Origin of the sequence: Rhodococcus sp. 14-2496-1d (assembly GCF_002259365.1) — a bacterium.
GTDB lineage: Bacteria > Actinomycetota > Actinomycetes > Mycobacteriales > Mycobacteriaceae > Rhodococcoides.
Window position 1 is genome coordinate 1 of the sequence record NZ_NPFV01000031.1, and the last position, 57,671, is coordinate 57,671.

52 protein-coding genes and 2 pseudogenes are annotated in these 57,671 nt (G+C 62.9%); 32 read left to right on the forward strand and 22 right to left on the reverse strand.

Going from position 1 to position 57,671, the window contains the following annotated elements:
• Positions 1 to 737 (reverse strand): MFS transporter (locus tag CH296_RS26140; RefSeq protein WP_143546415.1); only part of this gene is annotated, 737 nt, incomplete at its 3' end.
• A gap of 63 nt (positions 738 to 800) precedes the next feature.
• Positions 801 to 1,385: a TetR/AcrR family transcriptional regulator gene (locus CH296_RS26145; RefSeq protein WP_032407145.1), complete on the reverse strand. Its 585-nt coding sequence runs from the start codon at positions 1,383 to 1,385 to the stop codon at positions 801 to 803.
• Positions 1,386 to 1,469: 84 nt separating this feature from the next.
• On the opposite strand from CH296_RS26145, the gene CH296_RS26150 reads away from it, so the two are divergent.
• Positions 1,470 to 2,864 (forward strand): MFS transporter, encoded by a 1,395-nt coding sequence (locus tag CH296_RS26150; RefSeq protein WP_032407152.1) that lies wholly within the window; start codon positions 1,470 to 1,472, stop codon positions 2,862 to 2,864.
• A 78-nt stretch (positions 2,865 to 2,942) separates the two neighbouring features.
• On the opposite strand, the gene CH296_RS26155 is transcribed toward CH296_RS26150, so the two are convergent.
• Genes CH296_RS26155 through CH296_RS26170 form a run of 4 tightly spaced genes read right to left on the reverse strand, consistent with a single transcriptional unit; the run spans position 2,943 to position 8,765 of the window.
• Positions 2,943 to 3,311 carry a hypothetical protein gene (locus CH296_RS26155; protein ID WP_032407144.1) on the reverse strand — a complete coding sequence of 123 codons (369 nt, stop codon included), beginning with the start codon at positions 3,309 to 3,311 and terminating at the stop codon, positions 2,943 to 2,945.
• The gene (locus tag CH296_RS26160; protein ID WP_032407143.1) at positions 3,308 to 5,443 is read right to left on the reverse strand and encodes a hypothetical protein; all 2,136 of its coding nucleotides are present in this window, start codon (positions 5,441 to 5,443) and stop codon (positions 3,308 to 3,310) included. The genes CH296_RS26155 and CH296_RS26160 overlap by 4 nt, the downstream gene beginning before the upstream one ends.
• On the reverse strand, positions 5,440 to 7,248 hold the full coding sequence (locus tag CH296_RS26165; protein WP_072692251.1) for a hypothetical protein: 1,809 nt from the start codon (positions 7,246 to 7,248) through the stop codon (positions 5,440 to 5,442). Before CH296_RS26165 ends, CH296_RS26160 begins: the two co-directional genes overlap by 4 nt.
• Positions 7,245 to 8,765: a site-specific integrase gene (locus CH296_RS26170; RefSeq protein ID WP_072692250.1), complete on the reverse strand. Its 1,521-nt coding sequence runs from the start codon at positions 8,763 to 8,765 to the stop codon at positions 7,245 to 7,247. The genes CH296_RS26165 and CH296_RS26170 overlap by 4 nt, the downstream gene beginning before the upstream one ends.
• A gap of 123 nt (positions 8,766 to 8,888) precedes the next feature.
• Here CH296_RS26170 and CH296_RS26175 point away from each other — a divergent pair, with 123 nt between their 5' ends.
• The 3 genes from CH296_RS26175 to CH296_RS26190 all read left to right on the forward strand — a co-directional run bounded on the left by CH296_RS26175 (position 8,889) and on the right by CH296_RS26190 (position 11,031).
• Positions 8,889 to 9,644: a hypothetical protein gene (locus CH296_RS26175; RefSeq protein WP_139278554.1), complete on the forward strand. Its 756-nt coding sequence runs from the start codon at positions 8,889 to 8,891 to the stop codon at positions 9,642 to 9,644.
• A gap of 570 nt (positions 9,645 to 10,214) precedes the next feature.
• Positions 10,215 to 10,676, forward strand: a complete 462-nt coding sequence (locus CH296_RS26185; RefSeq protein ID WP_094717151.1) for a hypothetical protein — start codon at positions 10,215 to 10,217, stop codon at positions 10,674 to 10,676.
• Between the two features lie 94 nt (positions 10,677 to 10,770).
• The gene (locus CH296_RS26190) at positions 10,771 to 11,031 is read left to right on the forward strand and encodes a hypothetical protein (RefSeq protein ID WP_032375870.1); all 261 of its coding nucleotides are present in this window, start codon (positions 10,771 to 10,773) and stop codon (positions 11,029 to 11,031) included.
• Positions 11,032 to 11,108: 77 nt separating this feature from the next.
• Here CH296_RS26190 and CH296_RS26195 read toward each other — a convergent pair whose 3' ends face one another.
• Positions 11,109 to 11,948: a hypothetical protein gene (locus CH296_RS26195; protein WP_141215047.1), complete on the reverse strand. Its 840-nt coding sequence runs from the start codon at positions 11,946 to 11,948 to the stop codon at positions 11,109 to 11,111.
• A gap of 549 nt (positions 11,949 to 12,497) precedes the next feature.
• Complete coding sequence (locus CH296_RS26200; protein WP_032407140.1) at positions 12,498 to 13,475, reverse strand: hypothetical protein; 978 nt, start codon at positions 13,473 to 13,475, stop codon at positions 12,498 to 12,500.
• A 389-nt stretch (positions 13,476 to 13,864) separates the two neighbouring features.
• On the opposite strand from CH296_RS26200, the gene CH296_RS26205 reads away from it, so the two are divergent.
• From CH296_RS26205 to CH296_RS26220, 4 genes are all read left to right on the forward strand, one after another.
• A complete protein-coding gene (locus tag CH296_RS26205; protein ID WP_139278552.1) occupies positions 13,865 to 15,043 on the forward strand; it encodes a sensor histidine kinase in 1,179 nt (392 codons plus the stop codon).
• A complete protein-coding gene (locus tag CH296_RS26210; RefSeq protein WP_015586188.1) occupies positions 15,040 to 15,708 on the forward strand; it encodes a response regulator transcription factor in 669 nt (222 codons plus the stop codon). The genes CH296_RS26205 and CH296_RS26210 overlap by 4 nt, the downstream gene beginning before the upstream one ends.
• A gap of 72 nt (positions 15,709 to 15,780) precedes the next feature.
• The gene (locus tag CH296_RS26215; protein WP_015586189.1) at positions 15,781 to 16,983 is read left to right on the forward strand and encodes a glycosyltransferase 87 family protein; all 1,203 of its coding nucleotides are present in this window, start codon (positions 15,781 to 15,783) and stop codon (positions 16,981 to 16,983) included.
• Positions 16,980 to 18,140 carry a glycosyltransferase family 4 protein gene (locus CH296_RS26220; RefSeq protein ID WP_015586190.1) on the forward strand — a complete coding sequence of 387 codons (1,161 nt, stop codon included), beginning with the start codon at positions 16,980 to 16,982 and terminating at the stop codon, positions 18,138 to 18,140. Before CH296_RS26215 ends, CH296_RS26220 begins: the two co-directional genes overlap by 4 nt.
• Before the next feature lie 289 nt (positions 18,141 to 18,429).
• On the opposite strand, the gene CH296_RS26225 is transcribed toward CH296_RS26220, so the two are convergent.
• From CH296_RS26225 to CH296_RS26275, 12 genes and pseudogenes are all read right to left on the reverse strand, one after another.
• Positions 18,430 to 18,807, reverse strand: coding sequence for a hypothetical protein (locus CH296_RS26225; RefSeq protein WP_015586192.1), 378 nt, complete (start codon positions 18,805 to 18,807; stop codon positions 18,430 to 18,432).
• The gene (locus tag CH296_RS26230; protein WP_094730801.1) at positions 18,804 to 20,579 is read right to left on the reverse strand and encodes a hypothetical protein; all 1,776 of its coding nucleotides are present in this window, start codon (positions 20,577 to 20,579) and stop codon (positions 18,804 to 18,806) included. Before CH296_RS26230 ends, CH296_RS26225 begins: the two co-directional genes overlap by 4 nt.
• Positions 20,580 to 20,881: 302 nt before the next feature.
• Positions 20,882 to 22,801: a hypothetical protein gene (locus CH296_RS26235; RefSeq protein WP_015586194.1), complete on the reverse strand. Its 1,920-nt coding sequence runs from the start codon at positions 22,799 to 22,801 to the stop codon at positions 20,882 to 20,884.
• On the reverse strand, positions 22,794 to 23,549 hold the full coding sequence (locus tag CH296_RS29685) for a site-specific integrase (RefSeq protein WP_230598334.1): 756 nt from the start codon (positions 23,547 to 23,549) through the stop codon (positions 22,794 to 22,796). The genes CH296_RS26235 and CH296_RS29685 overlap by 8 nt, the downstream gene beginning before the upstream one ends.
• A 294-nt stretch (positions 23,550 to 23,843) precedes the next feature.
• A pseudogene (locus CH296_RS29930) lies at positions 23,844 to 24,275 on the reverse strand (site-specific integrase); the annotation flags it as partial.
• Between the two features lie 130 nt (positions 24,276 to 24,405).
• Positions 24,406 to 26,310, reverse strand: a complete 1,905-nt coding sequence (locus CH296_RS26245) for a hypothetical protein (protein ID WP_015586196.1) — start codon at positions 26,308 to 26,310, stop codon at positions 24,406 to 24,408.
• 752 nt (positions 26,311 to 27,062) lie between these two features.
• Positions 27,063 to 27,797 (reverse strand): type 1 glutamine amidotransferase domain-containing protein, encoded by a 735-nt coding sequence (locus tag CH296_RS26250; RefSeq protein WP_015586197.1) that lies wholly within the window; start codon positions 27,795 to 27,797, stop codon positions 27,063 to 27,065.
• Positions 27,794 to 28,801, reverse strand: a complete 1,008-nt coding sequence (locus CH296_RS26255; RefSeq protein WP_015586198.1) for a cupin domain-containing protein — start codon at positions 28,799 to 28,801, stop codon at positions 27,794 to 27,796. The genes CH296_RS26250 and CH296_RS26255 overlap by 4 nt, the downstream gene beginning before the upstream one ends.
• Positions 28,798 to 30,276: a pyridoxal-dependent decarboxylase gene (locus tag CH296_RS26260; RefSeq protein WP_015586199.1), complete on the reverse strand. Its 1,479-nt coding sequence runs from the start codon at positions 30,274 to 30,276 to the stop codon at positions 28,798 to 28,800. Before CH296_RS26260 ends, CH296_RS26255 begins: the two co-directional genes overlap by 4 nt.
• Positions 30,273 to 30,584: an antibiotic biosynthesis monooxygenase gene (locus tag CH296_RS26265; protein WP_015586200.1), complete on the reverse strand. Its 312-nt coding sequence runs from the start codon at positions 30,582 to 30,584 to the stop codon at positions 30,273 to 30,275. The genes CH296_RS26260 and CH296_RS26265 overlap by 4 nt, the downstream gene beginning before the upstream one ends.
• Positions 30,585 to 30,606: 22 nt before the next feature.
• Positions 30,607 to 31,443 (reverse strand): hypothetical protein, encoded by an 837-nt coding sequence (locus CH296_RS26270; RefSeq protein WP_015586201.1) that lies wholly within the window; start codon positions 31,441 to 31,443, stop codon positions 30,607 to 30,609.
• On the reverse strand, positions 31,394 to 32,386 hold the full coding sequence (locus CH296_RS26275; RefSeq protein WP_230591638.1) for a DMT family transporter: 993 nt from the start codon (positions 32,384 to 32,386) through the stop codon (positions 31,394 to 31,396). The genes CH296_RS26270 and CH296_RS26275 overlap by 50 nt, the downstream gene beginning before the upstream one ends.
• 92 nt (positions 32,387 to 32,478) lie before the next feature.
• Between CH296_RS26275 and CH296_RS26280 the strand changes: the two genes are divergently transcribed.
• The 4 genes from CH296_RS26280 to CH296_RS26295 all read left to right on the forward strand — a co-directional run bounded on the left by CH296_RS26280 (position 32,479) and on the right by CH296_RS26295 (position 35,644).
• A complete protein-coding gene (locus CH296_RS26280; protein WP_158514280.1) occupies positions 32,479 to 33,336 on the forward strand; it encodes a LysR family transcriptional regulator in 858 nt (285 codons plus the stop codon).
• 374 nt (positions 33,337 to 33,710) lie between these two features.
• Positions 33,711 to 33,908, forward strand: a complete 198-nt coding sequence (locus CH296_RS26285; RefSeq protein WP_032375875.1) for a hypothetical protein — start codon at positions 33,711 to 33,713, stop codon at positions 33,906 to 33,908.
• A gap of 106 nt (positions 33,909 to 34,014) precedes the next feature.
• Complete coding sequence (locus tag CH296_RS26290; protein ID WP_015586205.1) at positions 34,015 to 34,584, forward strand: MerR family transcriptional regulator; 570 nt, start codon at positions 34,015 to 34,017, stop codon at positions 34,582 to 34,584.
• Positions 34,585 to 34,636: 52 nt separating this feature from the next.
• Positions 34,637 to 35,644: a DUF6615 family protein gene (locus CH296_RS26295; protein WP_139278550.1), complete on the forward strand. Its 1,008-nt coding sequence runs from the start codon at positions 34,637 to 34,639 to the stop codon at positions 35,642 to 35,644.
• A gap of 136 nt (positions 35,645 to 35,780) precedes the next feature.
• Here the strand turns inward: CH296_RS26295 and CH296_RS26300 are convergent, their stop codons facing one another.
• On the reverse strand, positions 35,781 to 36,647 hold the full coding sequence (locus tag CH296_RS26300; RefSeq protein ID WP_015586207.1) for a phosphoadenosine phosphosulfate reductase family protein: 867 nt from the start codon (positions 36,645 to 36,647) through the stop codon (positions 35,781 to 35,783).
• A 770-nt stretch (positions 36,648 to 37,417) separates the two neighbouring features.
• Here CH296_RS26300 and CH296_RS29690 point away from each other — a divergent pair.
• The 4 genes from CH296_RS29690 to CH296_RS26325 all read left to right on the forward strand — a co-directional run bounded on the left by CH296_RS29690 (position 37,418) and on the right by CH296_RS26325 (position 41,240).
• Positions 37,418 to 38,467, forward strand: a complete 1,050-nt coding sequence (locus CH296_RS29690; RefSeq protein ID WP_306436928.1) for a MinD/ParA family protein — start codon at positions 37,418 to 37,420, stop codon at positions 38,465 to 38,467.
• A 750-nt stretch (positions 38,468 to 39,217) separates the two neighbouring features.
• On the forward strand, positions 39,218 to 39,667 hold the full coding sequence (locus CH296_RS26315) for a hypothetical protein (RefSeq protein WP_015586210.1): 450 nt from the start codon (positions 39,218 to 39,220) through the stop codon (positions 39,665 to 39,667).
• Entirely contained in the window at positions 39,664 to 40,524 is an 861-nt protein-coding gene (locus tag CH296_RS26320) for an RAMP superfamily CRISPR-associated protein (RefSeq protein WP_015586211.1), read from the forward strand. Before CH296_RS26315 ends, CH296_RS26320 begins: the two co-directional genes overlap by 4 nt.
• Positions 40,524 to 41,240 carry a hypothetical protein gene (locus CH296_RS26325; protein ID WP_015586212.1) on the forward strand — a complete coding sequence of 239 codons (717 nt, stop codon included), beginning with the start codon at positions 40,524 to 40,526 and terminating at the stop codon, positions 41,238 to 41,240. Before CH296_RS26320 ends, CH296_RS26325 begins: the two co-directional genes overlap by 1 nt.
• Before the next feature lie 302 nt (positions 41,241 to 41,542).
• Here CH296_RS26325 and CH296_RS29935 read toward each other — a convergent pair whose 3' ends face one another.
• Complete coding sequence (locus CH296_RS29935) at positions 41,543 to 42,328, reverse strand: WhiB family transcriptional regulator (RefSeq protein WP_244165176.1); 786 nt, start codon at positions 42,326 to 42,328, stop codon at positions 41,543 to 41,545.
• Here CH296_RS29935 and CH296_RS26340 point away from each other — a divergent pair.
• The 16 genes and pseudogenes from CH296_RS26340 (at position 42,217) to CH296_RS26415 (ending at position 57,470) form a co-directional block, all read left to right on the forward strand.
• Complete coding sequence (locus CH296_RS26340) at positions 42,217 to 43,317, forward strand: ATP-binding protein (protein WP_015586215.1); 1,101 nt, start codon at positions 42,217 to 42,219, stop codon at positions 43,315 to 43,317. The two genes, CH296_RS29935 and CH296_RS26340, sit on opposite strands and share 112 nt — an antisense overlap.
• Positions 43,314 to 44,484 (forward strand): annotated as a pseudogene (locus CH296_RS26345) (VWA-like domain-containing protein). The gene CH296_RS26340 and the pseudogene CH296_RS26345 overlap by 4 nt, the downstream one beginning before the upstream one ends.
• On the forward strand, positions 44,481 to 44,669 hold the full coding sequence (locus CH296_RS26350) for a hypothetical protein (RefSeq protein WP_032364835.1): 189 nt from the start codon (positions 44,481 to 44,483) through the stop codon (positions 44,667 to 44,669). The pseudogene CH296_RS26345 and the gene CH296_RS26350 overlap by 4 nt, the downstream one beginning before the upstream one ends.
• Positions 44,666 to 45,862 (forward strand): hypothetical protein, encoded by a 1,197-nt coding sequence (locus CH296_RS26355; RefSeq protein WP_015586217.1) that lies wholly within the window; start codon positions 44,666 to 44,668, stop codon positions 45,860 to 45,862. The genes CH296_RS26350 and CH296_RS26355 overlap by 4 nt, the downstream gene beginning before the upstream one ends.
• Before the next feature lie 57 nt (positions 45,863 to 45,919).
• Positions 45,920 to 47,215: an AAA family ATPase gene (locus CH296_RS26360; protein ID WP_015586218.1), complete on the forward strand. Its 1,296-nt coding sequence runs from the start codon at positions 45,920 to 45,922 to the stop codon at positions 47,213 to 47,215.
• Positions 47,216 to 47,242: 27 nt separating this feature from the next.
• The gene (locus tag CH296_RS26365; protein WP_015586219.1) at positions 47,243 to 47,578 is read left to right on the forward strand and encodes a hypothetical protein; all 336 of its coding nucleotides are present in this window, start codon (positions 47,243 to 47,245) and stop codon (positions 47,576 to 47,578) included.
• A 677-nt stretch (positions 47,579 to 48,255) separates the two neighbouring features.
• Positions 48,256 to 48,558: a hypothetical protein gene (locus tag CH296_RS26370; protein ID WP_032375878.1), complete on the forward strand. Its 303-nt coding sequence runs from the start codon at positions 48,256 to 48,258 to the stop codon at positions 48,556 to 48,558.
• 343 nt (positions 48,559 to 48,901) lie between these two features.
• Positions 48,902 to 49,309, forward strand: a complete 408-nt coding sequence (locus CH296_RS26375) for a hypothetical protein (RefSeq protein WP_032375879.1) — start codon at positions 48,902 to 48,904, stop codon at positions 49,307 to 49,309.
• A 151-nt stretch (positions 49,310 to 49,460) separates the two neighbouring features.
• Positions 49,461 to 49,781 (forward strand): hypothetical protein, encoded by a 321-nt coding sequence (locus tag CH296_RS26380; protein WP_015586223.1) that lies wholly within the window; start codon positions 49,461 to 49,463, stop codon positions 49,779 to 49,781.
• Positions 49,778 to 50,497 (forward strand): HNH endonuclease family protein, encoded by a 720-nt coding sequence (locus CH296_RS26385; protein WP_015586224.1) that lies wholly within the window; start codon positions 49,778 to 49,780, stop codon positions 50,495 to 50,497. Before CH296_RS26380 ends, CH296_RS26385 begins: the two co-directional genes overlap by 4 nt.
• Positions 50,498 to 50,517: 20 nt before the next feature.
• Complete coding sequence (locus CH296_RS26390) at positions 50,518 to 50,706, forward strand: hypothetical protein (RefSeq protein ID WP_139278549.1); 189 nt, start codon at positions 50,518 to 50,520, stop codon at positions 50,704 to 50,706.
• Positions 50,706 to 51,668, forward strand: a complete 963-nt coding sequence (locus tag CH296_RS26395) for a DUF5131 family protein (protein ID WP_015586226.1) — start codon at positions 50,706 to 50,708, stop codon at positions 51,666 to 51,668. The genes CH296_RS26390 and CH296_RS26395 overlap by 1 nt, the downstream gene beginning before the upstream one ends.
• Entirely contained in the window at positions 51,665 to 53,059 is a 1,395-nt protein-coding gene (locus tag CH296_RS26400) for a DNA cytosine methyltransferase (RefSeq protein WP_015586227.1), read from the forward strand. The genes CH296_RS26395 and CH296_RS26400 overlap by 4 nt, the downstream gene beginning before the upstream one ends.
• Positions 53,060 to 53,201: 142 nt before the next feature.
• The gene (locus CH296_RS26405) at positions 53,202 to 53,813 is read left to right on the forward strand and encodes an NYN domain-containing protein (RefSeq protein WP_157773221.1); all 612 of its coding nucleotides are present in this window, start codon (positions 53,202 to 53,204) and stop codon (positions 53,811 to 53,813) included.
• A gap of 14 nt (positions 53,814 to 53,827) precedes the next feature.
• Positions 53,828 to 54,976 carry a DUF4407 domain-containing protein gene (locus CH296_RS26410; protein ID WP_157773223.1) on the forward strand — a complete coding sequence of 383 codons (1,149 nt, stop codon included), beginning with the start codon at positions 53,828 to 53,830 and terminating at the stop codon, positions 54,974 to 54,976.
• 79 nt (positions 54,977 to 55,055) lie between these two features.
• Positions 55,056 to 57,470, forward strand: a complete 2,415-nt coding sequence (locus CH296_RS26415) for a DUF4407 domain-containing protein (protein WP_015586230.1) — start codon at positions 55,056 to 55,058, stop codon at positions 57,468 to 57,470.
• Positions 57,471 to 57,671 lie beyond the last annotated feature (201 nt).

Consider the following 57,671-nt stretch of genomic DNA (forward strand, 5'->3'; position numbering starts at 1 on the left):
ACGAGATCCCTCACGATCTGCGCACCGAGCCCGATGAACACCGCGCCCATCATGAAGGCCACGGTGAGGGAAGCAACACCGATGGCGAACTGCATTCGATTCCTCGCGGGTACTCGCGCCCGACTGGGCCGCCATCGAACATTGCTGCGCGTGGCCTCCTCGGGGAGGAACCACACCAGCGGCAGCAGAGCAATCGTCACGCCGAGCAAGATGGCAAACGGAAGCGTGGTGGGCGACGCGGAGTACTGCACGAGCGCACCGCCGACAACGAGCGCGAGTGCGGTACCGCTGGCCGTCGCCGCAGTATTGACGGAAGTGGACAGTGCCGCGGTGCGGCGCGGTGCGAACTCGACGAGTGCGGCGCTGGCCGCACTCATCGCCAGCCCGACCCCGATTCCTTGAAGAGTGCGGCCGACGAAGATCGGGACGAGACCGCTCGTGACCACAAACAGCGCAGTGCCGACGGCGACCATGCCGACACCGGCAAGCAGTACGCGGCGTCGCCCGATCGAGTCCGAGAGAGACCCACACGCAACGAGAGCGAGAACCAGCGCTACCGGATAGGTAGCGAACAACGCGGTCGTGACGACCTCACCCACGCGCCACCGATCCGCTAAGAGCGGATAGACCATCGAGGGCGCGCCGCTCGCCCACAACGACACAACCAGGACGCCCGCCGCCGTCGACAACGCCACCGGTAACGGCAAGGTCTTGCGTGAACGAGGGCGACGGTTCACCGATCTACGCCGACCGAACCGAAGGTGTGCGACCAACCGAGCGGAAGGTGGTGCGCCCAAGCCTCAATGGGTGTCGAGTAGAGCAAGGACGGTCCTCACGATCAGATCGGGTGCGTCCATCGAATCCAGTCGCCCTGCTGCTATCTCGGCTCCGGCACCGTGAAGGACCTGATGGAGCACGGCGACTTGCCACGAGGTGGGCATGTCACGTGAAAACAGTCCTGCACTGCGTCCGCGTTCGATCAACGATTCGACCCGGCTCGCGGGGCCGTCGTGAAGCTCGCGGATACGCGCTGGGGGAAGTTCTTCCTCGGCGGCGGCAATGACCGATCGTGACCGGTCCACCAGCTCCCAGCTGCTGTGAATGAGCCGGGACAACGCTTCTCGGGGATCCCCACCCAGATCGACCGCAGCCAACGTCTGCTCACCGCGATCGATCACACGCGCCACCACGGCATCGATGAGCGCTGGGCGAGAGGCAAAGTGACCGTAGAGCGTCACCCGCCCGAGACCGGCTTCCCGTGCGATATCGCCCATCGTTGCGTTCTGCCGCCGAGACAGGCAGACGATCGCGGCATCGAGAATCCGCTCGACGTTGCGTACCGCGTCGGCTCGTTTACCGACGACCTGCGACGTATCGGTCGCCATGAACCCTCACTTCCCGAACACGTTTGTATGAGTTACGGTACCAGTGTCCAACTCAAACAACTATGTACAACTTAGGGGGCCGTGGTGACCACGTCGAAAACGACACCGGAAGCGGGCGAAGGGCTTCACCCGAAGCGATGGCTCGCACTGGCCCTGCTGGGCACAGCGCAGTTCATGCTGATTCTCGACGTCACAGTGGTCGCGATCGCGCTGCCGCAGATGGGCGTGGACCTGGCCCTATCGCGGGAGGCGGTGACGTGGGTCGTCGCCGCGTACACCCTGACCTTCGGCGGCTTGATGCTCCTCGGCGGGCGTAGCGCGGACCTGTTCGGGTCCAAACCAATCGTCTTCGCCGGCCTGGCCGTCTTCACCGCCGGCTCCCTGGCGGCCGGACTGGCTGCCAATGCCGAGTTCCTGCTCGGCGGCCGCATTGTCCAAGGCATTGGCGCGGCGATGCTCTCACCGGCGGCGTTGTCGGTGGTGGTGCGCCTGTTCGCCGGCGACGAACGCAACCGCGCCCTGGGCATCTGGTCTGCATTGGGCGGCGGCGGCGCGGCGGTCGGTGTCCTGCTCGGTGGCCTGATCACCGCCGGGCCAGGATGGCCGTGGGTGTTCTACATCAACATCCCGGTTGGCCTGATCGTCATCTTCGGCCTCCTCCGGGTTTTACCGCCGCTTACCCCGGCACCCGGGCCGCGTCCCGCGCTCGACATTCTCGGTGCAGCGCTGGTCACCGCTGCGACCGGCTCGGCCATCTACTCGTTGACCGTCGCCGGTGAAATCGGATGGACCAACCCGCAGACCCTCACCGCCGCCGGGGCCGCGGCAGCGCTCTACCTGTTGTTCTGCTGGCGACAGAAGACTGCGTCCTCCCCGCTGATGAACCTAGGACTGCTGGGCCGGCGTCCAGTCGGTGCCGGAGTGTTCGTGATTTTGATCGCCACAGCTTTGATGGTTGCAGTGTTCTTCTTGGGAACCTTCTATTTTCAGCAGTCCGCTGGGCATGGTCCCCTCGTGACCGGACTGTTGTTTCTACCGATTGCGGTGGCGACGATGACGGGAGCGAACCTCGGCGGACGCCTCATCGGACGATGGGGCGCGAGGATCCTCGGCACCGCCGGGATGCTCATCGCGGCGTTGGGATTGCTTGTGCCAGCGGTGTGGGCAACCACTGCGGCGACCACGATCGGCGTCAGCTTCGGCGCATTCGGTATCGGCGCGCTGTTCGTCGTCGCCTCGGCCACCGCGCTCGGGCAGATCGGCCCCGAGGAGGCCGGCATCGCATCCGGCCTGCTGAGCACCTTCCACGAGTTCGGTGCATCCATCGGCGTGGCAACCGTCTCGAGCATCGCTGCACTCAGCCTCGTCGCGGGTGGCGGTGACACCGGGTTCCAACACGCGTTCCTCTTCGCCGCAGCCGCTGCTGCACTGGCCGCAGTGATCTCTGCCTTCGTAATCCCGGCGCGTCCCACCGCCTGAGCACTCGTAGCGGTGTGGACCTGTTGTCCCGAAGAGCATCCGTTGGGTCCATGGGGCAACGTCCGACGATCTACGTCTTCAGTCCGTGGTCCGGAGGTGGGTGACGTTCGAGAGCTCCTCGACTCGGCGGAGAAGCGAACGGTTGTCGATCGACAATCGCTGGATGCTGGCAACTGCCAGCTCCAGGTCGGTGGTGAGGTCGCGGTTGCGCTGCCGAATCTGGGTTACTTCGTCCGAGCACCGGTGTGGGGCGACATGGTCGGTCACAGGTGATGTCGAACGCTTGAGCCGATTGACCGTATGGGGATAGCGTCGGCGAAATGTGGTGTTCGCCAACCCCATGTGTCGGGCGAGTGCGAGCACCGACGGTGTCCGGCCGGACGCATCCTGGAGGTGTTCGATCGCGGCGTCGATGGCGATCGTGTCTTCGTCGCGCTTCTTTGTCATCTCTTCCCCTTGTGGGTGCGATCGATATATGGGTCGGCGTGGCTGTAGCGGTCGAGGAAGTCGACCAGGCGGCGCAGCCGCTCACGCAATCGGTGGTCCAGTAGCGGTGGCAGGTCGGCTCTGGTGGTCAATTCCTGCTCCAGGTGGTGGTGTTCGGTCCGCAGTGCATCGAGGTTGGCTGTAGTGAGGGCAGTATTGCTGCATTCGAGCGGTTGGCAGTGACCGAGTTGTGGGAGCACGTTGCCGCCCTGGTCGGGCCGGGGTTGGCACATCGCTTTGTCGGGGTCGAAGACACAGAGCGCAAATGTTCCGGGGTAGATCGCGGGATCGGATCGCTTCATCAGCCGCTTGATGCGGGTGCTGTCTGTGATGACGGTCCCGGAGAACGCGGCTGCGGCGGCGAACGTGTCCAGACGGTAGTGGGCTAGGTCGGCGGCTGGACCGGTGACGGGTGCATGGAGGTGATCGGTGGCGATGGCCATCAAGTCTTCGCCGCGAGCGAGAGCCTGTTCGGCTTCGACTTCGGCGCGGAACCCTGAGTCCGAGGTGCCTGCATAGCCTTCGAACATTTGGATGCTCAGGTGACGGTAGGCGATGGCACCGGCGATCGACCCGCCCGGCCGACGGGCGATGAACCATGCCAGCGTCCTGCGAAATTGCCGTGTACTCAGAACCCACTGTTGGCCGTTGACCAACGGAATCGACTCTGTAAGAGCGTGTTCGGTGCAGTAAGAATTGATCCAGATCGCGAAGTCTTTCAGTTGTCCGGAGGTGGCTTTGGTGGTCAAGACCCCGACCGTGGCGTCGTTTCGGGGGCGGACCTTCTGCGAGCCGGGCGGGTGCGAGAACAGCAGAGCCCGGCCGTGCGGGTGCATCTTCTCGAGGACCGAGATCGCCCTGGCAGCGGGAGCCCCGACGGTCCACTCGGCGGTGACACCGTGAGGATCGGCTTCGCCTTTGAACGCCACGCCGGTCAGCGTCCATCGGTAGGGGGTGCCGTCGGTATCGCGCGCGGTGCTCAGGCAACCGCGGCGTAGGTGTTTGATCTCGGCGTCCCGCATCCCGGAAAGAAACGCGATGACGATGTAGCAGGCGATGTGCAACATTCGCTGCAGATGCAGGTACGACTTTGTGGGATGCTGGCGCGCGATTCCGTCGATCCATGGGCGACCGTGGAGTCGCCCCTCGATGGCGATAGGCATCCAGGTGTAGTCGGTGACTCCGACTCGCGCAGCGCAGGCAAGGACTTTGCCGCGGATCGCAGGGTTGGTGTCGAGTCCGTTTCTCCCGGTGCCGATTTCGGCGGCGATCTGTTGCATGTTGGGGCGGCCTTGATAACCGGGGAGCGGGTCGTTTTCGGCCTTGTGTCGTGAGAGATAGTGTTCGAGCGCTTCGGCGGCACCGCTGTTACGCCCGTACCGTCCGTTGGTGCGCCGTGAACGGTAATCATCTCGATGCGCAGCGGCGGCAAGGATGTCGCCGGAGAAGTCGTCGACGAAACGGATCGCCCAGGTGATCAGCGGGCCGAGAACGAGTTCGGGGATGCGGCCGGTCGCGTTCTCGGTGGTACCGGGTTTATGCATGGTCCAGCCGTCGATGCGGCGTGCGTCGAAGGACAAGGTGTCGGTGAGGCAAGTGCGGTACCGCCAGAGCATGCACACCGCCCGTCTGGAGTTCTCGCGCGATCCGAATCCGACGGACAGAGTCATCAAATGGCGGTGGTAGTCGAGGACGTCGGCCGCGGTCAACGAACCTAACGTCGGAACGGACGGTCGACCGGACTCCGGTGCGCGATCTGTGAGCCAGTGCAAGAACTTGCGCACTTCGACAAATGTGCTGCCGATCCCGACGACGGATTGACGCCGCTCGCCTGCAGGTAGTGGACCGGAGAGCATCGCCAGGCACAGCTCCTTGGCCGGCAATCGATAGGGGGCGGCGAGGGTGTCGAAGTTGACGACCACTGATCGAACATGTGCTTGTGTCACTGCAGCTTCCAGCCGCCAGGCATCGTCGCGGAATTGTGAGGTATCGGTCAGTGAGTAGCCAGGGCGAAGCCATAAACCGGTCAGGACGTAGCGGCCGTCGATCGATGGGCCAAGTTCGAGGTCGGTGCGAGTAGACGGGGTGTTCATGGATGCTCCCAAGGATCTTCGGCAAGTTCGAGGAGACACTCAGGTGCCTCGGCGGCTGCTGTGGCGATCTGCGTAGCAGTGAATTTGGGGTAGATGTCGTGGTGGATCGCGGTCCAAGTCGGTCCGTAGCGCGTCCACCAGGTGGGTTCGTCGAGCTCGGTGCGTCGCCTGGCTATGGTCGCGGTCAAGGTGGTGATGGCCGGTAGATGAGCGGTGGTGACGACGCAGTTGCCGCAGTGGAAGCAGTCCAGGAATGACACTCGTCGACAGGCACGGCCGGTAACAGGGTGAGCGGAGGAGTCGGCGCATGCTGTCCAGGCACCCTCCTCGCCTGCAGCCGGTTCATCGACGTCGGTGCCGGCGCGCACCTCGAGTTCTGTGACGCCGTGTTCGGCCAAGACGTGGGAATGTGCGGAGAGGGCCGCTGCTTCCGCATCACGGAGGGCCTCGGACATCGTCTCTCTCGCCCACTCCTTCGCGGTGGGATCGCCGCGAAGGTAGTGACTGAACAGCACTTCGACGCTGTTCGAGCGGGCAGCCGAGGGCAGATGTCCACCGACCGAGCGAGTGCGACGGACCTCGACACTGGTGCGTACTCGACGCATATCCAGCCCCAGTGGTGTGGTGTGTCCGAAGGCGTCGGCGTCCGTGTGTAGTCCTTGGAGCCTGCTCCACTTCGACAAATCGGCGCGGCCGGTAAGGGTTTGAGCGAACGGGTTGTGGTGTTCGGCGACGGTTCCGCGATCGTGGTTGGTGTTTCGCCATGATGACCAGAGTGCGGTCGGATCGCTGAGTGCCCGCCCACGCTCCATGAGGCGGTGCAGCAGCAGGTACAGCCCGCCGGGCGTGTGCAGTTCTCGGTGCGGGGGTCCGATTTCCCAGGTCACGGTGTCGTGCCATCGGTTCGGTCCGTTGCGGCGTTTACTCAACTGGACCTCGATGGCTCGGTCTCCGACGATCCGGTGCTCGGCGGGCAGTTCTTTGAGGGCTTCGACGTTGCGGCCGGTGACTGCAACGAACAGGGTCAGCAGTGGCGCCAGGTCGGCACGCGTGACGAACAGTTGACCCGCCCAGGCTGTGCGTTGATGACGGTGGCGGACGATCGGTCCGCCGGGCACCGGGACGACTCCGGTAGCTGCCATGTCCCAAATCAATTGCTCGGCTTGGGTTGTCGGTTTGACGTCCATCCCGTCTATAGCCTCGAGGTGCTCGTTTCCTGCTGTTGTGCGCGCGCGAATGGCCCCCACGTCGGTGCGGGCGGCATCGACTAGACGCGTGAATTCGCCGTCGGAGTACCCGGTCAGAGAAACGAGGGTGCCTTTGCCTGATGGGGTGCTGATGTGGTCGAGGACCTCGATATCGAGATGGCTCGCTAGGGGAGGAAGCCGAAGAAGCAGGCGGAGTTCGCTGAGCTCGCCTGTGCGGGTGGCGACGGTTCGCGGTGTGTCGATCCTGTTGAGGAACATCTCGACGTGGGTCACGGTCAGGTCAGCCGGTGAGGCGGGGCTGTTGTCGAGGCTCTCGAGAAAGCGCAGTAGCCGTGCGACGAACGAGAACACGGTAGTAGCCGAACTGTGGGTCCGTCTGTCACCGGCGGGACCTATGCGTAATGCCAAGGCTTCTGCCACCGGAGCATGCCAGTTCGGCATGGCCAGGACCTCGACGTCGAAGGTGCCGGTGCGTCCGTCGTCGCCGTGGAAGTCGACGACCAGAGACGGTACCGAGGATGGTCCTGATGGCGGGCGATAGATTCCGGGCGTAGGGAGCGGGGCATGTGTCCCGGGGTGAGTTCGCGATTCGGTCACAGCACAACACCGGCCGCCGGGAGAGTCGCTGCGTCGCCGGCACTGGCCGGATCCGGTGTGGGGATTTCCCAATCATCCGGCACAAGCGCCATTCTCGTCTCCATCTCGAGTTCGGCGAGCGCGTGGAGATAGATCTGTGTGGTCACCACGGATCGATGTCCGAGTCGGCGGCGTACCCAGTCCAGCGGGTCACCGAAGATGCGGGTGTAGTGCCCGCGCTGGTCCGGGTTCAGCTCGCCAAGGGCAGCGATGTGACCGCGTTGGAGCTGTTCGAGGGTGATGACGGCAAACGTGTGCCGGAGCATGTGAGCATGCGCCGACAGCGGCACACCGGCTCGCTGGCAGCGGGTGTTGGCCTCGGCGAACATCTTCTTCCACGCAGCCACTGACAGCGGCATGCCGTGCTCGCCGAGCCAGAACGCGGCGGGTTCGAGACCGCCGGGGCGCGCAATCAGCAACTGCTGGCGCTCCGCCCAATTCAGCTCCGAGACTTTCACGGTCCGCTTCAGCGCGGCACCGGTGACGTGCGTGGCGATCGCGTGTTCCGGATCTTCCACCACCAGAGGGTGCCGCATGCGCTCGTACCGTTGTTTCTCTCGGGCTGCAGCGATGACGTCGGCTCGGTCGAAGGCACTGTAAGTAGCCAGATCACGAACGAGGGAAGCCGGAACGTAGACCCACCGTGCGGAGCGGCCTTTCGCGATTGACCCGGGAAGCCAAAACCGCTGATAACCACTGCGATTGGTATCGATGTGTGGAAGCTCCAGCACGGTGAGTGCAGATTGTTCCGAGATCCGAAGGCCCGTTCGGACCATCACGTCGCAATAGGTAGCGTTACGCCCCGACCACCGGCCACGGAAACCTTCTCGCGGCATCCCGGCGGCGTCGAACCCGCGGACACCGACCTCGCGCCACCTGCGATAGTCGGCAAGGGGAAGCCACTGGATGCGGTCCCGGCCGCCGTCGTGACTGTAGGTGGCAGGGCGCAGCTCGTCGGATCGCCGCGAGACCGCATACCCGGTATGTGCAGGGGCAGGCCGTCGCCAGGTCTGTGGGATCGGATTGACTCGCACGTGTCCGGCGGTGTGAGCCCACCGGTAGAACCTGTTTACCGCCGCCACTTCACGGTTCCACGTGTTGCCGGACACGCGCGGGCCATCGGGATCATGTCGTCGCCAATGCAGATACGAAAGGTGGTCACTGTCTTCGATGTCACGCCAATGACGTTCGCGGTCAACATGGTTGACGAAAGTCAGGAAGCTCGCGAGGTCGCGGGCGTATCCGATCTGTGTCATCCTGGCCATGGTGGCCATCGCAGTGGTGCGGAAGAAATCGTTCAGATCGGTGTCGTAGTCGAAGGCGGGCGAGAGCAAGAACGGAGTCCCTGGAGTCTGACGAGTCTCTTTGAGCCAGTCGGTCCAGTCATCTGTGTAGGTGACGCCGTCTGCGGTAGGTGAAGATCGGGACTTGGAAAGTTCTGCGGCAGTGGTACGAACATGCCATCGGCTGCTTGTCATCGCCGCTCATGATCCGGTCAGTGACCGAGTATGCACAAGATTTGCTGCCTAAGTTTCAAAATTCCGATCGGGAACGGCAAGGGGTACCTTCAGCTCTTATGACGGTCGTTCATCTTGTGTCTATTGTCCAAGGTTGATTTAGAGGCTGCCTGCGATCAACGACTCCGGCGGTTGTGTGCGGACTCGATCGCCTGCCCGGGAGAAGCGTGCCGCCGGCTGGAAGATGCGCCCCTGCTCGGGGAGGTCGAAGCGAACGAGGTCAAGTGTAAATTCGAGACGGTGAATGTCCCGACGTGGCAACAACTCACAGCGCGCAATGCCGCGGCGACCGACCTCAACATGTCAGGCTCGCTGCACGTTGTCGGTGTGACCGACACAGGCTTCGTCGACGACCGTTTCGAGTTCCGCTACGGCCGGGGTGACCGCTGGTGGGTCGAACGCAATGGCGAGATCGTCTACTCATCGTCGAGCTCCACTGATACGGTCCCCGTCGCCCGCATCGATGGACAGATGGTCCACCAACGCACCACCAGCCTGATCCGCCTCGGCGCACTGTTCACCCCGCGAGATCTCTTCGGCCCGCGTTCACTCCTGACTCGGCGCACACCACCTCAGCACGTCACCCAGGGCCCGACGGCGATCGACCACGCTGACCGTCCGGCATGGTCGACCGAGCTGACATCGCCCACTGGACTCACCACGACAATCGTCATCGACGATGGAACCGGCCTCATCGCGAGCCTAAGCAGCCGCGATCACAGCAAGGCGCTCCACCTCGAGAAACTGACCGAACACGCTGAACTGCCCGACGATCGATTCGCGTGGGACGGTGACACCATCGAATCGAATGATCTGAGGAGCTTCCGGCTGTCCTGGTAGCTCACTGCCGAGTGACCCTGGCTGGTACGTGGTATCCGATCTGCATGCAGACGTGCGCGTATTCCTGCATGCACGGGTCGACGTGCGGATGTGGTCGATCCGTGCGCAGATCAGTTCTGGGGCGGGCAGCATGGACGACCATGGGCGATGTCATCGAGTTTGTGCCGCGGTTCTCACTGACTGATCGGCAGCGGAAGTTGTTACGGATCCACGCGTGGGTGTGCGCCGACATGGCGTACGACGACGTCGAGGAGCGCGGTGATGATCCGGTCGACACGGTGCGGTGGTGGTATTTGTTGAACCGACTTCCCGAATGCACATTCGCCGATTTGTGCCGCGGTTCTCACTGACTGATCGGCAGCGGGAGTTGTTACGGATCCACGCGTGGGTGTGCGCCGACATGGCGTACGACGACGTCGAGGAGCGCGGTGATGATCCGGTCGACACGGTGCGGTGGTGGTATTTGTTGAACCGACTTCCCGAATGCACATTCGCCGATTTGTGCCGCGGTTCTCACTGACTGATCGGCAGCGGGAGTTGTTACGGATCCACGCGTGGGTGTGCGCCGACATGGCGTACGACGACGTCGAGGAGCGCGGTGATGATCCGGTCGACACGGTGCGGTGGTGGTATTTGTTGAACCGACTTCCCGAATGCACATTCGCCGAGTCCGCTCTGTGGCGACGTCAGATGGCCCGATCTTTCGACGACTTGGCTCAGGACCTCGACGCCGGTCGGCTACCCCGGCCTCACACGATCGCCGAACAGCTCGCGCTCATGATCGTCATCGCCCAAGCCGCCGCAGCGCTGGCCGATGAGGTGTACGGCGACGATGTTGCCGTACTGGCGTCCCATCCGCGGGACGTCGACTGGGACGCCGTCACAGACGTTCTGATGGGCGACCGCGATGTCGAGGTGTTCTATCACCCGGCGACAGCGGCACACGGTCTACGTGTCTTTCCATGCGATACGTGGTTCACGGCCATGGACGGACACGAGCCACGTGACCCTCGGCGGGGATTTCGACGGTAGAAGCCTCGGGTCATCGCGAACACAACGCGACCAGCAACTTGCCATTGTTCGGCAGGTCTTTGATGCTTGATGGTGTTGTGCACTATGGCTTTCCGTGTTCGGGTACGGTGCGATTATGGCTACGAACATGCTTATCGACCCGGCTCGTGTCGTCACCGCCCGAGGCCGTCACCTCGGGAATTATCGCTTCGGGCTCGTCCGCTACGAGCCTGAGAAGTGGGGGCGGATCATCACAGCCCCAGATGAGGGTCAGACGATTCTCGTTGCACCGGTCGACGGCTCGGACGCGTTCGATCTATCGGTGATCCGCGACGCTGAGTTCGACGTTCTTCCGGTTACCTCGGATGGTGTCTGAGCCGCCCAGGGGGAGAAGCAGAGGGCTGACACCGTCGAGTGTGCTTCCGCGGCTGGGGGTGTGAGCCTTTGCTCGTGTCATCCGAGGCGACGGGACGGGCGGGGCACTTTCTCGGGTTCGTTGTTGTCGACGACGTTCCAGTAGCGGCCGTTGGCGTCCATTACCGAGTACCAGATGCTAACGAATGCGGGAGCCGGGTTCTGCTCGGCGGGATCGTCTGATTCCCACCGGATATTGAACGTTTCACCCGCCTCGAGCACGGCCTGCCTCCGCCAACCACCCGATCTGATCGGTGTGTCCTCCGACAGGGCTGTCTCTGCGAACGCCCGCATATTCACCGCGTCAGCGTCGTCTTCGACCTGGGCGCGGAAGCCGTGAATTTCGATCTCGTACAGCGGGTCCTTGCTGCGATTGGTGAATTCTGTGCGCCACTGTTGCTTTCGGTTCGCGTCGAGGCCGTCGGGCCACGGGAGCATGTGCAGTAGTCGGACCTGGTTCGCCTGGTCCTCCAGGTCCGAATGCCGCGTCGATTGGTACGACCGGAGGGCGAGTACGACGCCTGCGGCGGTGAACAGAGCACCACCTGCCGAGACCCATGCCGGCAGCGAGCCCAGATCCACGTTGGTGTGGGTACTCGTCAGAGCAAGGACGGCGACCAGGCCGAGCGCTACGGCCATGGACCACGCCCAGTCTCTTTTGCGTGGACGGGCACGCCAGAAATCGCTGATGGGGCACCCGATCGCGGCACAGCCCAATACAAGGCCTATGAGAGCTGTGGCTACCCAGAACTCCTGGAAGACCCGATCTACGGTCCACCCCGTCCGGTGGAGGGAAAAGGTGCCGAAAATGACGGCGAGTGCACCGCACACCAGGCCTGCGATGCGGCTCCAGGGGCGATCTCCACGCATTGCTTTCACCCAATCACCCTAAGGAGGTGAGCCCACCTGTGCCGCCTGCAGGCACCCTCGCGCCTGGCCGGGTTGGTGTGCAGTGCAACCATCGACTGCGAACTTCCGAACTGACCACGAACAGGCAGACTGGCGCAGCAGGGGCAAGGCCGCACAACGACCCCAGCCGCCCTGGAAGCTAGGCCGTAAGCACCGTGGCACTCGCGCACCAGACAGCTACACAGCACCCCTAGAGCCCGCCCCAGCACGATCGGCAGCCTGGCCGGGCCTTGCCCAACGGACGGTTCAACGCGCGTTCTCTGCGATCGACACCTGCTCGTCGTAGAGCACCGCGTCGAAGTGCACGAAGTTGCACCGCCTCGAATACGCCGGCTTCGTCATCGCCACCAATGCCAACAACGTGAGGGTGGATTCGTAGAGTGCGAACCATTCGTTCTCTGACCGTTTGCAAATGCGGGGTTCATCGCCGTGTGCGAGGTGATTGCGGGCGTCGACGAGGTCTCCTTCCCTTACCGCCCTCGGGCAGTTGGCCGCAGAGCCGATTTTGGGCCTCAGGCACTACGACGCGAAGGTTCCAGCCCAGTCACCAAGGGCGGTGACAAAACCTGCAGTGTCATCTGGGTCGACCTCGGCGATCCACTCGTGGCCGCGACGTATGCGCAGCTTGCCGTACGGGTTGGGTCTGCCCGGGGAATGTGTGTGCGGTCCGAAGCGAACGGGAGTGATGTAGCACGGTGTGTCGCCGTCGCTGATTTTCCCGGGGTGCACAGCGACAACGCAGTGTGCCTCGCAGGGATCGGTATGTGCCCGTGCGCGTCCGCCGTGATGGTTGCATGCAGCGACGAGTTGTTCCATCCGTCGGATTTGTTTCGCGGCCCTCAATCGGTCTCCGAAATCGAGTCCTTCGCTGTAGCAGGTGCGTAGGTAGCCGGATGCGCCTTCGGGTAGAGGTCCTATGGAGCCGAATTCTTGAACGCGGGTGACCAGGCCGGCTTGATTGACTCTGCTGTCGGTTTCGTATTCGTCGCGAGTGTGGTCGAGTAGGTCGCGTCGTTCGTCAGCGTCGGTTTCGAGTTCATCGGCAACAGAGAGTCGTTGTGTGGTGGTCAGGTCGTCGAGTAGGGAGATGAAGTAGTCGTCGACGAGCTGCTCTGCCAGTGCCGAGGACGTCCACGTTTCTCCATGGCGCAGGCCGTCGGTCGAAACTGTTTGTGGCCCAATTCTATTGGATGTTCGGAGCTGCACGATCAATTTCGATATGGCCGTGGCTATCTCTGGGTAGGTGTCGAGCCACATAGCTGCGTCCCATGCGGATTCCGATAGTTGAGTGAGGTAAAAAGCAAGGCTGTGAGCGTACGAGGCGCTGGCGACGGTGGTGATCTTGATGGAATGTTCTTCTGAGTCGAAGCCCGGCCACGTCGCGATTACCGCTGCCCGGTCGTGTGATGCCTTCATTACGCTGTAGCTGGTCATGATGGTGCCGCCTTCTCGTTTGAGAGCCGGGCCGAGCCGGGCGACCAGGAGTGCACGTGGCACTGCCAGACTGGTTGCCAAGCAGGGACAGCCGAAATAGTGGAAGATTCGCCGGAAACCCCGTAGCACCACCACGGCGTCGCTCCTGACCATTCGAGTATGTCACCCGAACGTGGCTGAGGGCAACGACAAGGGCTATGTCCGGCTCGCCGTAGGTCGTTCAACCTGTGTCACCGTCCACAGTCGATCTAGAAGCTGTCTGCGATCAGCTTCGCCGCGCGCCCACGACTGCATCGTGGGCGGCCGCGCAATCTTCGATTTGAAGCGGATCTTCTCAAAGTAGGGTCGTGTCGGTGATTGCCGAACTGACAGCCGGAATCAAAACGGCCCTGCGCCCGACGTTGCCCACAATGAGAGGGCGGACCGACGAGCCTGGTAGTCGGCCGAGATTCATGGCGCTTGCAGCTGGAGCGGTGCTTGTCGCCGTGCTGTTCGGTACTGCGATAGGTCAACTGACGAGTATGGTCAACTCGGTCGCCGCCAGTTACGTCCTCGGCGCTGTTCAGACACTTCCCCTCCTTCTGATCCGGGTGGCACCTCTGCTGACCTGGCAGTTGATCGCACTCGGGATGTTCGCCGGAACGCTGTCAGGGCTGGTTCAGGAAGAGGTTTTCCCATGGCCGGCGGCAAGTTGCATTGCGGCGGGGCTCGCCCTGTATCGAGTGGCCCGAGTGCATCCGCCGAACGTGGGAGCCGCGGTCGCCCTCGTGTCCTTCCTGGCGGTCGTGGTCCCGACTGTCTTGACGGTGAAGATGCCACCGTTCGCTTTGCTGATCATTGCCGCGACGTTGGCTGCGATCACCGTCGCGGGAGTGGTCATGATGCGACTGTCGTCGGCGGAAACCGCCCTGGCGGACGAACAGCAGCTCCGCATGGGACAGGAGCGGCGTCAGGCGGTGATCGAAGAGCGGGCGCGGATCGCACGGGAACTGCACGATGTAGTGGCGCACCACATGTCGATGATCGCGGTGCAGGCACAGGCCGCACGGTTCAAGAGCCCCGACCTCCCACCCGAGGCGATTGCGACGTTCGACGACATACATCGCGCATCGGCAACCGCACTGACCGAGATGCGCCAGGTTATCGAGGTCCTTCGTGACCCGGACGAGGCAACTGAACACTCACCGGCACCGAACCTGTCCGACATCGGCGCCCTTGTGAGCCAATGGAGCGCGGCCGGAGCCCACGTCACGTTGTATACGGACGGGGAGCTCGACACGCTGCCGGAAGCGCTGTCCACTACCGTCTACCGCATCCTCCAGGAATCGCTCGCCAATGCAGCACGTCACGCACCCGGCACGAAGGTTGAGATACGCGTGACCCGCACGAACGACGAGCTTCGGGTGACTGTCGGCAACGAAACCGAACAGGTGTCCGCCGATTCGAGAGGCCGAGGACACGGACTTGTCGGTATCTCCGAGCGGGCAGCCGCATTCGGCGGAAGCATGACTGCCGGGATGACGAAGAACGGACGATTCGAGGTGTCTGTAATCTTCCCAGTTCGCGGACGAAACATCCCACCACGCAGTAACATTGGCGATGATCCGAGCGCAGTGGAGCGCCGCCGATGACCATCAGGGTTCTGCTGGCGGACGACCAGGAATTGGTGCGCGACGGAATCGCAGCCGTACTCAGGGCCGAACCTGACATCGTCGTGGTCGGTGAGGCCGCGAACGGTGCGGAGGCCGTCGATCTTGCTGTCAGCCTGCGGCCCGACGTTGTCGTGATGGACATCCGAATGCCAGTGCTCGATGGAATCCGGGCGACCGAGCAGATCCTCGCATCACTGGGCGAGAGGACGAACTCGATCCGCGTGCTGATGCTCACGACGTTCGACCTCGACGATTACGTGTACGAAGCGCTCAGTGTCGGTGCAAGCGGGTTTCTGCTCAAGCAATCCACCGCAGCGGATTTCGTCCGGGGCGTCCGCACAGTCGCGTCCGGGGAATCGATGCTGGCACCGACTGTCACAACCCGGCTCATCTCGGAGTTCGCCCGGCGTCGGCGCGGTCGCCCGAACACCGCCGCAGTGTCGGCGTTGACTCCCCGAGAGCTCGACGTGTTGGACGCTCTGGCCACGGGTCTGTCGAATCGAGAGATCGCGTCCGATCTCGTGCTGGCGGAGGAGACAGTGAAGACCCACGTCGGGCGGATTCTCACCAAGCTCGACCTTCGTGACCGGACGCAGGCTGTCGTTTTCTACTACGAAAATGAACTCTCCCACCGACTCGACTAGCTCCTCCGGGGGATGCCGAGTTTGGCTCCGATGCGTGACGACATAGTCCCACTGTCTTTGTAGCGTCGAAACATGCTCTTACAGAGGGATTCTCGTAGCATTGTCGGTCGGGACCGCCTACTCGTCGGGATCTACGTGGCACTCGCCGCGTACACGGCCGTGTACGTGATGACCACCGAATTGACCACGCATCGGGTGTGGGGAGTGTGCGCTGTCACTGGCTATCTCGCTGCGGGTGCGGTCCTGTTGCGATCACGTAATCGACCTCGAGCGGCTGGTGTCGCTGTGTTGGGCGCTGTGTTGGTTCCGATGATCGTGCTGATCGGGGGCGCACTCGCGCAGCTCGAGGTTGCAGTAGTCATCGACTCGGCCCGCCACTTGCTCGACACCGGCAGTCCATATGTCAATGACCCTCACGAGCTGACTCAGTACAACCCGTACCTTCCGGCGATGGCGTTGTTCGGGCTGCCTGGCGTCGTCCTGGAGGGTCCGCTCGGGGACCCCAGAGTCTGGTTCGGAGTGTTCTTCGCCGCCTGTGTGCTCATCGTTGTTCGGCTGACGAGATCCGACCGGGGACGAATCGATCAGGAGTCGTTCGGGAAGCTCGGGCTTCTCACAGCGTCCCCTCTCATCGCGATTCCGCTGTGCACAGGTGGGGTGGATCTGCCGGTCATCGGTGCTTGTCTGCTCGGTTTGGCGCTGATGGCGGCAGACCGCCGATGGGCCGCGGCTGCTGTGTTGGCGTTCGCATGCGCACTGAAGTGGACCGCATGGCCGGTAGCCATCGTCGCGTTGGTACTACATCGTCAACGCGCCGGTACATGGTCAGCAGTGCGGGTCAGTGCGGTGTCCGTTGCTCTGGCGGGAGCGGTAGTCGTTCCTCCAGTGATCCTCGATGGCGGCGCACTGGTGGAGCACACGGTGTTGTTCCCACTCGGTCGCGCAGACGTTCCGACTCCGGCAGGCTCGTCGGTGATCGGCGGCGCGTTGGCGGAAGCGGGCGAGTACGGCCACATCGTTTCTTTGCTCGCACTTTTCGTCGGTGCCATCGTCATCGGAATCAGACTGTGCGTGAAACCACCGCGCACGTTCGCGGCGGCCTGCTCGATCGCTGCACTCGGGCTCACCGTGCTGTTCCTTCTTGCCCCTTCGGCCAGGTTCGGGTACTTCGCCTACCCTTTGATGTTCTGGGGAATGGCGTGGATTGCGAGGGTTCCCGGAACGGACACCGCCGTCTCGAGTCCCAATCGTGAAAGCGAGCGGGTCGCGGCATGAGCCGGACCTTGATCGTGACCAACGACTTCCCGCCGAGGCAGGGCGGCATCGAAACGTTCGCATCGGAAATGGCTCACCGCTTTCCGTCCGAGTCGATCGTGGTCTACACCTCGGCGGAACGCGGAGCAGCCGCATACGACGCTTCGCTTCCATTCTTGGTCATACGGGACCGCAGCCGAACCCTGCTTCCGACGGGACGGGTGATGCGCAGGGCAGGTCGAATCGCGCTCGAACACGGCTGCGATACCGCGTGGATCGCTGCCGCAGCTCCCCTGGGCCTGATCGCTCCCGCGCTTCGGGCCTGCGGGGTGAAGCGGGTCGTCGCCACCACTCACGGGCATGAAACATGGTGGGCCAAGGTTCCTTTGACGCGGTGGGGATTGCACACAATTGGCCGTTGGGTCGACGTGCTGACGTACATCTCCGGCCATACCTACCGCGCAATCCTGCCAGCGGTTACGCCCGATACAGCGTTGGTGCGTTTGAGCCCGGGCGTCGACGTCGAACAATTCAACCCCGTGCGCGGCTCCGTGGCGGGCCCCGATCCATCCCCGGACGGCAACAGCGGCGTGATCGTGTGCACCGCGCGTCTCGTCCCGCGGAAAGGCCAGGACTCGTTGATTCGTGCGCTTCCTGCGGTTCTGGAACGACATCCCGACACCACGTTGCTTCTCGTCGGCGACGGCCCTGACCGTCGACGTCTGCAGCGTCTGGCCCGGACAAAGGGCGTGGAGAACGCGGTGACCTTCGTTGGGGGACTTCCGCACGAGCTCGTTGCGCAAGTCCTCGCCGGCGCCACGATCTTCGCGATGCCGTGCCGAACGCGTCGCCTGGGACTCGAAGAGGAGGGACTCGGTATCGCATACCTGGAGGCCTCCGCCATGGGACTGCCGATCATCGCGGGTGATTCCGGAGGTGCCCCCGAAACCGTGCAGGCAGGCCGAACTGGCTATGTAGTCAAAGACGTCGAGCAATTGACCCAAGCCATCGTCGAACTCCTCGACAACCCGGTCCGCGCCCGCGCGATGGGTGAACGCGGACGCAGTTGGGTTGCGGCGCAATGGACTTGGAATACCGCGTATTCAACTCTTCTCACTGCTCTGTTCCCGAACGTCCTGGCAGACGGCCAGGATCGGTCGAGTACGCCACAACAGTGATTCGCAAAACCGCCTGACCCTGCGATCTAGACCTACAGCTCAGAGCGGTGGCGGTAACTCGGGGCGGGTGTGAGCCGGTCCGGGCACGAGAGCTGCAACACCGGAGTCGCCGGAGCTTCGAGGTGGGGTGAGATTGTCGCATTGGGCTCAAGGCTTCGCTCCATTCGCGTTGGCCACTGGCTTGCGTATCCGCCCGGGAAGCGTTTGGGCACGCGATATGTCAACCTGACCAGCGAGGTCACGGCTACGGCCGACGCGGATCGGAGTTGGGCTGGAGAAGGTGCCAGCTTCATCGAGGTCTGAGTGTGGTGACGCCGGACGTCTTATCGAGCTCCGCTGTCATCGCTGCGTTGTCGAGGGTGAGTTGACGGATTGCGTTCGCGTAGATCGCCACTAGCTTTTTCAGGTCGGAGTTATCGCGCCGCAGTCGAGCGAGATCGTCTGCTGCACTGTCTTTTCGGCTGACCTGTGTCGCTGCCCGACTCTTGTTTTGTTGCTGGAACCAGGTGATGAGGGCGGGATAGTTCCGGTAGAACGTCGCGTGGGTAATGCCGAGACGGTCCTCTACCGAGGTGACGGTTGCTCGACGCCCCGATGTTTCGCATTCGGTAAGCACGCCATCCATCGCGGCCTGGACTGCGGCGTCATCGGGGAGTGGTTTCTTCACGGTGCTGTGAGTGAAACGTTGTGCTCGTCGGTGAGGAATTCTGCGATTTCGGATCGTTTGAGTTGGAGGCGGTGACGAACATAGGGGCCCAGACGGACGGTGTCGGAGAGTTCGCGGTCGTAGGACTGCAGCGCTTCCTTCATCTGCTCGCGGTTGCCGGTGGTCAGTGCTGCGTTGCGGCAGCGCAGTGGTTGGCAGTCCGGCAGTGACGGTCCGTCTCGTCCGTCGCTTCGTCGGCAGAGCGCGCGGTCGGGGTTGTGGACGCAGGTCACGAATTCGCCTGGGTAGATGTGGGGGTCGTGACGTGCCATGTGGCGTTGCATTCGTTTGGGGTCGTTGATGACCGTGCCGTCGAATCGAACGTGACGCTCGAATTCAGCGAGCCGTCGTTCTGCCTCGGCGGCGGCGGGTCCGGTCAGACGGTGCAGATCCGGGTTGGTGATCAGGTCGGCGAGCTTGTCGCCGCGGGCGATGTCGTCTTCGGCTTCGTCGCGGAACCCCGACTGGGAGGTGCCGGCGTAGCCCTCGAACATCTGGACGCGCACGTGGCGATATTGCAGTGCCCCGGCGATGCTCCCGCCGGGGCGTCTCGCGATGTACCAGGCCAGGGTTCGCCGGAACTGTCGGCTGCTCAGCTTCCATGCCGCGCCATTGACCTCGGGAATCCGATCGCGGTGACCGAGTTTGCTGCTGAATTTGTCGATCCAACTTACGAAGTCGGCCAGGTCGCGGTTCGTGGCAGCGGTAGATTTCACATGGTTGGGCCGCGGGCTGCCGCTTCTTCTCGAGGTCGGGGGCAGCGCAAACAGGTATTTCTCCGTCGTGGGTTGCAACCGTTCCAGGACTGCAACTGCCCGTTGTGCAGGCGCGGTAACGACCCAGGTGGCGGCGACCCCGGTGGCCTGTCGTTCACCTTTGAACGCCACTCCGGTTATCCGGTGCCTTGCGACCTTTCCGGTGTCGTCCCGCCATACCGATACGCATCCTCGCTGTAGGTGTTTGACCTCGCTGTCCCGCATGCCGGAGAGGTAGATGATCACGATGTAGCAGGCGATGTACAGCATCCTGGTGAGTTCTTCGAGTTCCGCATATCGGATCCGTCCCCGCCAGAGTTGTCCGTCCAACAGTCCGTCGATCGGTGCCCGCAGGTAGGTGTCGTCGTCGATCCCGAGCTCGGCGACGGCAGCGATGATGACCGCGCCGGCGGGCCGGGTCGGGCCGACGACCGAGCGGCCGAGATTGGCTTCGCGGCGCAGGTGACTCAAATTCACCGTTCCTTGGTAGGCCGGAAGCGCGCGTCGTTCACCGCGATAGCGAGCTATTACCCGGGAGATCGCCGCGACGTTGGCCCGTGTGTCTGTCTGCGGCCCTCGGCGATCTTGTCCCGGCGCGGCCGGGGGTCTTTGCAGCGTGTGCCACTCTGCCCCGGCGCGGAGCACATCGGGTGCGAAATCGTCGACCCATCGCATGGCCCAGACCAGTAGCGGTGCGTGCACCTGCTCGGGTATGCGGGCGGTCTCGTTCTCGTGTCCGTGCTGGGAGTGTCCGGACCGGGGTGTATCGAGGGCGGCGGCCGGATCGAAGGTCAAAGGATCATCGAGGTGTGCACGGCAGAGCCACAGCAGCTGAAAGGCCCGCGGAAGGTGCGCTCTGCTTCCGTCGGTGAGGCGGAGCTCGTGCACATGCTGCTTGAAGGCCCGTAGGTCGTCGCGCGTGATCGCGGAGATCGAGCGTAGGCCACGGTTGTCGACCCAGCGCAGGACCGCACCCACTTGCCCGGACAGGTTTGCGACCGTGTCGATCGCCTTGATGCGTTCGCACCCGCGAGGACGATCCGCCCGGAGCAATGCGTAAGTAACCTGTTTCGCGACCTCGCGAAAACTCTTAGGAACATTGGTGAAGTCGATGGATATCTGCTTCTGGTGTTGTTGTCGCTGTGCGGGTCCCAGCCTCCACACCGTGTCCGAAAAGCGTGCCGTGTCTTCGAGTACCGCGCCCGGTCGCAAAGTTCGGTCCCCGAGCACCAGCGTTTCGGCAGATATCCGTGCTGGCCCGGGGTGGGGTGCTGGCAAGCTCATGCGAGTTCCTTCAATCCGTCGAGCAGGTCGGCGGGTAGGTCGTCAGGTTTCGCGGCGCGGGCCTGTTCCTGTTGCGCATCAGTAAATTTGGGAAGTATCAGGCGGGTGATGATCAGCCAAGTGACGCCGTGCCGACCACACCAATCGTCGATGTCGCGTTGGTCGAGATCACGTTGAAGCCAGTCGAGCAACGAGAAAAGGTGGGGGAGGTGGCGTTCGGTGACCAACGCGTTCGGGCAGCGCAGGCAGGTCAGGAAGGACACCCCACACACTCCGCCGCCGCTGAATGGGCTGTGCTCGAAGTCCAGACACGAACTCACCAAGGTGTCCAGTTCGCCGTCGACTGCGCGCCGGATCTGATCGACCGAAACACCCAGTCCGGCGGCGGTGCCAGTTGGATCCGACACGAATGCAGCCGCCCCAGTGGGTCCGAGAATTCTCCCACGGAAGGCATGAGCATTGTGTTCTGCCTCGTGGAGTGCTTCGGTGAGTACCTCATCGGCCCAGTCACGCACCCTAGGATCGCTACGCAGGTAGTGCAGAAATGACACATCCGGCGTGTTCGTTCTCGACGCAGACCTGAGATGCCCTCCGACAGCGCGTGTTCGACGCACTTCCACCGTGGTTTTCAGACGGTTCATCGACAACACCAACGGTTCCGCCCCCGGACCATTGCCGTCGGCTGTCAGACCATGCTGCGCAACCCACTTGCGATGCTCGAGCCATCGGCCAACCTGCAGATCGAAAGGGTCGATGTGACCGTTGGCTGCCGAGCGCGTCCGGATGAAGTCCGCTGTTCCTCGCATGTTGTCACGTGTCCAAATGGACCACACCCGTCGGCTACCGCTGAATGCTCTGCTACTGCTGGTCAACTCGTGGAGCAGTAGGAAGAAGCCGCCGGGGGTGTGCAGTCCGGAGTCGTTCGGGCCGCCCTCCCAGTGCACTGTTTCGCAGGTACGAGCCTTTCCTCGCCGGCGCTTGATCACGTTGACCGCTACCGCGCGATCCTCCAGAACGCGGTGCTCGGGCGAAAGCTCCTTGATTGTTTCGCTGTTACGGCCACTGAGTCCGACGCCCAGCACGAGCAGGGGCAGCACGTCGCGGGTCGTGAGAAATAGTTGACCGGCCTTCGTCAGCCATCCGGCCAGGTCGGTGACAGATCCGGAGACAGTGCTCGGGCGTTGCGGTGGTGTGACGGCACCGGTGCTCGCCATCTCCGCCAGATGCGCGGCTCGCTCGCGTTCTGCCGCTGAAAGCGTGTGCGGCTGCAGCTCGAACACGGACAGCAATCGCCGCGACGACCGCAGCCGCCCGCGAAGGGCAGCGACGTCCGAACGTGCCGCTGCCATGATCGCCATGAACTCGCGGTCCGAGTATCCGGGAGCCGCGCCGGCCCCGGGTCGGTGAGGTTCATGGAAGTCACCCGGTCGCGCTACGTATTCTGCGACCTCCCAGTGCAATCGGGTGACCGGCAGGTGGCGAAGTATCAGTTTCACTGCAGCCATCTGTTGGGTCACGCGCGTCGCAGTGGTTCTTTTGAGCTGCAGTGCGCGATAGTGCTCGAGATTCGCCACCGTCACTCGGTCCAAACAGACAGGCGGCTGTGGGAGATCGCCGAGGAACCTCAGGAAACGCTGCAGAGTGATCCACCCGTTGTCGGCACCCGAACGGGTGCGCACCTGACCCACCGGCCCGATTCGAGCCGCCCATGCGACAGCCAGATCGGCGTGAAGCTCAGGGCAGGGCAACCGCGCGAACGAATAGTGCGCTGTCCTGTTGTCCTCGCCGTAGAACCGCACAACCGGCGGGTCGCCTGCTGATTGCTCGGTGACATCGGGCTGGTAGTAGCCATCTGGATGCGGTGCCACGTGATGCAGTCCCGCACGGCGCACTTGGCCGTTGATCGGCTCAGACAACGCAATTGTCCGCGCAGGATAAGTCGGGGTCGACTCGCTTCTCGACAACGGTGGGCTCCCACCCGTCGGGGACCAACGCCACGCGCGTCTCCATCTCCAATTCCGAGAGGGTGTGCAGGTAGATCTGTGTCGTCTCGATCGAGCGATGCCCCAATCGAATGCGGATCCAGTTCAGCGGGTCGCCGAACACACGTTGGTACGTCTCGCGCTGAGGTCCCGACATCGGTGTCAGCTCCTTGATATGCCCGCGCCACAGTTGTTCGAGAGTGATCACGGCAAACGAATGCCGAAGCATGTGCGGATGACACCGGATCGGGACCTCGCGGCGCACACAGCGGCGGTTTGCTGTCTTGAACACTTCCTGCCACGCGGACGGCTTGCTCGGAAGACCGTCCTCGTTGATCCACAGGGCAATTGGCTCCAAGCCCTCGCGGCACTCGATGAAAGTACGGCGCCGCTCGTCGTGGGTGAGCTTGGCAGCGTCGACCCGTTCGCCGCCGATTCGAACGAACGGCCGAAGCCGATTGGCAACGATCAGCGGACTCCGAATCTGCTCGTACGCGCCGTTCGCCTGGGCCATCTCGATGGCTTCCGCCCGCTCTATCGCGATGTAGTTCCATACCTCGGTCAACGTCGACATCGGGAAGTAGATGTGGCGGGCCGATCCACCCTTGGCGATACTCCGCGGAAGCCACGATCGAACGTTCAACGTGCCCGCTACTGGGTGAGGGAATTCGAACACACTCAAGCTTGTCTGCTCGGACAACCGTAAACCGGTGCGAATCATCAGGTCGCAATAAGCCCCGTTCCGTGAGGCAAACCGTCCGCGGAACGCCGGATCCGGCAACCCTGCCATGTCGAAACCTCGGACACCTATATCGCGCCACCGCCGATACGTGGCCGGTGGGAGCCACGCGACGTCATTGACTCGGCCCCTGTGCGATGACTCTGCCGGTGTTTGACCGCGGGGTCTCCGTGGATCTCGGCTGCGAGATAGGCGCTGCACGAACGGGTTACATGCGGCGTGCCCGCGTACGACTGCCCAGCGATAGAACTGGTTCACCGTCGCTACCTCACGGTCCCACGTCGTAGCTTCTACTCGTGCGCCCGCCGGGTCGAGCAATCGCCAATGCTTGTACGCATCACGATCGCCTGGCGTTGCATCAGTCCATGATCTCTGGGATCGGTTGTCCCATAGGAATTTCAGGAACCGTTTCAGGTCGTACGCATACGCTGCCTGGGTGGTCGGCGGTGCGTTGATCAACTCCGTGGTGAAAAAGTCGTTCAGGCGTACGTCGTATCGTCCGGACGGATCGATCAGGTACGGAGTGCCATCCGGCGTTTTGCCGGTGTGAGGCAATCTGTCGAGATCCTCCGATTCAGCCCCCGGGTCGTTCACTGACCGAGGTATAGGCAACTGCTGACGAGTGAAAAACAGTCGCCAGCCCAATACGCCGGAACCCCCCGAATGCACAGCCGCAAGCTATCACCGATACCTGCGGACAAAGTTCAGAACCGCATAACGCCTCGATCACCAATGGTGCCCCGCCGACGCCGCCCAGCCCGTCGAGTAGCTACCGGAGCGGGGTGTTCGGGCTGGCCGATCAGTCTTGTTCTGTAATCGGTGTTTTCCGATGGGCAAGTGCGTTACTCATCAACGCATCCATCCATTCCCGTGTCATGTCCAAGCCTGAGTGGTTTTCCAGCAGTTCAGCGGCGGTAGCCGCCACCTTCTGTGAGAATAGAGCCAGAATGCTGATTGACTCGTGCGCCACCAGAGTCGTCACCACATTCAGTGCGTCACCACGCGCGCGTTGCAAGGCGTACGGCTCGTGAGCGTCGAGCTGCAAGTCCTTCAGGAGCTCTCTTGCGCCTTCCCAGTTAGGCTTTTTGTGGGCGTGCGCGTATGCGCCCAATACTCGATTCCAAGCCGACAGTCGACTCCACCCGGCGGTCTCTATCCACCGCTGGGGCTTGTTGTGTACGGATTTTTCAAGGCGCTGCGCTTTCTCCGGTTTCGTCCGGTGGACTCTTGATCGAGCGATTTGTTCGAGCGTGCATCGAAGCGAGGCCATCGCCCGGTCGTCGTCTTCCAACCACAGCCAGTATGCGGACCGCAACGTCGACGACACCAGAGCCAGTGGAGTCGATGCTGCTGGTAGCAGAGGACCGTTGCGTGTCCACAGAGCAGCAAGAGCTGCCAACTCGGCAACCACGATGTAGTTCGTCCCGCGCGAGGCCACCGAGTCAATGTTGAAATCGTCGCCTAGTTCGTCTCGCTCGGCGGCGAGGGCTCGTAGCGCAAACGATGCACTCGCCTGGCGATGAGCGCCGAAGGCTAAAGTCGCAAGCTCGTCGTCCCGATACAAGCGACCTGCGGGCCGATGATTCCAGGCCAGCGACTCGTACGTGGATCGTTGATCGTCTAGGTAGCGAACAAACACCGGCAAGAGGCCTTCATCGGGCGACAATGGCATGACTGTAGGCAATCTCGGCAGTACGAACGATGCCGAATAAGGGAGGGCATCATCTGGTGGTTCTTCACACGCGACGTCAGCCGACGGCCGTACGGCAAGGTTGATACTTGCTATCAACGTCACGGCGTCCTCGGGATCGCCCTGCCGATACAGGCCAGCAGCCGTCATGTACTGGATCTGGGTAAGGCTCAAGCTCAACGCGTCCGCTATGCAGTCCACCGCGCCGTATACGACACTTGGTACATCGAATCTGCTCAGGAGCGCGGCCGACTCCCACCACATGGCTTCCTCGAAGAGTCGCGCATGCATTATTTCGCTGAGAACGCCGTAGACGACGGCTGGGCATACTTCACGTCCGTTCGCCAGGACGACGTGCTTATGAGGTGCGGTTGGCTCCTCTGTGCTTGCGGAGCTGTCGTCGCCCTCGATATCTTGCGCAGTAGTCGGGTCTGCGTCGCCCTCGATGTTGGATGATTCCGGCGGTGCGCCAGGATTTGGCATGCGCTCGGCGTATGCGGTCCACGCACGCGCGATGAAGTCCTCCACTTTTTCAGACGGATGTTGCTCGACTCCGACGACAGGTGCCATGACCGCAGTCCATCGTTCGAGTTGTTGTCGGGCGATCGTGGCAGCGGCCACCACTTGTCCTGCGAGAAGCAGTCGGGTGGCCGCGACGCAGCTGTCCACTCCCCAACCGAGGTCGTGAGGCCATTTGCCATAATAGGCTGACGGTGCGCGATCCAAAGTGAGGTTCAGCTTGCGATGCGCGATATCCAGTATTGCTATCGGTGCCAGAAAAAGGATTGCTTCGAATCGGAATCCATCCGGCAGCTTCTCCGTGTTCTTCATCCTGACGTTGTGGCGCGCAATCAGAGTCTCGGCCAATCGATCGGGTCCAGATCCGCACATGCGCTCGTAATCGCGCACTTTGGTGCCGACTCGCCGTCCACGGTCATCTTTGCGCTTCGCTTTGCGTTCTGCGCTGCTCAGATGGTCCATATCGCCAGGCGACGGAATGCTTGCTCTGTCCATTCGTGCAGCCTACGAGGTCGAGCAATGCTAGGTCGCCGAATGCAGTCAGCCAGCTGTAGAGTGGTCCCAGCATGCACGACGCCTCCGGGGTGATTGAGGCGAGGTCTTGAATCGTTTTGGCCGGTGATCCGGGAAGTGCTATCGCAGGTATCGAAGCGGTCAATTCCGTAAGGTCTGCCGGGCAGCGGCGCGGCAGAATTGATGCGACAATAGGACTACTTAAAGTATCTGCCTTCTACTCTTCGCAGAGTTCGTTCTCATCGTTTGGAGGAATGGGTTGCTCAAGCGAAAAGGTGAATTACCTGCTATAATTGGTGGATGCCGGAAAAGCATCGGTAAATCTATTGAATGGAGGATCTATTTGAATCATGATAGATAAATTATACACCTTAGCGGCGATCATTGTTGCCGTGACAGAAGTAATTAAGGCAACAACGGGATTGGTTGTAGCAGCGTCTACATTGATCCCTTCGATATTAATGTTGATTTGCATTATTGCGGCGCTTTAATCGATGGAAAGACCCGTCACTCGACCTAGGGTGGCGGGTTTTCTGTATCTGTAATGTCGGTTTTCATGGTCGTGTTTTCGTTTCGGTCGGTCAGTGGTTAAGAATGCTGGTCGTGGCGACTTCGGCCAAGACGTCAATCCTGACAGACAGAATAGGCCTCTAAAATTCCAAATCCCACGCACGTTACAGCGTTCCGAGCAGTTCCATCCAGGGATAAAGCCGAGAGGTCAACCGGCCGGTGAACTAGCGAGTTCCTGAACGGGTAGTCGAACTGGAGTAGTTTGCGATACGTTGGGTCAGCTGTTCTGCGACCGCCTCGGTGGAGGCGGGGTTCTGTCCGGTGATGAGCGTGTCGGTGATTTCGATGTGCTGCTGCCACGGGTGTCCTGCGGTGTACGTGCCGCCCCGGCGCTGGATTTCCTGCTCGACGGTGAAGGGGAGCGTGCCGAGCAGTCCTACATCGGCTTCCTCTTGGTCCGAGAAACTCGTCATCGTCAGGGCTGCATACGGCCACGTTGCTCCGGATGCTGTGTCGGCAAGCAACGCCGCAGTTCCATGGCAGACCGTCGCGATCGGGGTCCCCTCCCGTCGGAGCGCGCGGAGAAACTCTCCAACGTGAGAGTTCTTGTGCAGGTCCACCACTGGCCCGTAGCCGCCGGGCACAAAGATCCCGTCGACGGTAGAGGGGTCAACCGTTTCGAGCGCGGCCGGCGCGCGCAAATTTTCGCTCAGACCGGATAGGTACGTTCTGTACCCGTCAGGGTCTGGGCTGTGAGGGGCGTGCATGCTGTCGGGCTCGACGTGCGCAGCGCCGCCGCCGGGTGTCGCGATGATCGTCCGTATGTTTGCGGCCGTGAAGATTCGATGGGCTGTGATGAACTCTTCGGCCCAGAAGCCGCATGGTTGAGTGGAGCCGTCATTGAGCGTCAGAATGTGGGCTTCGGACAGCAGGATCGTGATGGTCGACGTTGGTGTCACCGTTGTGCGTCTTTCTCTTCGCGGTAGAGACCGAGGGCGGTCATCGCGGGCGCGTCGTTGAACTCGAACAGCACGGCTGGAATGTCGGTGTCGTTGACGTAGCTGACAGTCGACCACGATGGAACGGCGAGGCTGTCTCCTTCGCTGCACCGGAACGGCTTTCCGTCGACGTGGATGGTGGACAACCCTTGTGCCCCGATCAAGACGGCGGAAGCGGTGCGCCGCATCGGTTGTGTTTGGATCCCTGCAGGTAGGAGTGTGAATGCAGCATCGATGACCGGTGTGACAGGGTCGTGGGTTCCTTCTGCGTGCAGGGTGTGTCGGTATGCGTGGTGCGGGTCGGCCTCGTGGGTCCGCTGTTGCTCACCGAGAGCGCGAAGTACGTTGTCCCACTTGTAGAGCAGCGGCTCGCTCAGGTTTCGGTGGTGTCTGTCTTGCGCGAAAATGTGGGGCTCGAGGTGGGTGTTGTCGGTGTGGAGCTCGAACTGTGTCGCGGCGAGGGCGGCGACGAGGGGGTCGTTGGTGCAATCCTGCCAGATGGCGGGGGAGTCGGTGGGGCTGTCGTTGCCGTGCTCATGCCATTCGCCGGCGGGGGTGATCACCACGTCGCGAGGCTCGAGATACATCTTGGTTCCACCGACGGCCGTCCATGCCCCGTCACCCTCGTGCATGTAGCGCAGGGCCGTCGGCGCGTGCCGATGCGGGGTCATACCTTCACCGCGGTTGATGATCTGCAGCCCCGAATAGAGATATCCGACGGCGGCCTCGCGGGCATGGCCCGGATTGGCGAGGGTCAGTACCCGTAGAGCTGCTCGGTCGCCCTTGACCATGTCGGCGGCCGCGATCGCGAGCGGTCGAAGCTCGGCATAACTCCAGTGCACGGCATGGGAGTCGGGGGCCGGGGCCCACGGCAAGTTCTCGTTGGCCGCGGACCACCGCCCGATGGCGGAGATTGCTGCCGCCTTCTCGTGCAGCATGGCCTCGGTGGAAATGGTGGTGGTCACGATGCAGGTACCTCCTGTTGGGTGACGGTCACTGAAGCGAGTGGTCGGGGTGTGCCGACGACGGCGTCGGCTGCCTCGGTAAGTTCGGCAACCAGTTGGTCGATGTGGTCGGCAGTGGTGTGGATGTTGCCGATGGACACTCGGATGACGTAGTGGCCGTCGAGCTCGGAGTGGGAGAGCAGCGTCCGGTGGGTGCTGTTGACGGTCTCGAGGATCTTCCGCGTCGCCTGTCCGTCGGCAGAGGAGATCCGGAGGCAGAGCAAGGGGAGCGGCGAATCGTTCGCGAGATGCCACCGCGGGTCTGCGGCAAGGGCGTCTCGCAGCCTCGTCGCCAGGGTGAGACTGTGTTCGAGTCGAGTTCGGATGCCTCGTATTCCGAAGGCGCGCAGGGTCCACCACAGTTTCAGAGCTCGGAATTGTCGCCCAAGGTTGAGGGTGTAATTCATGTAGTCGATACCGCCGGTGGTGTCGGTACGCAGGTATTCGGGAACCAGTGTGAAGGCGGCTTCGAGTGCTCCGGGGTGACGGCAGAACAGTGCCCCGCACTCCATAGGGGTGAAGAGCACTTTGTGTGGGTTGGCGACGAGAGAATCGGCGGCCGCGAGTGACGGAAGGACCTGCGCGATGGCCGGGGCTATGCGCCAGAAGCCTCCGTACGCGGCGTCGACGTGCAGCCACACTCGGTGGTCGCGGCACACGGCCGCAATCGCCTCGACCGGGTCGAGAGCACCTGAAGTGGTCGTACCGACGGTGGCGACAACAGCGATCGGTGTGTAACCGTCCGCGACGTCCGATCCAATGCGAGTCGACAGAGCAGCAGGATCGAGTTGGCCGCTAGCGTCGGTGGGTAGGCGTACGACATTGTCGAGCCCGATGCCGAGAGCGATCGCAGCTTTGTCGACCGACGAGTGGGCCTGGTCGGAGGCGTAGATCCGGCCGGGTTTCTGGCCGGATGTTCCGTGATGTCGAACCTCGGGCTGTGCCCGGTGGCGGGCGGTGGCCAACGCGTAGAACGTGCCCAGTGATGCACCGTCGACGAGCAGTGCGTCTGCGGCGGGGTAGTCGAGCAGTTCGGCGAGCCATCTGGTGACGGTGTCTTCGACGGCGGCAGCCGAGGGCGCGCTCTTCCACAACATGACGTTGACGTTCAATGCCGCAGCGGTCATCTCGGCGAGGATGGCCGGTCCGGAGGAACTGTTGCTGAAGTAGGCGTGGAATCGTGGATGGTTCCAGTGCGTCAAATGCGGAACGACGTTGTTCCAGGTGTCGTCGAGTATGTCGGCGAAATCTGTTGCCTCGGACGGCAGCTCGCTGTCGATCGCGTCGGCGACATCGGCCGCATCGGCCGGCGTCGTGACGGGCACGTCGTCGAGCGCGGCGAAGTGTCGACATATTCGATCGAGGGTGTCGGTGCCGAAGGCTTTGAGCTGCTCGGGAGTCCAGTCGCCAGTCGGCTTTGTTGGGTCGGGGGTCATTCGACGTCGACCGGCAGCTCGTGGGCGAAGACGACCTCGCGGGGGCGTTCGCAGTACCGGCGGTAGAAATCTTCGAGTAGTGGCGTCTCCGATTCGAGGAGGTGCGTGGCGTGCTCGGCGCTTTCCCAGGGGTAGGTCATCGTTACGCGTTGGGGGTCCGATGCGTGCTGGAAGAAGCGCGCGTGGCCCGCCCACCCCGGGTGGTGGTGTGCGTTGTCGTCGAGGAGTTCGTCCATTTCTTGCAGGACCGAGAGGGCGTTCTCGGCCGCTTCGGCGGTCAGGTGCCAGGTTTCGATGACGGTGATCATGAGAGGGCGAAGCCTTTCTGTTTCAGTTGCTCTGACCGGTGCTGTCGAAGTGCTCTTGCAGCAGTGAATCGCCGCCGGGGACGAATCGTTGGCAGATGAGTTGGTGGGCGCGCCGGTTCTCGGCCTGGCTCTTCCAGAGCCGTCGTGCGGAATCTGCTGCGACGCCGGGAAGTTCAGCCGTCTTGAGCGTTGTACGGACGATCTTGGCGCGGGTGAGCATCACGTCGTGATCCCGGTTGAACACGGCGGAGAACCCGGGTTCGAGCCAGGGCGGTTCCATGGAAGGCCGGACGAAGTCACGGTAGATCTCCGGTGAGAAATCGGACGCGTACCGCATGCTCTCGGTCGCCCCGGCGTAGAGAGTCCCTAGTTCGGTGAGTTGGTGGGCGAGAGTGGGCCACTGCTTGTTTGCAAGGCACTCCAGCACTGCCGCGAGCCGGCTGTTCATGGATATGACGAACAGGTGGAACAGGTGGTGGCCCTTCTTCCAGCGTGTGATCGCTTGTCGTGCAGAGTCGTTCGGAGCCTGCGGGGTGCGATTGTCCGCACTGTGGTCCGTCGGCGCTGCCAATTGGGAAGGATCTCGTTCCCGTGCGGACACGGCTGCTGCGGCGGAGGCATCGCCGACGACTACGGCCAGGGCGTCGAGTAGGCGGAGTCGTGAGTCGTTGTCCAGAGTGGACTGCGGCAGATCTGTGGTGATGGCGGTGACGACGGTCAGTGCGCTGACCGCCCACGCGTGCGGGTCGTTGCTGCGGGAGATCCTGAAGTAGGTGTCGTATTCGGCGCTGCGGGCGACAGGGATGGTGCTATCGGTGGGTAGGACGACTCGATCGATGCTCGTCGGAGATGGGGTCATGAAGGCCTCTTCCGTGGCTTGAAGTGGAGTCAGGGTGGTGGGGGTGTCGGGTTGCGGTCCAGACGGCTCCGACGACGACGGCGGCTCCGGCTAGTTGAATCCAGGTGGGTCGCTCGCTGAGGACAACGAATCCGAACGCGATAGCCAGCACAGGCTGCAGCAGGAGTAGGGCCGCGACGGTATTAGCCGCCAGCGATCGGGATCCCGAACTGATGAACAGCCAGGCGGCAACCTGTCCGAGCAAAGCGAGCGCGATCATCCATCCCCACGCGGCCGCGGAGATGTCGAGATCGAGGTCTCCGAGGCCTGCCGAGACAATGCCGGCAGTGACCGTTGCCGATGCGGTGGCCACACAGATCGGGGTGACCAGATGGCTGGGGCTTCGCTGGGTGGAGCGGCGGTTCAGGAACAGGTAGGCCGCGTACGCGGCACCGGCGGAGATTCCCAGGATGGACCCGCGGAGCGCGTTGTCGGCTCCTGTTCCGCCGATGAGTCCGCCGGCGAGTGCAACGCCGAGCAGCATGCAAGGCACCGCCATGAGGAATCGTCGGGGGATTGCGGTTCGATCGACGACGAGCGCGATCAGCGGCAGCACGACGACCTGGACATTGATAAGGACGGTGGCGATCGAGGCACCGACGTCGAGGATGCTCGCGGTCCACATCACGTAGTCCGCTCCGAGGAAGACTCCGGCACCAATGGCCATGGGATACAACCTCGTCGGCATTGCGCCGCGTCGGTGAAGTTCCCACAGCGCCATCGGAACGAGAGCCGCCAGCGCGATCAGACATCGTAGAAATGCCGCCGTCCCCGAGGTGACATCGGCGAGTTTGACGAAGGTTGCGGACAGTGACAGCGACGCGGCACCGGCGATGACCAGCGCCGCATTCCCGCCCACCCCCCGATCGGCGGCGTCAGCTCTCGGTATCGCGGTTCTGGTCACCTGGTCAAGGCAACCAGTTACAAACCGATAAGTCTACTAGCCAGTTCTACCGCTGAAACAGTAGTATCACTTATATGTTGTCGTGGGATCGGATGAAAGTTTTCGCCGCAGTAGCCGAACAAGGTTCGGTCACTCGAGCTGCAGAATCTTTACACCTCACCGGACCCGGAGTGTCGCAACACATCCGCAAGTTGGAGAAGGAAGCCGGCACCACCCTGGTCGAGAGAGAGGGAAGGTCGATACGGCTGACCCCCGCCGGTCGCGCACTGGCGACACGTGCGGCCGCCATGTCCGCTCTCGCCGAAGCCGCAGAAGACGACCTTGCCTCGATCGACACCGACGTTGCCGGAGCGCTGAGAGTAGGCGCGGTCGCAAGTGCATTACGTCGGCTGGTGGTCCCAGCTCTGGCAGACCTTGCTCGCACGTATCCACTGCTGCGCCCCGAGGTCGTCGACGGAGAAGGAATCGATTTGCTCGACCGCCTCCAGCACCGCACCCTCGATCTCGTCGTCTTCGAGTCCTGGGACCATCGGCCGGCGACGGTCCCCGCAGGTATCGACGTCCACACGCTCCACACCGAGGATGTACACCTCGCGGTACCGATCGAGGACAACCGTGAGATGGCAACCCTCTCCGGCGAAACGGAATCGATCTGGACGGTATGCCCATCAGGGTCGGATGCGCACTCCGCGCTCGTGCACGCATTGCGCGAAGCTGGAGTCGAACCGACGATCCGCTACGAGGTGTCCGACTACTCGACCCAACTGGCCCTCGTCGAAGCAGGTCTGGCCGTCGCGCTGGTTCCGGACACCGCGCGAGTCCGAACGGCCAGGGTGCGGTATCTGCCGACCGAGCCGGCCGTGACACGTTCGCTACGTGCGGCGAGCTCGACCCGAATCCCGGCAGTCGGCGCGCTCCTGAATGCGATGAACGTGATTCTCGCAGGCTGATTCCGCGGCCGATCTCACCCGTAACGCTCGGTTATCAGGACTGCTCAAAAGGTAACGGGCAGGCACATGACATCTGCGAAACAGGTTGTATGGCAGTGATTGTCAGGGCGCAGGTATGCGCTAGATCCGGGTTCACGGCCACCGGAGGCGGGGAGATCGAGAATGCTGAACGTCAGCAGGGCGACGGTGGTGGCCGAACACTGTCCGACACGCCCGTGGGATCAAGCTTCGTAGAATTCCCCTATTCGGGGAATTCTACGTTCCGTTCAAGACCTCCGCCATCGGTGCCATAATCGTTACGGTGCGGCGATGAACAGCATCACGCCCCATGAAATGACCCCACTCAGCCCGATTGCATCGGCAGGTTTGCTCGGATGAGCGGCGACGACGTGCTGAACTTCTGCTCCCTGGTAGTGGCAGTCACTGCCGTTATAGCGATCCGTTCCTTCACGGAGTTCCGATCCAAGCGGGTCACGATAGCCGTCTTCCTCGCGGTGTTTCTGCTCTTCAGGTTCGGTGTTCCTCGTCTTACGCCGTTCATCGGATGGCTGCTCGGTTTGTCCGCCGAGTAACGGTGGGGGCGGACGTGCAGAGGTGGCCCGCTGGCCGGGAGAGAAAGCAGAGCGATGTCGAGCGGTATCGTGCATCGAACGATCGATTAAAGGGTGGGTGCGAGTTGTGAGCTGCAGCGAACAGGGTTCGTTCGAGGACATCGTGCCGGGGCTTTTCAAGACCTCGAACGGCACCGCCGCCGACGCCGTGAACGGGTGTCTGGGGTACAAATCGCCCCAGGTCCAGCAAGTGACTGGGGTAACGTACCGCCAGCTCGACTACTGGGCCCGTACAGGGCTTGTGTCACCGTCGATCCGCCCTGCATCCGGTTCGGGATCGCAAAGGATGTATGCCTTCTCCGACATCGTGGTGGTCAAAGTGATTCGTCGTCTCCTCGAGGCCGGAGTGTCTTTGCAGAATGTACGCATTGCGATCGAGTGCCTGCGTGCGCGTGACGCCCAGGGGCTGGCGTCTGTAACTCTGCTCTGCGACGGTATTTCGGTGTACGAGTGCACATCTGACGACGAGATAGTGGACTTGCTACACGGTGGTCAGGGCGTGTTCGGCATCGCGATCGGACATACAGTCGCGGACGTGGCTGCCGATATCCGTGCGCTCCCTGCAGTTTCTGTGGGAAGCGACAAGGTCACCCGAATCGACGAACTGGGATCGCGACGCGACCGCAAGAGCGCCTGAAGTCGGCCCCGGGATGAGTACACACTTCAGTGCCAATTACATGGTCCACGCGATGAATGAAGCAGCCTCTGATACCTGGGATCTGATGGAGACGGGAATTGCAGGCGGCATCGGACCTGGAGAAGAGACGCTCACCGACCTCAACTTGATCAAGCTTCAGCAGCGTATTCCGGCGCTGAGAGTGACGAAATACGCCAAGGCGGTCGAGGCGGGCAACGGTGCGGATTGGGAGTGGTGGATCGGTTCTTCGGCCGACGAGCGGTGGATCAAGCTTCGTATTCAAGCAAAACGCGCCAGCCACAAATTCAACCGCTATGAGCAGCTCGGACACTCAGTTAAAGAAGTCAAGCAGTACGAGACCCTGATTTTGAAGAGCAGGCTCGACGGTGCAACTCCGTTGTATGTCTTCTTCAACGGGTGGCCCGAAGATAGATTTCTCGTAAAGGGCCAGTACATCGATGCGATCGCACGCAACCTCAGGGCGGTGCACGGCGGGCACGTTCCGTATCCGATGTGGGGCTCGTTGGATTGGGGGTGCGCAGTCTCCGCGGCGCAGAAGGTCAAAGAAATTTATGAGAACCCATCCACATCAGTCTTCCCGCCAGCTCTCATCCCAGCTGCTACCCGCCGAAACAAGCGCTATATCCCACGGTATCTCGTGCATTCGACCCCTTGGGCGTATCTACTTCACTCCGGGCCTTCGGGCGCGGCTCCGACTGTGCGGCAGGTGGCCGAGAACCTGCACCACATGGAGGGAAACAGATCGCCGCTCACCGACGATGCCTTCGAAGCAATGACTTACCCGATTCCGTCTCGCGAAGCCGAGCAGGCCGCCTACGGCATGTACACGATGAGGAAATTTCTCGACCCCCGCGATGAGGCGCGTTACGCTCAGCGCCTCGCGAGCGCCGAACAATTCGCTCATGAGATCGGCAGAGACGATCTGGTGGGTCGAATGCTGAACCTGCCCGACGAGACCGAGCGGACAGGGCCGGGGTATCGCCTGTTGTTGGAGCTCAACCCGGAAAGTTCAGACCTCATGAACCTACGCCTGAGCTAGCGCCGATCGGCCGACAAGAGGTCGTTTGGTTCTGATGCAAAAAAAGTAGTCGGAGGCCACCGTGTGGTGTGCCTCCGACTCACCCTGTGCAATCTCAGTGCCAGGAATGCTACACGCGCACAGTCGATATGGCGATCTACACGAACTCGCGTATTCGCGGGAGCACTGCGGCGATCTCCTCGAACAGGCTCGGCCAACCTCGACGCAGACGAGTGACCCTGCCCGATTCGAGGAAATTTCCGTCGAGAATGTGTGAAACCCGCAGATTCGCTGCAGGTGCGCCCAGCGCGGCCAGTTTGGCGTAGACAGGGTTGCTCGGAAGGTCGTGCTGATGCGAATAGGCGAGCACATCGTCCGCGGACCAGTCCCATACCGGCCCATAGGCCACAGTTCCATCGGTGCGGCGAACCGTCCCCCCGTGGTGTCGACGCTGCTCCGCTTTGTTGCTGCAGCAGCTCGCGCCTTGGCAGCGCTCGCTGATCTCACGTGCGAGAGCGGAGTAGTACATCGACCACCTGCCGGTTCCTTTCCTGGATTCGTCTGCCCGCACGCCCCAGACCTCCCCGTCACCGAACTTGGTGTGCGCAGCCCGGGCAGGCTGCGCAATCAAGGTCTCGAAGCCTCGTGCGGGTACATGAGCCGACGGGCTACCGCCGTGGTCCCATTCCCCGGTCCGGGCCATCACTGTCAGCAGCGTTGGTTCAGCGCGAATGATGTGCAGGTCCAGTCCCAGCTTCGTCGCAATCTGCTCGACGTAGGCGTAGGTCTCGGGGTATTCGAGACCGGAATCGAAAAAGGCTACCGGGACATCTGGGTCCGCCTGGCGGGCGAGATCGACAGCAACGACGGAATCTTTTCCACCGCTGAATGCGACGTACCCATCGAATTCGTCGAGGTGTTCGGCCACGCGATCGACGATCGTCGAAATGTCATGCCGCGAGGATCGAAGGGACCGTAGTCGAGTGAGATCGAGGCCGTCGAAATCGTTGCTACGCACCGCCACAACGATAGTCGGGACACGGACACTTCAGACTGGACAAAGCAGAAGCTGTACCCGAACAGGCGGAATTACCGGTTGCACAACGGCGGTCCGTGGGGCCGCTCGGCAGCAGTTTTCGGGGTGTTCGAGGTGTCCGGTGCCGGTGTTATGTTCGCCCGGATATCGTCCGTTGAATGAGCAAGAGGAAGAGGTGGCGACCGATGAGTCCCACAGAGTCCGACCCAGGCAGCGCGTTGCCCCGGTGGGTGGTCGATCCGTCGGCGGCGAACAATGCGACCGATCAGTCGAACCATTCCGAGCCGGAAGGGGGGTCGGAAGATCGCCACGATGGGCAGGACGGTGACCTCGTCCAGGACTCGGGCGTAGGCCATCCAGAACCCGCCCGTGAACAGCCTGTAGCCAGCGAATTCGTGCCGAACGACGCACCCAAAGTCGCAGCCAACAACGCTGATGAAAACGTGTCGAAAAACGTATCCCAAGCCCGGTCCAAAGTCGCATCAGAATTCGCGCAGAGAGACCGGCCCAGCTCCGCACCCAGCAGCTCCCCCTCGGCGAGCCAGCCCAATTCTGGTGCACATCGACCCACCTCGGAGCCGGCCTCACGGCCGCCGCGCGTCAACGATGGTCAGGCACCAATGCCGGACCGGCCCTCGGCCTGGCCAGGGCAGGGCGGCTCCGCACCCGCTGTTGAGCAATGGCACACCAACAAGTCGGTCGACAGTTCAGCACCGACGTCTCACCCGGAGCCAACAAGCGCCTCCGACTCTCTGGCAGTGACAGCTCATCGCCCCTTCACCTCGCAGCCCGTTCAGTTGGTAGAACCAGTGCCGACAGCAATTCCGACAGCAAGGCCGACAGCAGCTGTTGCCCCTCCGCGGTCGATCGACGAACTGGAGCTGATCCGCCGTGCGCAACTGCCTCCGAGCAAAGGTTGGCGACGGTGGCTCTACCGACTCTCGTTCGGTTCAGCCAATCCCGGACAGTCGCCGGCTGAACTCGAGTACGAGCAGCTCCTGCGCCGCGTACGGCAACCGGTTCGAGGGAACTACAAGATCGCAGTCCTGTCCATGAAGGGCGGGGTCGGAAAAACAACCACGACAACAGGGCTTGGATCGACATTCGCAGCACTGCGGGGCGAGCGCGTCATTGCCTATGACGCCAACCCAGATTTCGGGACGCTCGCCTACCGCATTCACCGAGACAGTGACCGCACAGTGCGGGACTTGCTCGCGGACAAAGAAGTACACAGCTACTCCGACGTACGGAGCTACACCTCGCAAGCGCGAAGCAGGCTCGAAGTTCTTGCAAGCGAGCGTGATCCGTCCGTTTCCGAGGCATTCAACGAGCACGACTACACCGCCGCACTGCGCATCCTCGAACAGTTCTACAACATCATCTTGACCGATTGCGGCACCGGTCTCATGAACTCGGCCATGGCAGGGGTCCTCAAAGAAGCCGACGCATTGGTCCTGGTCTCCTCCGCGGCCAAGGACGGAGCGCGCAGCGCTGGGGCGACCCTCGAATGGCTGTCGCGACACGGCTTCGACGACCTGGTCAAACGCACCGTTGTCGTCATCAACGAATCACGGAAGGGCTCGACGGCCCTCGATGTCGAGCAACTCAAGTCCTACTTCGCAGAACGCACTCGCGCCGTCCAGGTCGTCCCGTACGACGACCACCTTGCCGAAGGCGACACCATCGATCTCGAGTTACTGGGCAAGCCTGCACAACGCGCGTTCGTCGAGCTGGCTGCTCTCCTCGCCGACGACTTTCCTGCCAACGTCGGCCGGCACGCACCAGCGCCCGGCCCGAGTCCTTGGTGAGTTGGACCGTGCCGGTGAAAGTTGGCCTGTCCGTGGTGTCCGGGCGCGCCGTTAGAGTGCAGAGATGGTCGAACTATCAAGGGGCAGTGCGGCGCTCGACGTTGTGACGACCGCCTACAAGGCCGCAACAGGATGCGCGGTTTCGTGGCCACCAGCCGGCGTTTCTGGTGACTCCGCGTGCGCGCGGTGCGGTGGCGCGACAGAAGGTTCCGGACGGCGAGTGCGTGAGACTGTGTCGAGAACGTTCACCGGGTTCGACGGGTGGGTAGACGTTGCGGCTCCTACGATGTGTCACGTCTGCGTCTGGGTGTACACGACAACGGCACTTCGCTCGGACCTCCTGCTGGTCACCAGTGATCCAGTGTGCGCCACAAAATTGTCGAAGACCCGCTTACGTCGCGTTCTGGGACAAGCGATCTCTCCGACGTCCGCCGTCGTGGTTCCGTTACGCCCTGGGCGCAAGCACATTCTTCCTCATGCCCGGTGGGGTCGGGTCGCCGTCGACGACGTCGCGCTTCCATGGACAGAGCACGACGCGGAACGCCTGAGCGCAGTCGTGCGATTGCGACGGCGAGGGTTCTCCCTGGCAGCGCTTGCGCGCGCAGCGCCGGCATTCAGCACGCTCAAGAACATTCCTCATCGAACGTGGACGTCTGTGTTCGCGGATTGGGACAGCCTCGATCCGTGGCGAGAGCGTCCTGTGTACCTCGACCTCGCAGCGACGGCTTCAACGTCAACCAGAGGCACGGCATGACCCCGACCAGAGCTACGACACCGACCCGAACCTGGCTGGACGCAGCGAGCTTTCTGCCGCCCGTCACCGGTGCGGCAGCAATAGCTGAACGACTGTTGTTGCTGCTGCACTACGGAATCAACTGGGACACCGGGTGGGTGGGACGCCGGAGAGAGCTGTACTGGGACCACCACCTGCCAGACCGAGTCCGGGTCGCGACATACACCGGCGGAGCCGACCTCGATCGATGGTGGAGCACCGTGGCAACCGATCTCGAGTCAGCGCCGTCGACGAAAGAACAACGCCTCGAACTATCGGTCCTTCTACGCGAGGAATCGATACCGGTCCTGACCCTCTTACGGGAAAACACCACCGCCCTCGTACTCCGAACACGGATCGTGGCCGAAGCTGTTCAAGCGCGCCGGTCCACCGCAGCGACTGCTACATCGCCCAGGAGGCAGAAGTGACCTCGACCATGCGCTGGCAGCTCGACATCACAGCGGTCTCGGCAATCTCGCACCGCGGTGAACACAGCGCCACCACAACGACCTTGTTCCGGCGCGAAAAAATACAGCAGCCCAACGGTTCCGCAGCCTTGGTTCCGATTGTGTCCGGGAACTCCTTCCGAGGGGCGCTCCGGCGGATCGGGGAGGAGCTATTACGGGACGTCCTCGCATACGAAGGGCTTCTCAGCTTGTCTGCAGCACACACACTTCGGAACGGGGGCAGCCTGACCAAGGTCACCGGAGAGCCGCTGTCCGGCGAACGGCTACACCGGCTCCGTACATTGAACCCACAGGTCAGCGTGTTCGGCGGGAGCGGCGGCGGTCGAATGATCGACGGCTGTCTCCGCGTGGGCAAAGTGATCCCGCACGTCCTCGAAACCGACCACCTCATGAGCCGTCCCGCACCGGACCGTGCTGTCTTGAGCCAATTCGACACCATGGCGCTCGAACGGTACAGCCGGTTCGACGATTCCACCGATCATGACTTCCCCGCAGTCGGCCGAACCGACGCAGCCACCGTCGACGGTAGCTCTCTGATGCGTTATGAGATCGAAACGCTGCCTGCCGGTACACGATTCGAGTCCTTTTTGCGTCTCGATCGCGCAACCGATCTGGACGTGGCCTTCTTCTCCGACGTCGTTGGCAGGTTCGTCGAGTCCGGAACCATCGGCGGGCGTACAGCTATCGGACACGGCCTCGTCCGCACCAGATTCGAGCGGACCCTTCTCGCCGGCGACGAGCCGAAAGAGCTCGACTGGCGAACCCATCTTCGAGAGCGCCGTGACGAGGCGCTGGAAGTCATGGAGGCGTTGACGTGATGAGGCCGTTCGAGGTAAAAGCACACCTGGCGGTCGGACTTGCGCATGCAGCTCCGTGGGCGACGAGCCTCGATGGCTTGCTCGCATCCGAGATGTGGGAAGACGAAAAAGCCGCTGCTCGGGACCGCGGACAGTACCTCGAAGCCGCCGGCCCCGACGAGGTGCCCGCCGATCTGGATCTACCACTCGCTCGGTGCACTCTGGGGGGAGGCGACGACTGGCATTGGTGCGCGACATACGCCTATCCCGAAGACCTGGCCGACGCCCCGGAAATCCATCACTGGAGCGGACGACCCGACCACCGTGCGCTCGAGCAACTCGCGAGGTACCGACCATCGGTCATCTCCGACCGGCAGGGCCGATATCGCGCACGCCAAATGCCGCTCCTACTGACCTCCACGCGGACTGTGCTCTGGAGAGGTGTCGGCGACATCGACCGGGTGAGCGCAACCCTGGCGTCGATCGATGCGATCGGGAAGAAGCGCAGCCAGGGCGAGGGGCAGGTGCTGAGATGGGAAGTGCAGCCCGTCGACATCGATGACTGGTCGGCCGGCCACCTCCATCCGAACGGCCACCTCGGCCGCCTGAGCCCACGCATCTGTCTGCAGGGCAAACCAACAGTCGAAACAGGCGGTTTGGGCCGAGGCGCGATACGGCCACCGCACATGCACCGGTCGAGAATGCGCGAGCTATGCATGCCATGGACACCCCAGTGACCCGTGAACACGCACCGGAAACGTTGCGGGACAGCAACTTGTCGGAGCCGAACGCCATACTGACAACCATGCGAATCCGAACCCTCGATGGTCCACCGCTACCTGCCGAAATCTTGGCCCATGCGGCGCGCGCGGTCGTTCTTGCGGACCTTCTCGCCGGCCAAGACATCACCTGCGGCGAGAAGCCTTCAGCGAGGAGCGACGCAAGTCGAGACGCTTCGACGATCAACCGCGGTTGATCGCGCCGACTGTAACGGGGTAGGCATCACCAGGCAGGTCTGACCGGCGAATCGCGCGTTGATTCACGCTGTGCGGGAGCGTATTCGGTACACCTGCCGGGTCGTGATTCCGAGCTGGCTTGCACTGGACTCGGCTGGGACGTTCTGGGCCGAAAGCGTGGCTATCGTGAGCGCCTGTTGTTGATGCCGGGTAGGCCGGCTCTCTATGGCTGTGGTGTGCTGAAGCTCTTGGCGCTCTCGTGGTGTCCTTCCGCCCCAAATTCCGTGTTGTTCGTTGTACGTCAGTGCATGGGCGAGGCAAGCGGCTCTGGCGGGGCATTCTGCGCAGACCCGCTTTGCTCTGCTGGTTGCTCCACCCGGGGGCGGGAAGAACTCCTCGGGGTCTGTCTGTGCGCACAATGCGTCCGAGCGCCATGACGAAATGTCCGCCGCCGCGGGCGGGGGCAGTGGCGCGGCGATGGCTGTTTCGAGCGGTGTCACGTGTTGGGTCCTTTCTTTCGGGCGACCCGGCCTTTTTCGAGTGGGTTCGACGATATCGAGGGACCCGGACACTTCACGCAGCACACGTGGCGGTCCGGTGCTCTTTGAGCCCGGACCGTCAATGTCCCCGGCACTGAGTGCGCCGGGGACGTTGACGGTTGGTGTGACTGGGTGAAAAGCGTTCTGACGCAGTAAGATTGAGGCGTCCTGTTGTTGGTGAGACTGACCATCTTGCCCATCTTTCGAGGAGTTTTGCGATGCCGGATTTGGCGACTGCGGTAACTGTTGTGGATGCGTGCGGGAGGGCTGGTGTCCCGTCGTTGTTGATCTCGGGTCCGGGTATGGGGAAGTCGAGCCTGGTTCGAGCACTTGCTGCATCCGAGGGGGTGTTGTGCGAAACGGTCTTGGGGTCCTTGCGGGAGCCCGCCGACTTCGCAGGCCTACCGGTAGTCCGTGAGAGTGGCGTGAGATTGGAGGCCCCGGATTGGGCGCGACGGCTACATGCAGAGGGTGGGGGCTACCTCTTTCTGGACGAGCTGACCACGAGTCCACCGGCCGTTCAGGCGGCGATGCTGGCAGTCGCACTGGATTTGAAGGTGGGTGATCTGCAACTGCCGAAGGGGACTCGGGTCATCGCAGGTGCGAATCCGCCCGATTGCGCTGCAGGGGGGTACGAGTTGGAGGCTCCCTTAGCAAACCGCTTCTGCCACATCGAGTTCACGCCGTCTGTCGATGAATGGCTCGACGGTATGGCCACGGGTTGGGCAAGCACGGCCTCTTCGCGTGCGGTGACCAGCGACGAGCAGCGGGAGGCGTTGGTGCGCAGTTCCATCATCGGGTACATCCAGCGTGCGCCCGAGGCGCTCGATGCGTTTCCGAAGGTCGGAGTGCAGACAGGTGGAGCATGGCCGTCTCGGCGCACCTGGTCGATGCTTGCGCGGGTGTTGCCACATCTTTGCGACGACGACAATGCGGCGACCAACGCGGTGGTATTCGGCTTGATCGGGGAAGGCGCGGGTGTCGAATTCCTCGAATGGCGTCGCAAGGCCGACCTCCCAGACCCCGTTGCCGTGATCGAAAACCCCGAGACGGCGTTCGATTGGCGCTCGCGTCCTGATCTGGTGTGGGCCGTGCTGTCCGGCGTGACGGCGTGGGCGGCCTCGCGGGGCACCGTCGAAGCGTGGCGCAACGCCTGGGGTCCGCTGATTGCCGCCGCCGAGGCAGGAGCACCCGACGTGGCCGGGGCTGCGGCACGCACTCTGGCGAAAGCGCGACCGGCGAAGGCCGCTGTTCCTGCGAGCGCGCGCCGGTTTGCGCCGATGCTGGTGGCAGCGGGTTTGGTCGAGGCTGCGGCATGAGCGGCGTGCGTGAGCTCGAGCCGGTTGAAATGCGAGCGTTCCGACTCGCGCGGCTGGTGTCGGCTGAGCAGATGCCGTACTTCATGCGCGCTCTGTTCGCAGCGCAACCCGTGGCGGCACCGGGCCTGGGTACGTTTGCGGTCGACGCTCGGTGGCGGCTGTACCTGGATCCGGATCTGTTGGTCGGGCCTTGCGCGTGGCCGGTGCCGATGGTCGGTGCAGTGCTGCTGCACGAGGTCGGGCATTTGTTACGGGCACACGCCGACCGTGCCGCCGCTCTGGCGAAGCCCATCGATCATCTGGTGTGGAACTTCGCGGCCGACGCCGAAATCAACGACGACCTGTTGGCTGCGGGAGTCAGCCTGCCCGAAGGGGTGATCACCCCTCAATCATTCGGCTGCCTTTCCGGAGACACAGCCGAGCAGTACTACGACTACCTGCGTGACCCGATTGCGCATCAGACTGTCACCGAACTCGTTGGCGCTGAGGGCGATCCGGGATGCGGATCAGGATCGGGGTGCCCTGTGGTCCCCGGTGAACTCATCGGCTCGGGAGAAGTGATCACGGAGGGACTGGACAATGCGGAAGCGGACCTGGTGCGCCGATCTATCGCGCAGGCAGTTCGCGAAGCAGCTGGTACCGGTCGAGGTAGTGCCCCGGCGGGACTGGTCCGGTGGGCAGCTGATGTTCTCGCCCCGCCCACGGTAGCGTGGGATCGTCTGCTACGGGCCGTAATTCGGCGTGCGTTGGCAGAGCAGGCGGGTAGGACGAACTATTCGTACTCCCGTCCCTCCCGCCGCAGACCTCGATGCCGCGATGGGCGAAGTGGCGGGAGTTCTCAAAGCTGGTGGCATAGCACGCGACCGGGTTCGGATTCTGGCGTGTGACGCCAAATCCACTACGGCACAACACGTACGATCGGTCGCTGATGTGACGTTGGTTGGTGGTGGCGGAACCGATATGAGGGTGGGAATCGCCGCAGCCAACGCTGCGCGCCCTGCACCCCACGTCGTCGTGGTGCTGACCGATGGCGATACACCCTGGCCCGACCGGCCCACGAGGTCCCACCTAGTGTGCGCAATCATCGGCGGCGTCCAGGGTAGGGGCGTCACACCGGCATGGGCATCGACGGTGCACGTGCCAGTCGGATCGGGGGCCACACGATGAACGAAAGCGGACCCGTGGAACTGCTCAAGTACGCAGACAGGGTGCTCACCGGCACTGGAATCGCCGCCGCCGATATCCGCATCGTCGTCGCCAGCGCAGCGGCCGACGCCGCCACAATGGCGTTGCGCGCAGGGTGGGAGTGCGCGAGCAACGCCCTGATCCTCGTCGACGGTGACGAGCGATGAGCGTGGAGTGGTTCGACCTCGCGCAACGCCTCTATGCCGCCGAAAAGATGCAACCGGTCCCTCGGCTGGCACATGCCACCTTCAAGCCGTCCAGAGCCGCCGTGGCCGTGCGTGCGGTCACGCGAGGAACAACGCTGGCCGTGTCCGTCGCTCGAGATGGATGCACCGAAGAGTCCGCGCACGACACCGAGGCTCTGGCCCTGCTCGCTCGCAACGGGGCAACGACGGTGGGTACGGCTGAACCGGCCATGCTGCTCACCGATGACGCCGCGACGATACCGAGCCTGCTGGCCCTGGCGCGTGCGCACGCCCACCACCCTGATCCGGACATAGCGGGGGCTGCCGCCATGATCGGATGGTGGGCCGATCGAGCCGACCATCCCGGAACGTCGGCGGTGATCGATCTGGTTGCTGCGTCGTCCTCGCGTCTGGTCCTCGGCACTGCGCCCGACGCCGAGCGAGCGGCCCGAACATGGCGTTCCTGGCTCGGCATTACCGACGAGAGCGTCGCAGGCCTGCATGAGTGGGCAGCGTGCATCGCAACGGGACCGCTGTTGCCGCTTCTCGATCCGATACACGACGATGACCGATACTCCTGGGATCGGACATTGTCGGCCACGACTGCGGGCCACGACTGGTCACGGCCGGACAACTCAGCTAGTGCGGCCATGGGACTACGGACCCGATGCGATGCCGCCGACCTCAAAGCCGCTGCGTTGCTGAGTGATCCACTGTGGCGAGTACGTGCGCTGCATACAGGACACGTGGCCCAGGGCATCGCATCGGTGGCGGCACCGCCGACAGGTTCACGCCGCCGCAACGTTTCGGTGTCGGTGACCTGCGACCGGCTGGACTCAAGGATGCGGGTTGATTCGGCAGTTACGGGATGGGTCGGATCACCGCTCGATCAACCCTTCGAGCGCTTCTCTGCCGACGTCACGTCCGCACAGGTGGTCAACGGCAAACTGACGCTCGGTATCGGGGTGTTCGGAGCGCACGCACCGAACGACGGAGACCAGGTGACCTTGATGCCCCAACCGCCTTCACCGGCGACGATGCGAGCAGGACGGGCGAGGTACTGGAATCTGTACCGCGCTCGCCGTTCCTGGCTTTCGACCGGACAAGCCCCGAGCGCCGTGCGCCGCGAAGTCCCGCTCGATGTCCTGATAGCGGGTGCAGAGGACGCTCCGTGATCAGAAGACGACCAAAAGTATTCATGAACAACACATTAGAAGAAGAACGGGACAACAATGCGTATCGTCGCACCCGGAGCGGACACCCCGAACCCCGACGCAACACCTTTCAAGGGAACCGAACCGTCATCGCCCGCCCATTGGCCCGGATCACAGATCATGGCCGACCCGATCACTGCACGCGTGCTGTTCTCTGTGTGGTCCGGAGACCCCGTTGTCGTCGTCCCGTCACCACCGGGCGCAGGAAAAACTCGACTGGTCGCGTTGCTCGCCGCCGCCTTGGCCCATCGCGCAGACCTACGGGTGGGTATCGCGGCGCAAACCCGAGAACAAGCCGTGGAAATCGCGCGTCGGCTCGGCGCGCTGACAGATCGAGCAGCGTTGATCTGGAAGGCGAAAGCACCCCTCCCCGACAGTGGAAGCACTCCCGTAGTGACAGGACGAAAAGTGCGGTGGTCGAATGAGACTGGCGCAATTCTCATCGGTACCACGGCGCCGTGGCTCTTCTCGGACCCGGACCGAATCGGTGCCGATGTGTTGATCGTGGACGAAGCATGGCAATGTACCTACGCCGATCTGGGGGCGCTCGGCGCGATGGCTCGACAGGTCGTCTGCGTCGGAGACCCCGGACAGATCGATCCGGTGGTCACCGGAGACGTATCGCGGTGGGAGGGCAGCGAGACCGCACCGAACCTGCCTGCCCCCCTCGCTCTGCAAGCAGCTCACGGCGATTCGGTCGGCGTGGTCCGTCTGCGACACACCTGGCGTCTCGGCGCGAGGACAACGGCCCTCATTCAACCGCTGTTCTACCCCGGCCTGCCTTTCACTTCCCGTCGCCCACCGGAGCATCTGACCGATTCCAGCGGCCCCGGCCTGCCCGAACTCGCGCATCGGCCAGTGCGGGTCATCGGAGGCCCAACCGACCCCGTCCTGGCCACACAGTGCGCCCTGCGCGCGCGAGAACTGCTGGACGCCGATGTGACCACACCGGACGGACAGCGGGCCATGACAGCGGCGGACCTGGCTGTCGTCGTCCCTCATGTCACGCAGGCTGCCGCTGTCCGGGCCTTGCTCTCGGATCACCCCGACGTACTGGTCGGCACCGCAAACTCTCTGCAAGGCCTCGAACGCGCCGCCGTTGTCGTGTTGCACCCGCTTGCCGGGTACCGGACAGCCGAGCCGTTCAATCTCGACCCCGGCAGAGCGTGCGTGATGCTCACCCGCCACCGAGCCCACATGACTGTGGTCATCGATGACGCCACCGCCCACGTCCTCGAACACGCCGAACCATCCCCGGCTCACGCCACCCACACCGGCCTGATGGCCGCACTGCACTGCACGCCCGTCGTGTAGCGATCCCCAAAAAGAAAGGCACACAACATGTCCGACACAAGTATCGAGTACAAGGCCGAGCGGCTATCCGGCATCGAGACGCCGAAAGAACTCCACGCATCGGTCGAGGGACGCGAGCGTCCGCGCATCGGCTACACCCTCGATACCCAAAGCCGGGACAACGGTGTTCGAGCGGCCAACGCTGCCGAAGGGCTGATCGCATACGCCAGACCGATCGGCCTCGAAACCGAGGAACTGACAACGGTGTTCGGAGACTTTCTGAGCGACCTGCGGCACCTTGCCGACGCCGTCGGCGTCGATTGGGACGCCGTAGACGAACGCGGTCAAGACCACTACCGCTGCGAGCTGTACGGGACCGAGTAGGGGACGCTCTGGGGAGAGGAGTGAGCGGCGGTTCGGTGCGCCGGGTCGCTGCTCGCCCCAGGCCCGTCCCCGGCACTGGGTGCGCCGGGGACGTTTTCGCTGCTGAGCCCTAGCGAACTCCGGGTCCGGTGGGTAGTGTCCTGGCGTATCGGCTTGGTGGGTGGTTCCACGAAGCCGCGGCGACGACGACTTCTGTTGTTGTCGGCGTTTTCACCAGATGAGCGGACTGACCATCCGACTTCCGAGAAGTGCAGAGGTGTGTCGAATATGAGAGTCCTCGTCCGGATCGACGGTAGGAATCATGTACCTGCGAGCAGTTCGGGTTCGTCGCGATATTGCGTGGTAGCCGTAGCGCGCGGTGTTGCGGGGGTGTTGGCTGTCTTCGCTGCATTTGCCGGCTTGGCTTGGGCTGCACTGCTGCGCCGGACCGACGATGCCGCCATCGACGGAGATCCGCGTCGTGTAGCGATGGTGTTCGCCGTTTCCTCCGTGGCGTGTGCTGTAGCAACCGGGATCGAGTGGCTGCTTCGACGGCGTAGCGGCGCAACGGATGCCAAGCCCGTTCACAGGGCACGGCCACCGAGAGAGGCTGCGTCGCGCCACCACCGGACTGTGAACTCGAATAGTCGGGCGGCAGGGGAGTTCGACAGGCCCGAGCGTCTGGCCGGTGCGACATCGTGACGAGAAGATTCGCCCCCGCACTTCGGATCGAGGTGATCGTCGTCCGCGATCCAGATGGTCCTACCCACATCCAAGTCTTCGTCGACGGTGTTCCGGCTGCAGCAACACAATTTCACATCGACGCAGGAAGGGGATGGACGTGGGGCGACTGGGCCGACACACGAGACTGCGATCTCGCGGTCATCTCATCCGGAGCGCGGGGAGCGCTCGAAGACGCCTACGACGATCCCCCCGGTGGTGACGCCGTCCGCGGCAGGATCGGTGACTGGCTGGACGGCGCTGAAAGATCGGAAAATTAAGCAGCAGAGTGATATAGCGCCGCGTTGTTGGTCGCATAGCGGCACAGAGACCAGTCAGAAATTGATCGACAGACCGACCATCTGTCCCACAGAAACGGGAGTACCCATGCAATCCTCGATCTCGACAACGCGGCCGCCCTCGGTCGACCTCTCACCGCACGCACGAGCTGCCGGCAGTACCGGCTGCAGCTCGAACAGTAAGGCGCACAGCGCCATCGCCAGCGAAGTCCATCGCCGGATGCAACACGGCCTGTCTGAGAGGTACTTTGCTGCTACTCCGAACGCCGCCGACCGCTTCCGACCAACCGTTCCTGACCATGAGCTGACGGACCACGTTTTCGAGGTGGTTTTCGGATTGCGGTGGCGGCAGGTGTTCGACTTGGCGCGCACCCTCGACGTCGAGTCCGATCTGCTGGAAACCGCACCGGAGACGGTCAGCGCCGCGTGGTGGTGCGCACCCGGCTGGCGGAAAGCGACACATGCTGCCCACACGGCGGCCTGCGGCGACAATCGGCGTCACGAACTCACAGCGACCATGAACCTGCTCGGCGTCCTCGGATGCGGGGCTGCCAGAGTCGCTGCCCGCGATGTCGGCCGAGGCTTGGTCGTACGAGATCTGATCGGTTCCGATTTCACTCAAGAGCACTACGACTACCTGACCGGGCCGTGGCGTCGCAACGTCGGCCCGGTCCATCCCGGCGACCGGCCACTAGACCAGTACCAGACGGCCCCGAACTCGCAACGCTTGTGACACCCGGGCGCATATTGCCCGCCCGGTGCAGCCACAGGAGAACGCTCCTGGGTTGCGATTCAGTGGCCGGCTGTCACAGACCTCACCGCCACGCTATCTACCCCGTGCAGGACTGCGTTTGCTATCGCGCTCACTACGAAAGGACTCCCTGATGGACCCACAATCCGGCCGAGACGGCCTCATCCACGACGTAGAGCGCCACCTCGCGGCCGAAGATGGCCGCCGCGAGGCTCGCACTGTTGCGCTTGCATGTGTCGGCTACGTCGTCGGCATGCTCGCGATCTTCAACGGGGCTCTGCCGATCGTGAAGGATCTGGTCACCGTCAGTTTGGTCATCTCCTTGGCCGGCACGTTGCTCGCTGCCTTCTCGGCTCTGACTCTGGCACTACTGCATCGTTGGTCAGACCGTTCGGACCGTAGGCGGCGCGGAAGCTGCGGGCATGCCGACTTGCCGGCGGAGGCGGTTCGATGAGCGCGCGCGGACGACTCCGCATCGCGGTGCCCATCGTGATGGCCGTACTCGCGGTCGGGACGTACACGTTCGGAACGCACGCCGATCCGCTCTCACGACTAGCGGTGGTCAACACCCCAGACCCAGCCGCGGCGAGCACGCCTGTACCCATCGCGCAGCTCCTCGCTCAGCTCGAAACGGTGGACTCGCTCGCAGACGTCGATGGATACGACCGATCCTGCAAGAAGGGCTCAGGGTGCGTGTTCGGCCCGGCGTGGACCGATGACTCGTCCGCCCCTGGATCGCACAACGGCTGTGACACTCGAAACGACGTCCTGGCAACCCAACTGATCGACGTCGAGTTCAAGCCCGGAACCCGCGACTGCAAAGTCGCAGCAGGGATACTCCACGACCCCTACACAGGATCGACGATCGACGACCTCGGGAAGATTCAGATCGATCACGTGTACCCGTTGGCGAGGGCGTGGGACGCAGGGGCGTGGGCCTGGTCGATCGACCAGCGAACCGCCTTCGCCAACGACGTCGACATCAACTTGCTCGCGGTGGACGGACGTACGAATCAGCAGAAGTCGGACAAGGGAATCGACACCTGGCTGCCACCCAACGCGCCATACCAATGCCGTTACGTCACTTCGTATCTCACCGTGGCCGCGAAATACGACCTCGACATCACCAGCGCCGATGCGCGAACAGCGTCGAGCGTCTGCAGCCAATGACCCAACGTTCGGAGGACGCCATGACCGAAACCGACCCCACCACCGACACAAACGCTGTCCCGCTCCACCCCAACCCATGGATCATCACGACCGCACCTGATCGAAACAGCTACACGATCGAATTGCCCAGCAGGGGGATCTCGTTCGCGATTGACGCCGATCTACGATTCCAGCTCCTCGATGCCCTCCACGACCCGGAAGAGCGATGATGGGCGACGCCACGGCCATCGAATGGACCGACGCAACCTGGAACCCGGTCACCGGCTGCACCGCAGTCTCGTCGGGCTGCGATCATTGCTACGCCCAAACCCTCGCTGAGCGGTTCCGCGGCACACCGGGGCACTACTTCGAGCACGGATTCGACGTCGAGATGCGCCCCGGCAAGCTCGACCAGCCGCTGCGATGGAGCCGGCCACGCCGGATCTTCGTGAATTCGATGAGCGACCTCTTCCATCCAGCAATCCCGGACGACTACATCGCCCGGGTGTTCGCGGTGTTCGCGGTGATCGCGCTCGCCCGCCAGCACACCTTTCAATTGCTCACCAAGAGACCCGCTCGGATGCGGGCACTGCTCCAGTCCGATGCCTTCCGCCGCGCCGTCGACGACGCCATCGCTGGCGTCGTCGCAGCCTTCCGCCCCGCCGATGTCTGGTACCAGAGCTGGCCGCTGCCGAACCTGTGGATCGGCGTCTCGGCCGAAGACCAGAAGACTGCAGACCTGCGAGTATGGGCGCTGCTGGACACGCCTGCAGCTCTTCGGTTCGTCTCTGCCGAACCGCTCCTCGGACCGATCGACTTCACGCGCCTACGACCCAGCAGAATCGGAGGAGCGCTGACTCGCGACGGGCTCCGTTCGGTCGAAGACTCGAAATGCGGCGGCGAGCGCGAACCAGCGCTCGACTGGGTGATCGTTGGCGGTGAGTCCGGCCGCGGGGCACGGCCTATGCATCCGCGATGGGTACGAGAGATCCGGGACCAGTGCACCGCTGCCGATGTGCCCTTTCTGTTCAAGCAGTGGGGCGAGTGGGCACCAGCGGAGGTGATCGCCAGATTCCGCGACTACCACCACTTCGACGACGGCACCGAAGTTCGACGAGTCGGCCGTAAGGCCGCCGGCCGGATCCTCGACCGACGGGTGTGGGACAGCGTGCCCGACGGAGCCGGACGATGAGAGGATCGCTCGACATCACGGCATCGGACTTCTTCTGCGGTGCCGGCGGATCTACGACCGGAATGATCGCCATCCCCGGGGTGAGGGTATCGGCAGCGTCGAACCACTGGGACAAGGCAATCGAGACGCACCAGTACAACCACCAGCACACCGAGCACATCCTCGCGGACCTCTCTCAGATCACTCCGAAGCTGTTTCCTCGCACGACAATCGGATGGTTCAGCCCCGAATGCACCTGGCACTCGAATGCTCGCGGGGCCAAGCGCCTCGCCGCGCAGATCTCGTTACTGTCCGACGACCTACCGTCCGAGGCCGCCGAGCGATCGAGGGCGACGATGTGGGACGTCGTTCGGTTCACCGAGTATCACCGATACGAATTGGTTTTCGTCGAGAACGTCGTCGAGATCTACTCATGGCCTCTCTACAGGCCATGGATCGCGGCGATGCACGCCCTCGGTTACGAACATCGCCTTATCTGCCTGAATTCGATGCACTCATGGACTTTTGGGACACCAGCGCCGCAGTCCCGCGATCGCCTCTATGTGTGCTTCTGGAAGGCCGGCAACCGGGCACCTGACTTCGAGACCGTGGTCCGTCCGCCGGCAACCTGCTCTCGCTGCGGGCCCGTGCGTGCGTTGCAGGCCTGGAAGAACCCAGGGGTGGCTGTGGGTAAGTACCGTAGCCAGTACTCCTACCGGTGCCCCGCACGTGCGTGTGCGGACACCGTGCTCGAGCCCGACTGGCTCCCTGCCTCGACCATCATCGACTGGACCAAGACCGGCCAGCGGATAGGGGACCGCACTCGTCCGTTGAAGCCGAAAACGATCGCACGAATCCAGGCCGGCATCGACCGGTATTGGGCAGCTCCGCATGCCGAGGACGCGAGAGAAGCCGCGGGCACGCTGTTCGAGTATCGGCAGGCAAGATCACGGCCGTCTGAGGGGCGGGCCCCGGTGTTCGAGCCGTTCGTGTCGGTGCTGCGGGGCCAGTCGAAGAATCATCGAACCTCGGAGGCGCTGTCGACCGTATCCGCGGGCGGCCGCCATCATGCGGTGATCACCCCGTTCATCGCAGAGCTGCGAGGTGGAGGTTCGACTGCGCGATCGGTCAGCGACGCTCTCTGCACCGTGACGGCATCGGGTAACCACCATGGCTTGGTCGTGCCCGCTGCCGCTCACCATCGAAAGTCCACACGCCGACCGATCGCTGTCGAAGACCTGTCCTTCAGAATGCTCGACGTACCGGAACTCAAAGGCGCAATGGGCTTCGCGTCGACGTACGTTCTACGCGGGGGAACCAAGCAGCGAAATGTTCGGATGTGCGGAAACGCGGTTACCCCACCGACCTCGCGAGATATCGTGGGAGTCGGCGTGCAGAGCTTGAGCCGTTGACATCGGCCAAACAGTCGTTCTGTAGTTGCATTCAAGGTTCCCGGGCAAAGGGGACGCACCGATTCTGTTGTCGTCGCCTCTCCTCCAGTTTGATCATCGTCAGACCCCGTATATGCGGGTCCTGACGGAGATCGGAGAAGTCATGAGCGACGACCGGGCTAGCCGAATCGATCCATCCAGATTGCACTTGCTCGACATCGAGAACATGGTGTCCGGCGACGTTTCCGCTGTCCGATGCTCCGCCTGGTGGGCGGACTACGTCACCGATGTGGGTGTCGGAGAGCGTGACCAGATTACGGTCGCCGCAGCCTGGCGACATGCCGCGCCGGCATTCTTCGCCGTCCCGGCGAACGCTCGGCGTATCGGTGTCACGTCCGCGCCGGATGCCGCGGACCTCGCGTTGCTCGATTCGGTGGATGTGGGCAGGGTGGCTCACCAGCACGATGAGGTGATCATCGCGTCCGGGGACCACATCTTCGCACCGCTTGCACGCGCGCTCCGGGCTGCCGGCGTTCGAGTCGTTCAGGTCGTTGCCTCCGGCGTCGGTGTGAGCGCCGAACTGTACTGCAGCTGTGACGATCTGATCTGTCTTCGTGGATCGGACCGTGTTGTCGAGGCGCATAACGCGCATTCGACGAGCGCAGCGCGGCGTGGCCCACGTGCGTCCGAGCGCAGCTCGGGTGTCGCCGTGTTCGCAGCGCGGATGGCCGATAGTCGGCCGCAGTTACGGACTACCGATCGGGCAGCGCAATGAGCGGGGAAGGCAGCGTGACGTCCTACGACGACGAGGAGCCAACGGTCTATCCGGACGGGTCGGTCGGCGGCGGAGTCGAGCGAGGGGGTGAGGAATTGAGCGGCCAGTACGGGCCGAGTCGTTTCTCCCAGGCGCTCGTGTGGTGCGCCGGCCCGACGTACGTACGTACTGCGCCCGTTGGTACATGGACTCTGCTGCAGAGCGTCGGAGTAGCTGGTTTGTTCTCGACAATGATCGTCGCGCTGAGCGCGACGATCATTGCGGGGCTTGCCGACATGGGTCCTGTGTGGGCATCGATCGTCAGCGTCGTTGTTGCCGCCCTCTACTTTTCGTATCGCCGCCTCGTGGTGGCGACCGTGGCGTCCACCGTGTTCGCGCGGTCGCGACGAACCGGATCGCATCTCGTCAGTGTGGCCGTCATGGCGTCCGTGAGCGTGCTCACTGCCGGGACGGGTTCCTGGGTGTTCGGGATGGCGATCTTCGGGCAAGAGGTTCGCTCTCAGGTCGCGGTGAACGTGGCGATGCATCAACAAGACGACTTGAACGAGTGGTACCGCAGCCGAGAAGCCAACCGTGATGTCGCGTCGAGGATGTACGCCGAGCAACTGTCGCAGCCTGCGCAGATGCGAGACAGCCTGCAGGACGCAGTCTCCGGTCTTGAAATGCGCGAAGCCGGGGCCTGGCAAATGGTGATGTGCGAGATGACGTCTTCACCCGATTGTTTTTCCGGCACAGGCGAAGTAGGAATAGGCCCTCGGTCGGTGGCGGCCAATGAAGAGCTGGATGCTGTCACCACTGAGCGCACTTCGGCCCAGCAGCGGCTTGCCGAGTACACCGTCTTTCCGGTGCCTGCCCCCTTCGACGCAGTCCAACTTGCAACGTGCGGATACTCGAAACAGACGACCGAGTTGACGCCCTACGATTCCGACCGCTGTCAGGGCATGCTGCTGGTCGAATCGAGCGTCGACCAACTCGCCCCGGAGCACCCACCCGCGCGCTCGAGCAACGGGCTTCTCCCGCACCTCGAGGCATTCGGTTCCTTGCTGTGGAACTCCGAGAACGCGGGCCCGGTCTGGCTCGTCGTGGTCGGGCTGTTCTTCGTTCTGGTCAGCGTGGATCTCCTACCTCTGTTGTTTCTCGTGCAGAGCGGCCGACGCGGATGACTTCTAGTTACTTCAACACCTGCGACCATCGTGATGCCGATCCCGTCGGCGTTCAGCAGCATTCGGAAAGGCCACGGCCATGACAACCCCCACCCGACCGGACACGATCACTCGACCCGGCCCCATCGCACGCTTTCTACTCGGTTGCTGCGGTGCCAACTGGATGCACATCAAGGAAAAAGCGGAGCTCAACTGGTACTGCAGCCTGGGGATGTCGGTGATCGTGACCTCGATCATCTCGGGCATTTCCGCAGTGCTGCTCGCTACCACTGGCTACTCGAATCTGCCGCTGGCGCTGGTGATTGCCATCGGAGTGGTGTGGACGATCGTCGTGTTCAACGTCGACCGCCTGATCGTTTCCCGGCCGCTCACCTCGTCGCGGTGGCGGAGCAAATTCAGCCTGTTCTTCGTGCGCTTTCTCCTCGCCGCGGGCATCGCGATCTTGATGGCCGAGGGCGTTGAGCTGACGCTTTTCGACGACGAGATCTCAGCGCAGGTCGATCGAGACAACAATGCTGCAGCAGTCCGGCAGCAGAACGAGTACAACCAGGCTCGGCTCGATGCCAAGGCATCGGCAGAGCAGAGGTACAAAGAGCAAATCGAGTACCCGAACACAGCCGTCGACCGTCTCACGGCCTCGGTCGATGCCGCGACGAAACAGGTCGAGGACGCGAATCGCGTGCTCAAGTGCGAATCAAACCCGGCACCGGACTGCGAGACGGGAACCGGCATCCCGGGGCTCGGCGCAGAAGGACAAGAGGCCTCCGCTGCAGTCGCGAGAGCGAACGAAGCGCTTCAGCGAGCAGTCGCTGCGCGCCAGGACTACACGGTGATACTCAAACCATCAGGCTTCACCGCCGACCAGTTGCAAGCGTGCGGCCAAGGACCGACGAGCACTGACCTGACACAGCAGGCCATCGATACATGCCAAGCACAGATTCTGGTCAGCGAACAGGTCAACGCTGTACCGGTACCCAGCGAGGCTGACACCAGCCAGAACGGGCTACTGCGTCGGATCGTCGCGCTGTCCTCACTTGCCTCCGGAGAACACGGAACCACTATCTGGGCAGTACGCATCCTGTTGTTCATCGTGCTCGCCAGCATCGATCTGGTGCCGTTGACCGCGAAGTTCGTCGGCGGCACCACCGGTCATGACGCGCGGGTCCGCAAGGACAGCATCGACGCGAACAACGAACTGGCCGAGAAGATCAACGACTCTGTGCACGCTGTTCCACACTTCCTGGAAAAGCAGAGGGGATGGAAGAAGCCCGCGGCCGATCAACGCCGCGCGTTCTTCACCGACGTCTTCGAGAAACAAGCCGACGACATTCGGGGGCGCTGGCAATCCCCGACCAACGCCCGTGACGATGTTCTCGATGAGCCGGAGACACTCGTCGACCCGGACTCCGAACCGACGAACGGTGTCGGACCCGGATACGTCCTCCGAACGACTGACGGGGACAAATTCCAGCTCGTGGAACCACTCCCGGACGCTCGAACACGGTGGTACGACCTCTGGCTGTGCACCAGAAAAGATCGTGAGGACGAAGACCAAACGACTCGGGAGGAATACTTCGTAGCCAAGATCGGGAAAATCGATCCTGCGTTTGCGCCGGCCAAGCAGCCAGCGTTAAAAGGGCTCGAACGCGACGTTCTCGCTCGGCTCATTCCGTTGGGTCGGCACCATGTCGTCGACATAGTCAGTGGACAAGACGTGCAGCTAGACGACGATTCCGAGAGACCGTTCATCGTCATGAGGCACTACCCGCTAGGCGATATGAAGAAGTACGTGGAGGACCGATGGGGTAACGAAGTGCCGATACTTCCACTGCTGGAGTTGATCCACCAGACGCTGGAAGCTCTGCTCGTGACGCACCGCGCCGGCTTCCTGCACCTCGACATCAAGCCTGCCAACGTCCTTGTCGACTTGATCAATGGAGAACCTCACGCTGTGCTCACCGACTTCGGTATCGCCGGAGCGACCCGCGCATTCGATCAAGCAGGGTTCACCGACATGGACTCCACCTTCACCGGCACGTACAACTACGCCGCGATCGAACAGATCCTCCCGGGGCGCGGACTCGGCCATCAAACGGCACTGTGCGACCTGTGGTCAGTGGGCGCAATGGTCTATCGGCTCATCTCGGGGGCGTACCCGCGTGACTTCGCCGAGTCCCGTTGGGTCGACATGCCCCTGCTCGACAACGGCAAAGTCGACCGCCGATCGGACGAGTACCGACGGTGGCTGGAAAAGACCAGGCCTGACGCGCCCCGGCTGGACGTCATCACCCCCGGTGTGCCTACGCCGCTTGCTGATCTCGTCGAACGATGGCTATCGAACAACCCACTCGATCGAGTTGATCGCACTGCTCTGACGTTGGCCGAGGGTGAGAGCCTGTCCGACCCCGGTGCGCTGCTCGAGAACCGCGGTGACGAAGCCGTGATGTCGGACGCTCTGGCACGCCTCGGCTCGACGGTCAGGGGCATACGATGAACAAGCATCTACCACTGAGAGAGGCACGTGCGATGGTCCCCAACTCTTCGCCAGTTCCGCCCGCGAAGATCGGGATCCGCGAGGCACTGCGTACCCGGATAGCCTGCGCTGCGTTGTGGATCGTTTTCGTCGCTGTGCTGGTCTTCGGTGTGGGGAGAATCGACTTCGTCCGTGACAACGCCGCACTGGCAGTCTTTCTCG

Excerpts from the sequence above, each read along its gene's own strand:
- CH296_RS26145 (WP_032407145.1), bottom strand. The coding sequence starts at position 1,385 with ATGGCGACCGATACGTCGCAGGTCGTCGGTAAACGAGCCGACGCGGTA.
- CH296_RS26155 (WP_032407144.1), bottom strand. The coding sequence starts at position 3,311 with ATGACAAAGAAGCGCGACGAAGACACGATCGCCATCGACGCCGCGATC.
- CH296_RS26160 (WP_032407143.1), bottom strand. The coding sequence starts at position 5,443 with ATGAACACCCCGTCTACTCGCACCGACCTCGAACTTGGCCCATCGATC.
- CH296_RS26170 (WP_072692250.1), bottom strand. The coding sequence starts at position 8,765 with ATGACAAGCAGCCGATGGCATGTTCGTACCACTGCCGCAGAACTTTCC.
- CH296_RS26185 (WP_094717151.1), top strand. The coding sequence starts at position 10,215 with ATGGCGTACGACGACGTCGAGGAGCGCGGTGATGATCCGGTCGACACG.
- CH296_RS26205 (WP_139278552.1), top strand. The coding sequence starts at position 13,865 with ATGGCGCTTGCAGCTGGAGCGGTGCTTGTCGCCGTGCTGTTCGGTACT.
- CH296_RS26210 (WP_015586188.1), top strand. The coding sequence starts at position 15,040 with ATGACCATCAGGGTTCTGCTGGCGGACGACCAGGAATTGGTGCGCGAC.
- CH296_RS26215 (WP_015586189.1), top strand. The coding sequence starts at position 15,781 with ATGCTCTTACAGAGGGATTCTCGTAGCATTGTCGGTCGGGACCGCCTA.
- CH296_RS26220 (WP_015586190.1), top strand. The coding sequence starts at position 16,980 with ATGAGCCGGACCTTGATCGTGACCAACGACTTCCCGCCGAGGCAGGGC.
- CH296_RS26245 (WP_015586196.1), bottom strand. The coding sequence starts at position 26,310 with ATGGACAGAGCAAGCATTCCGTCGCCTGGCGATATGGACCATCTGAGC.
- CH296_RS26260 (WP_015586199.1), bottom strand. The coding sequence starts at position 30,276 with ATGACCCCCGACCCAACAAAGCCGACTGGCGACTGGACTCCCGAGCAG.
- CH296_RS26265 (WP_015586200.1), bottom strand. The coding sequence starts at position 30,584 with ATGATCACCGTCATCGAAACCTGGCACCTGACCGCCGAAGCGGCCGAG.
- CH296_RS26270 (WP_015586201.1), bottom strand. The coding sequence starts at position 31,443 with ATGACCCCATCTCCGACGAGCATCGATCGAGTCGTCCTACCCACCGAT.
- CH296_RS26280 (WP_158514280.1), top strand. The coding sequence starts at position 32,479 with ATGAAAGTTTTCGCCGCAGTAGCCGAACAAGGTTCGGTCACTCGAGCT.
- CH296_RS26285 (WP_032375875.1), top strand. The coding sequence starts at position 33,711 with ATGAGCGGCGACGACGTGCTGAACTTCTGCTCCCTGGTAGTGGCAGTC.
- CH296_RS26295 (WP_139278550.1), top strand. The coding sequence starts at position 34,637 with ATGAATGAAGCAGCCTCTGATACCTGGGATCTGATGGAGACGGGAATT.
- CH296_RS26315 (WP_015586210.1), top strand. The coding sequence starts at position 39,218 with ATGACCCCGACCAGAGCTACGACACCGACCCGAACCTGGCTGGACGCA.
- CH296_RS26325 (WP_015586212.1), top strand. The coding sequence starts at position 40,524 with ATGAGGCCGTTCGAGGTAAAAGCACACCTGGCGGTCGGACTTGCGCAT.
- CH296_RS26340 (WP_015586215.1), top strand. The coding sequence starts at position 42,217 with ATGCCGGATTTGGCGACTGCGGTAACTGTTGTGGATGCGTGCGGGAGG.
- CH296_RS26350 (WP_032364835.1), top strand. The coding sequence starts at position 44,481 with ATGAACGAAAGCGGACCCGTGGAACTGCTCAAGTACGCAGACAGGGTG.
- CH296_RS26355 (WP_015586217.1), top strand. The coding sequence starts at position 44,666 with ATGAGCGTGGAGTGGTTCGACCTCGCGCAACGCCTCTATGCCGCCGAA.
- CH296_RS26360 (WP_015586218.1), top strand. The coding sequence starts at position 45,920 with ATGCGTATCGTCGCACCCGGAGCGGACACCCCGAACCCCGACGCAACA.
- CH296_RS26365 (WP_015586219.1), top strand. The coding sequence starts at position 47,243 with ATGTCCGACACAAGTATCGAGTACAAGGCCGAGCGGCTATCCGGCATC.
- CH296_RS26380 (WP_015586223.1), top strand. The coding sequence starts at position 49,461 with ATGGACCCACAATCCGGCCGAGACGGCCTCATCCACGACGTAGAGCGC.
- CH296_RS26385 (WP_015586224.1), top strand. The coding sequence starts at position 49,778 with ATGAGCGCGCGCGGACGACTCCGCATCGCGGTGCCCATCGTGATGGCC.
- CH296_RS26390 (WP_139278549.1), top strand. The coding sequence starts at position 50,518 with ATGACCGAAACCGACCCCACCACCGACACAAACGCTGTCCCGCTCCAC.
- CH296_RS26395 (WP_015586226.1), top strand. The coding sequence starts at position 50,706 with ATGGGCGACGCCACGGCCATCGAATGGACCGACGCAACCTGGAACCCG.
- CH296_RS26400 (WP_015586227.1), top strand. The coding sequence starts at position 51,665 with ATGAGAGGATCGCTCGACATCACGGCATCGGACTTCTTCTGCGGTGCC.
- CH296_RS26405 (WP_157773221.1), top strand. The coding sequence starts at position 53,202 with ATGAGCGACGACCGGGCTAGCCGAATCGATCCATCCAGATTGCACTTG.
- CH296_RS26415 (WP_015586230.1), top strand. The coding sequence starts at position 55,056 with ATGACAACCCCCACCCGACCGGACACGATCACTCGACCCGGCCCCATC.